Source organism: Actinomadura sp. ATCC 39365, from assembly GCF_054392275.1.
Genome location: NZ_CP184335.1, coordinates 6,842,593 through 6,898,067, shown reverse-complemented (window position 1 = coordinate 6,898,067; position 55,475 = coordinate 6,842,593). Strand labels below are relative to the sequence as shown.

Below are 55,475 nucleotides of genomic sequence, written 5' to 3'. Positions count from 1 at the left end.
AGGATGTCGAGGATTGTCCGGCAGAACGTCCAGGTCATGTGCGGTCCGTGAGACGGATATAAATGGTCGAGGTGTAATGATGAGTGATATTTCCAGAAATGGTGCCAGCGGCAGCGGTCGGCCTGGACGGATCGGCATCGGTCTCGAGCTGGACGACGTCCATATGAAGATCCTTGAGGTCCTGCGCGAGAACGGCAGGATCTCGGTCGCCGCGCTGGCCGAACGGGTGGGCATCTCCCGCGCGAACGCCTACACGCGCTTCGAGGCGCTGCGCGCCGACGGCGCGATCAAGCGCTTCACCGCGGAGATCGACCACGTGCGCGCCGGGCTCGGCATCACCGCGTTGATCTTCGTGACCGTGCGCCAGCAGATGTGGAAGCAGTTCAGGGCCGAACTGGCCCGGATGCCCGAGGTCGAGTACTGCGCGATCACCACCGGCCAGCACGACGCCATGATCCAGGTACGGGTCTCCGACGTGGCCGCCGTGCACACCATGGTGACCGACCGCCTGGCCAACATCCCGGCGGTCAAGGCCACCGAGACCGTGTTCATCCTGGACGAGGTGCTCAGGCGGCCGTACGTGCTGCCGTCCGACCGGGACGCCTCCCGTCCCGCGCGGCGGACACCCCAGGAGACGCAAGGGGACGTGCCGCTCGGCAAGATGCGCTTCGTCGGCGCCGCCGAAGGACGCGCCGCCCTGCGCAAGGACGGCTAGCCACCGGCCTCCGCAAGGACGGTTGGCCACCGGCCTGCGCAAGGACGGTTGGCCACCGGGCTGCGCAAGGACGGTTGGCCATCGGGCTGCGCGAGGACGGTTGGGCGCCGCCCCCTCGCCGGGGGCGGCCGGTGCGTCGCCTGCTCCCGGCCTGCTCCCGGCCGGCCCTCGGCCGGAGGGCCGCCCGTCAGGGGCCGGTCAGGGGGCCGGGACCTCGGCGCACACGCTGACGTGCAGCGTGTCGTCGCCGTCGAAGCGGAACTCCTCGACCAGGCGCAGCAGCCCGTCCTCGCCCTGCTCGACGCGGCTGCTGCTCTGGCCGCCCGCCTTGCCGCCCGCCTTGAGCGCATGGGCGTAGGAGATGGAGACGTCGGCGCCGTCGCGCGTCCCGACGAAGCGGCCGTGGGTCACGGTGTCGCCCGTGTAGCTGCCCCACACCACGCCGTCGGCCTCCCAGTACAGGAACTCCGTCGGGCTGTCGGGGTCCACCGCGCTCGCCGTCGAGCTCACCATCACGAATTTACGGCCGTTGAGATTCACGCCGTCCATAGTCACCATTTTTCTGGATCATCACCGACCGGCTGGACGTTTGGTCAGAACGCCCGGTCATGATCACCGATCCGTCCAGCGGCGGCGCCGCCCCGGACCCCCGCGCGAGCAGGTTCTCGGCCTCCGGCGCCGCCTGGCGGCGCCCGACACGCTCGCCCGCGACTTTACCTGCCGGTAGCTGACACCAGCGTTGCATAGTGTGATAGTCATGTAACACTGTGTATTCGAGAAGATTTGGGAGATCTTCATGCTGGCGTACACGCTCTCGATCGTGGCGGCCGTGGGCGTGGTGGCGCTCACCGCGCTGGTGTTCCGGCTCACGAAGAAGGGCAGCGAGGACGCCGAGCCCGACGGGGTCTCGGCCGGTCACGCCGGGTCGATGTTGTCGGCCCTGTTCCTGCTGGTGTTCGCGATCGCGATCATCGTGCCGTGGACCACCGCCGACGCCGCCCGCCAGAACGCCCAAGCCGAGAGCCAGGCCGCGATCGACGCCTACTGGGCCGCGGCCGACCTGCCCGGCACGGCTCAGCAGACGGTCCGCACCGCGCTGCGCGACTACGTCACCTTCGTGGTCAGAGACGAGTGGCCGCTGATGGCCGAGGGCCGGATGGACCCGGTCGGCGCCGCCCGGCTCGACGCCATGCGCAGCCGGGTGAGCGCCGTCGCCGCCAAGACCGACGACGACAAGGACGCCCGCGACACCGTGCTCGAACGCGTCGCCGCGATCGCCTCCGCCCGTTCGCAGCGCTCGATGGACGCCGCCGCCACCCCGCCCCAGGGGCTGCTGTTCCTGACCGTGCTCACCGGCCTGCTGGTCGTCGTCTTCCCCTACCTGGCGGGCGCGCGGCCACGCGGCCTGGCATTCCTGCCGCTGCTCGCGATGGCCGCGATGCTCGGCTTCGGCACCTATCTGACCTGGGACATCTCCCACGCCTTCGCCGGGCCGCTGGCGGTCGGGCCGCAGGCGTTCCAGGGCGCGCTGCAGGAGTTCTCCCGCATCGCCGGGGGAATGTGACCGTGGGCGCCAGGCGCGCGCCGCTGCTGCTGGCCGCCGCTCTGCTCGCCGCGAGCGCGGCCGGTCCGGCGGCGGCCGACCTGCAATCCCCGGCGTCCGGCATGCGCGCACGTCCGTCGCAGCTCCCGAGCCCGGGGATCACGATCCACGGAAGGCCGGGGAGCGACGGCCGTGGCGGGCCGGTGGTGTCCGTACCGGGTGCGCAGATCTGGGACGATCCGGGGCCGCGCGTGTCGGTGCCGGGCGCGCAGATCTGGGACGACCCGGAGCCGCGGGCGTCGGTGTCCATGCGGCCCGGCGGGCGGGCGCCGCGGACCGGCGTCCCCGTGCCGCGCGTGTCGATCGGCCCTGACTCGGTGTGCGTGTACGGGCCGAGCGGCAGCGTCGAGGTGGGCGACTGCCACGTCCGCCCGTCCCCGCCGCCTCCGCCTCCGCCGCCTCGCTCGTCGCCGCGGCCGACACCGCGCCCCACGCTGACGCCCGCTCCGCCGCACACGCGGAGGCCGGTGCACCGTCCCACGCCCCGGCCGGTGCGCGTGGCACCTCCGGTGCGGGTGCCCGTCCAGGAGGTCAGGCCGACGCTCAAGCCCACCCCGACGGTCGCGGTGCGCAAGCGGGTCAAGCAGGTTCAGGCGCCGCCGAGGCGCAAGAACCCGCTCGGCACCGTCCTGGTCATGGTGGTCCTGGTGACGGCGATCGCCTCCACGACCGCGGTCGCGTTCAGGGTCCGCTGACGCCTCCGGCGGGGTCGGGCTCGACGGCGGTGGCCGGTGCGCACCGGGATGCGAGGATGGCGGCGTGTCCGAGCGTGACGAGGAACCGCCCACCGGGGGCGGTTGTGGCGGGGAGTCGCTGACCGGTGGTGGCGGTGACCGGGAGCGGGTGACCGGTGGCGGCCCTGACCAGGGGCTGCTCATCGGGGGTGGTTGTGACGGGGAGTTGCTGACCGGTGGCGGCGTCAACCAGGTGGTGCGGGTCGGTGCCACCGTGCGCCGCCCGACCGGCCCGTGGACGCCGTCCGTGCACGCGCTGCTCGCTCACCTGGCCGCCCGCGGCTTCACGGGCGCGCCGGCCGGGCACGGGATCGACGCCCAGGGCCGGGAGGTGCTCGACTTCGTCCCCGGCGAGGTGCCCGATCATCCGTTGCCCGCGTACGCCCGTTCCGACCGGGCCCTGCGCGACGTCGCCCGGTTGCTGCGCCGCTACCACGACGCCACCGAGGGGTTCCCGCCCGACGCCGGGGCCGCCTGGTATTTCCCGCCGCGTGAACCCGCCGAGGTCATCTGCCATGGGGACGTCGCGCCGTACAACTGCGTGTTCCGCGACGGGCGGCCGGTGGCCCTGATCGACTTCGACACCGCCCACCCGGGGCCGCGCGTGTGGGACGTCGCCTACGCCGCCTACCGGTTCGTCCCGCTGAGCGATCCCCGCCACGACGGGGCTGGTCCGGTGGAGGAGCAGGCACGCAGGCTGCGGCTGTTCGCCGACGCCTACGGCCTGGCCGAAGGTGACCGTCCGGCGCTGCCCGCCACGGCCGCCGACCGGCTGGCGCACCTCGTACGGCACATACGCGAACGCGCGGCGGCCGGGGACCGGGCCTTCGCCGCGCACATCGCCCGCGGCGACGACGCGCTGTACGACGCCGACCGCGAGCACGTCCTGTGCCACCGCGCCCTGTTCGCGGCGGCCCTGACCGAGCCGCCACCCGCGTGACCCGGCCGGGCCTCGCCATGGGAACGGCGGGCCTCGCCGCCCGGACCGGCCGGGTGGGAAGAGCGGGCGGGCGCGCGGGGTTGCACTCGACCGTGGAGACGACCGAGGTTGTGGTGATCGGGGCCGGGCAGGCGGGGCTGTCCAGCGCGTACTTCCTGCGGCGGTTCGGGATCGGGACGATCGTGCTCGACGCGGCCGCGGGGCCCGGAGGCGCGTGGCGGCATCGGTCGCCGTCGCTGACCATGGACAAGGTGCACGGGATCTTCGACCTGCCCGGCGTGCCGGACGGGGTGGAGGCGGCCGGTGACCGGCCCGCGGCGGAGGTCGTCCCGGAGTACTACGGCGACTACGAGCGGCGGGTGGGGCTGGAGGTCCTGCGGCCGGTCAAGGTGACGGCCGTCCGGGAGGGGGAGGACGGACGGCTGGTCGTGGCGGCGGACGTGGGGGAGTGGGCAGCCAGGGCCGTGGTCAACGCGACCGGCACCTGGACCCGTCCGTACTGGCCGTACTACCCGGGGGCGGCCGGCTTCCTGGGCGAGCAGCTTCACTACGCGGGGTATCGGGGGCCGGCGGCGTTCGCCGGTCGGCGGGTGGTCGTGGTCGGGGGTGGTGCCTCGGCGATGCACGTCTTGTCGGAGGTGGCCGGTGTCGCCGCCGGCACCGTCTGGGTCACCCGGCGTCCGCCCGTCTTCCGGGGCGACGACTTCGGCGAGGACGCCCGGCGCGAGGCCGTCGCCCTGGTGGAGGCGCGGGTGCGGGCCGGGTTGCCGCCGCAGAGCGTGGTCAGCGTCACCGGGCTCGGCTACAGCGTCGTCGTGCGGGAGGCGATGGCCAAGGGGGCGCTGGAGCGGCTGCCGATGTTCCGCCGCCTCACCCCGTACGGCGTGGAATGGGCCGACGGGCGGCAGACCGCGGCGGACGTCGTCGTGTGGGCCACCGGCTTCCGGTCGGCGCTCGACCACCTCGCGCCGCTGCGCCTGCGTGAGCCGGGCGGCGGCATCAAGGTGGACGGGACGCGGGTCGTCCGGGAGCCGCGGCTGCAACTCGTCGGCTACGGGCCCTCGGCCAGCACGGTCGGCGCCAACCGCGCGGGCCGCACCGCCGCCGGCAACATCCGCGCCCTCCTGACCCCACGCCCGGCGGTCCGGGCCTCCTGACCCCACGCCCGGCGGTCCGGGCCTCCTGACCCCGTGTCCGGCCCTTCCCGCGGCCTGACCTCGCGCTTGGTGGTCCGGGCCGCCTAATGGGAGCTACCGTGGCTGCTGATCGGGCAGACTCGGTGCCTGGTAGCCGCTGGTGAGTGAGCACTCTCGCCGCCTGGATCTTGAATCCTAGGGTCAGATCGTGCCCTCACTGGTGGTCAGGGGTCTTTGATCGCTGATGGGATGTCGTGCCCTCCGATGGTTGGGTGAGCACTGGTCCATTAGGTCGCCGACCGGCTCCTGCGGGCTTCCGTGTCCTGTTGTCGATCGTGGAGGTCGTTGTGCTGTTCGTTGGGGATGACTGGGCTGAAGATCACCACGACGTCGAGGTCCAGGACGAGGCTGGGAAGGTGTTGAAGCGAGTTCGGCTGCCCGAGGGGATGGCCGGGGTCGCCCGGTTCCACGACCTGGTGGGCCGGTTCGTCGCCGAGGATGCCGATCCCCGCGAGGTGCTGGTGTGTATCGAGACCGATCGAGGGCCCTGGGTGCGGGCGCTGGTCGCGGCCGGGTACCAGGTGTTCGGGGTCGACCCCAAGCAAGCGGCTCGGCACCGGGAGATCCTCAGTTCCTCTGGCGCCAAGAGCGACAAGGGTGACGCCCATGCGCTCGCGGATATGATCCGCACCCGCCGTCACCAGCTCCGCGAGGTGGCCGGGGACTCCGAGATCGCCGAGGCGGTCAAGGTCGTCACGCGGGCGCATCAGACGCTGCTGTGGGAGCGCACGAGACACATGCTCCGGCTGCGGGTCGCGTTGCGGGACTACTTCCCAGCCGCTCTGGAGGCATACAAGCCCCTCGGCCTCACCAGCCAGGCCGTGCTGAAGCTGCTGGCCAAGGCCCCCGCCCCCGAAGCCGCGGCCAAGCTGACGATCAGCCAGATCAGTGCCTGCCTGAAGGGCCGCCGCGATATCCCTGGCAAAGCCGTCGCGATCCAGGACGTGCTGCGCGCGCAACACCTGGGCCAGGCGCCACTCGTCACGACCGCCTACGCCTCGACCGTGAAATCACTAGCCGCGATCATCGCCGTCCTCAACACCGAGATCAAGACCCTCCAGGGCGAGGTCGAGGCCCATTTTGGCCGGCACCCGGACGCTGAGGTCATCCTCAGCCAGCCCGGCATCGGCGTCGTCCTCGGCGCCCGGGTGCTCGCCGAATTCGGAGACGCCAAGAACCGGTACGCCTCCGCCAAAGCCCGCAAGAACTACGCCGGCACCAGCCCGATCACTCGCCAGTCCGGCAAGACACGGGTCGTCCAGGCCCGGTTTGTTCACAACGACCGGCTGGTGGACGCCCTCCATCTCCAGGCGTCCTGCGCCATCCTCCACGACCGTGCAGTCCGCGCCTACTACGACCAGCTCAAAGCCCGCGACATCAGCCATAACGCCGCCCTGCGCCAAGTCGGCAACCGCCTGGTCGGCATCTTCCACGGCTGCCTCAAAACCCACAGCCACTACGACCAAGCAACCGCCTGGTCACACCACGACTACGACCTCACCGCTTGACACTCAACGTCCAGGGATGTCTGACCCCGCGCCCGGCGGTCCGGGCCGCCTGACCTCGCGACCGGCCCTTTTCGCGGCCTGGCCCCGCGTCCGGCCCTTTGCGCGTCCTCACTTCGTATCCGGCGGTTCGGGCTGTGTGCCCTTGCGGCGTGTCACCCGACTGCGCGTCCGGTGGCCTGGTCCGGTGTGTGGTGGGCCGGGCGTTTTGCCGTGTCCGGGCCCGGTTCTGCGCGGGGGTCAGTTCTCGGCGACGCCGAAGGCGGTCCAGCCGAGGTCGGGGAAGCCTGCCGCCTTGGCGACGGCGGCCGAGGCGGTGTTGCTGACCGCGTGCATGTACGTCGGCACCGCCCCCTCGTCCAGCACCCGCCGCGCCGCCTGCGCCACCAGCCGTCTGGCCAGGCCGCGTCCCCGGGCCTCGGGTGCGGTCACCACCGACAGCTCCCGTCCGAAGCGGTCGTGCCGCTTGATGCCCACTCCGGCCAGGTGTTCGCCGGTCTCGGGATCCACGGCCACCAGCACCTCGCCGCCGAACACGCGCAGCCATCCGGGCACGGCGTCGTCCGTCGCGGGCACCCACTCACCGGCGTCGGGCAGGGACGCGGGCTCGGTGGTCCACCGGAAGACGGCGTCGAACCAGCCGCGATCCCCATATCCGATCAGCTCGGGGATCTCCCGGACCGTCCGCGCGGCGCGCACCCGCGCGACGTGCTCGGGCGGCACCGACAACATCGCCCCCTCCGGGGTGCCGACGCCGATGGCCGGGTGCACGCGGCCGTCCCAGGCGGGCAGCGTACGCAGCGGCGAGCCCGTGACGTCGAGGTTTCCCGTGGGCGGCCAGGCCCCGAGCCATTCGCGCAGATGATCGGTGAGAGCCACGGACCTACTATAGGAAGTAGGAAAAATACCGATTGCGACAGGGGGTCGGTTACTCCCGCGAAGGGGCTCGACACGGCGTGTTACCTTCGGCTAGCGTCCTGACATAAGGATCTTTATCCGGTCAGGAGGGCCCGACATGGCTGTTCCCGGTTACACGGAGATCCGGGAACTCGGTCACGGAGGAACCGGCCGCGTCATGCTCGCCGTACGCGACTCCGACGGCTTACCGGTCGCGATCAAGCACCTGTCCGAGGCCCTGCGCGCGGACGGCGAGTTCGCCGCCCGCTTCCGCGCCGAGGCCGGGGTCATCGGCGAGATCGACAGCCCCCACACCGCCCGCCTGCTGGACTACGTCGAGGCCGGGGACACGTCCGTCATCGTGATGGAGCTGGTCGACGGCGTCACGCTGCGCCGCCTGATCGCCGCCGAGGGCGGCACCGGCGTGGAGGCCGCGCTCACCCTGCTGAAGGGGGCCCTGCTCGGCCTCGCCGAGGCGCACCGGCGCGGGGTGGCGCACCGCGACTTCAAGCCCGAGAACGTCATCATCACCCCGGACGGCGACAGCAAGCTGGTCGACTTCGGCGTCGCGGCCCGGTTCGGCGAGACCGGCGCCCTGGCCGGCACCCCCGCCTACATGTCCCCCGAGCAGTGGGAGGACGCCCCGGCCGGCCCGGCCTGCGACGTGTACGCCGCCGCCCTGGTGTTCTACGAATGCCTCACCGGCCGCCGCCCGTTCACCGCCGCGAACCTGGCCGTCCTGGCCTTCCAGCACCAGCACATGCCGCCCCCGCTGGAGCACGTGGACGGACGCCTGCGCGGGCTCGTCGAGCACGGCCTGGCCAAGGACCCCGCCCACCGGCCTGCCTCGGCCGAGGCGTTCCTCGCCGAACTGGAGGAGGTGGCGCGCGGGACGTACGGCGCGGGATGGGAGCTGCGCGGGCGGTCCGGCCTGGCCGTGCTGGCGATGCCGTTCGCCGCGCTGCTGCCGTCGGCCGGGACCGGCGGGGGGATGGTCGAGGGCCTCGGCGGAGGGATCATCGGGGGGAGCGGTGCGGAGAACGGCGCCGCGACGGGCACCAGCGTGGTGCGCAGCTCGCTGGGGCCGCCGGCCAAGCTCGCGGTGACCGGCGGGCTGGTGCTGGCGACGGCGGCGGCGGTGGCGTCGACGTTCGTGATCTGGAGCGGCTCGCCCTCGCTCGACAGCGGCACCGCGATGCCGCCGGAGTCCATGGGGAGCTCGTTCACGACGCCGCCCGTCTCGCCGGATCCGGTGCTGCCCGTGCCGAGCGGGTCCTGGACGGTCTCGCCGCCCGCGACGGCCACCGCCGGGCCCAGCGGGCATCCGACCGTGCCCACCGTGCCCACCGTGCCGACCGCGGGGCCCGCGTCGTCCGCGCCTCCGGCGCCGCCCGCCACGAGGGCCTCGAACAGCCGGCCGCCGAGGCCGACCAGCGGGCCGTCGGAGTCGGGGCCGCCGAAGTCCGGGCCGCCGAAGTCAGAGCCGCCTTCGGAGCCGCCGCCCACGCGGTCGTCGCCGCCGTCCACCCGGCAGTCCGCCACCGGCGGCCCGGTTCCCAGGCCGCCCGCCACGAGCGCCCCCGCTCCTGAGCCCTCCGCCAAGCCGCCCGCCAAGAGCCACGAACCGCTCCTGTCCGTCTCGGTCGGGTTGTCGCTCGGCGGGTCGCTGCTCGGCCGCGGCGGGGGCGGGCTGCTGGACGCCGACCTCGACGTCGGGCTGGGCTCCAGCCTGCTCGGCATGCTCGTGGTGCCCGGGTCTGCCCTGCTCGGAGGGCGTATCGCGGTCAGACGCGCACGAAAATCACGCAGTCAGGAAAAGTCATGAGTTGCGGGGAATGAGGCTTGATCCCCTACTATCAGCGTCGGAAAGAGGGCGTCCCGGACTCTGATTAGCTCCTGACCGGAACCCGCCCTGCGGCTCAGGCTAAGGAGGACAGTGGCGGTCGCCTCCCCCGCCGTGGGCCACGTGGCGCGGGCCGTGGTCGCCGTACTCGCCGGGCTGCTGCTGATGGCGGGCAACGCCTCAGCCGGGCACACGGCCCCCAAGCCCTCGGTGAAGCAGCTCAAGAAGGAGCTGGCCGCGCTGAGCAAGGAGTCGGACCGGCTCATCGAGGAGTACTACAACAGCCGCCGCGCCCAGCAGCAGGCAGAGAAGACGGAGAAGAGCGCGCGCGAGCGGCTGGCCGCCGCCCAGGAGGTCTACGACCGGGAGTCCCTCCAGCTCAGGACGCTGGCCGTGGCCCAGTACATCGGCGGCGAACCCAACCAGATCGCCCTGTTCACCGGCAGCCAGAACCCGGACGCGCTGCTGAGCCGCCTGGCGCTCAGCCGTCACCTCATCGACGTCCAGGACGCCCGGCTGCGCGGCTACGCCAAGGTCAGGGACGAGCGCCGCAAGGCCGAGCAGGAGGCCGCCGCCCGCGCCGAGGAGCTCGGGACCGCGGTGTCCGACCTGGAGCGGCGCAAGGAGAAGGCCGAGAAGCTGATCGAGAAGATCAGGGACCGGATCGACAAGCTCTACACGGCCCCGGGCGTGCGCCGCCCGGACGGCACGTGGGTGCCGCAGCTCCCGGACGGCTCCGAGAACATCACGCCCCGCATGCGCCTGGTCAAGACGCTGATCAAGGAACGGTTCGTGGTGCCGTACGGGATCGGCTGCTTCCGGACGATCCAGGACGGCGGCGAGCACCCGCTCGGCCGGGCCTGCGACTTCATGCTCAGCCACGGCGGCGCGATGCCGTCGGCGGCCGAGGTCAAGCGCGGCTACGAGATCGCCGACTGGGCCATCAAGAACTCCCGGCGCCTCGGGATCATGTACATCATCTACCGCCAGCGCATCTGGCATGCCAGGACGGGCACCTGGCGGACGATGTCCAACCGCGGCGGCACGACGGCCAACCACTTCGACCATCCGCACATCTCGGTCTACTAGCTCGCTCCGGGGCGTACCCGCCCGCGCGGCTTCAGGCGGATGGAGGGCAGCGCCGGGGCGGGCAGCGGCTCGCCGTCGAAGCCCTCGACGGCGCCGAAGCCCTCGCCCTCCGCCCACTCCTTCCGGAAGGCGGCGATCTCCTCGTGGGAGCGCCCCACGAAGTTCCACCACATGACGATCTCCTCGCCGAACGGCTCGCCGCCGATCAGCAGCACCCGCCCGCGCCCCGACAGCCGCAACGTCTCGGGGCCCGGCGGCAGGTAGCGCAGCGCCCCCGGCACGGCCTGCTCGACCTCGCCGTCGAGCAGCAGCAGCCCGTGCTCGAAGGCGGGGTCGAGCGGCACCTCGCCCGCGCCGTCGACCGTCACCTCGGCGCCCACCAGAGGGGTGTAGGTGGTGGCGGGCGAGGGCACGCCGCCGAGCGTGCCCATGATCACGGTGGCGTCGAAGCCGGGGCCGGACAACACGGGCAGGGTGGCGTGGTGCTCGAAGGCGGGGGCCGTGCGCCGGTGGGCCTCCGGCAGGGCCACCCAGAGCTGCACGCCGTGCAGCGTCGTGCCGGGCGACTCCTCCGAGTGGGAGATGCCGCGCCCGGCCGTCATCAGGTTGAGCCGGCCGGGGCGCACCCGGCTCAGGCTGCCGACGCTGTCGCGGTGGAGCACCTCGCCCGCGACCAGCCAGGTCACCGTCTGCAGGCCGGTGTGCGGGTGGGGCGGCACGCGCATCAGCGCCGGCTCGGGGCCGTAGGCGTCGACGAAGCACCAGGCGCCGACCATCCGGCGGTGCACGCCGGGCAGCGTCCTGCTCACCCGCATCGCGCGCGGGCCGCCCAGCGGCACCTCGCGTCCGGTCAGCACCTCGCTCCGGTCGCCGGCGTCGGCGGCGCAGCGGAGTTCGCGGGGGGCACGTTCCATGTTGCTCACCCCATGACTGTAGGGGGCCGTACGACCCCCCACATCCGGCGTCTTTCGGACGTGACGGCTATCCCAGGGTCTCCCACCAGCCGTCGACGGACTGGACGGCGGTCACGTCCACGCCCTCGCCCGGCCGGGGCACCACGATCTCGACGTCGCGCGCCTTCGCCTCCCGCCACAGCCGGTCGACCGGCTCGGCCCACGGGTGCAGCGCCAGCGTGAACGTCGCCCAGTGGACCGGCAGCAGCAGCTTGCCGCCGAGGTCGAGGTGGGCGTTGACGGCCTCCTCCGGGTTCATGTGGATGTCGGGCCAGGCCGGGCTGTAGGCGCCGATCGGCATCAGCGTCAGGTCGAACGGCCCGTGCGCGGCCCCGATGCCCCGGTAGCCCTGGAAGTATCCCGAGTCGCCGGCGTAGAACACCCGCTTGCTCGCCCCGGCCACCACCCACGAGCCCCACAGGGTGTCGTTCCTGGTGAAGGCCCGCCCCGAGAAGTGCCGGGCGGCGGTGGCGACGAAGCGCAGGCCCGCCACCTCGGCCTCCTCGTCCCAGTCGAGCTCGATGATCCGGTACAGCGGCACGCCCCACCGCTCCAGGTGCGCGCCGATGCCCAGCGGGACCAGGAACGGCGCCTTCTGGGTGCGCGTGAGCGAGCGCACGGTGGCCATGTCGAGGTGGTCATAGTGGTCGTGCGAGATCGCGATCGCGTCGACCTGCGGCAGGTCGCCGATGTCCAGCGGCAGCGGGTGGTGCCGCTTGGGGCCGACGAGCTGGGAGGGGGAGACCCGGTTGCTCCACACCGGGTCGAACAGCACCCGCCTGCCCTCGATCTCCACCAGGGTGGAGGCGTGGCCGTACCAGACCGCGCGCAGGCCGTCGGCCGGCGGCGGGCCGGACGGCGGAAGGCGCAGCGGGATGGGCCCGGCCGGATGCCGCTGCTCCTTGTTCCTGGCCATCTCGGCCAGCAGGCCCACGGGGGCGTGGTCATCAGGGCGGTCGGCTCGGACATGGGGTTGACGAACGTGTCGCCCCTGAACTGCGGCGAACGCCGCATCCTGCCCACCCGGTCCGGCCCCGATGTCAAAGGTCGCACGCCCAGCTCGGCCGGTATCCCGCGCAACGCCCACCCGGCCGCGGCGGCGAGCGCGCCGCCCGCGAGGATCCGCCGTGCGGTCCGCATTCCTGCCATTGCCCACACTCCCCTGGAGATGATGTCCATCCCGCCCAACCGGGCGGGATTCCCCGGTGTTCCCGTTCTACGATATATCGCGATAGTTCATACCGTCTTGATCGCTCCGCCGTCGATGACGTAGTCGGCGCCGTTCACGCTCGCGGCGTGCGGCGAGGCCAGGTACGTCACCAGGGAGGCGACTTCTTCCGGTTCGACGAACCTACCGGTCGTCATTCCGGTGACCGACGGCAGCCCCGCGAGCAACTGCTCGTGGTCCATGCCGAGCGAGGCCGCCAGGGCGGCGCCGTACCCGTCGGGGGCCTCCCACAGCGAGGTGCGCGCGGCGCCGGGGGAGATGGTGGCGACGCGCACCCCTTGCGGGCCGAACTCCTCGGCCAGGGCCTTGCCGAACGCCGTCAGCGCGGCCTTGGCGGTGGTGTAGACGACCGGACCCATGTGCGGTACGCGGGCGCCGTTGGACGAGATGTTGATCACAGTGCCGCCGCGCCGCAACAGGCTGGGCATCGCGGCCCTGGTGGCCCGCACGGCGCTGAGGAAGTTCAGGTCGTACGACTGGCGCCAGGCGTCGTCGTCGAAGCCGAGGAAGCCGCTGAGCTGCCCCTCGCCGCCGTCGCCGCCGCCCACGTTGTTGACCAGGAGATCGATCTCGCCCAGCTCGGCCAGCGCGCGTTCGGTCAGCTCCACCGGGCCCGCCGCGGTGGACAGGTCGGCGGTCACGGTGATCGCGCCGGTGCGCTCCAGCTCGGGGGAGATCGTACGGGCCGCGGCCACGACCCGCATGCCCTCCGCCGTCAGCGCCTCGACGATCGCCAGCCCCAGCCCCCTGCTCGCGCCGGAGACGACGGCGGTCTTGCCGGTGAGTCGCATGTCCATGTGAATCGCCCTTCTTGCATCAGTGGTGATGCGATGACTCTAGAACTTGCAACACTGATGACGCAACTCCGCCTTGAATGGGTACTGTCATGTACCCTCTGGGGTGTGAGTGGGACGACGCGGGCCCTGCGGTCCGACGCGGAGCGGACCGTCCGGACGATCCTGGAGGCCGCCGAACGGGTGCTCAGCAGGAACCCGGCGGCCAGCATGGAGCAGATCGCCGAGGCGGCCGGGGTGGCGCGCACGACCGTCCACCGGCGCTTCGCCTCCAGGGAGGCGCTGGTGGAGGCGATGACCGAGTGGGCCACCCGGCAGTTCGCCGCCGCCGTGGACGCCGCCCGTCCCGAGCAGGCGCCGCCCCTGGTCGCGCTCTACCAGGTGACGGCCAACGTGCTGCGGGTGAAGATCGACTGGGGGTTCGCGATGAGCCGCGGGCCGTCGGCGGGGGCCGAGGTGGCCCAGGTGCACTCCGAGGTCGAGGCGAGGTGCGACCAGCTGTTCCGGCAGGCGCGGGTGGCCGGGGTGCTGCGGGAGGACGTGGAGCCGGAGTGGGCCAGGCGGGTGTACTACGCGCTGATCCACGAGGCGGCGCAGAGCCGCGACGGCGAGCCGGAGGCGCTGGCGGGCCGGCTGGTGGACACCTTGCTGCGCGGCGTGGGCCCGGGCCACGGCCTTCCCCCCACCCCGAGCCCTCCTGCCGCCCCGCCCACCTCCCCGAGCCCTTCGGAGTAGGAGGTTCGTTCGGTCAGGGGTTGCGGGCCAGGGCGTCGCGGCGCTCGTCCGGGCGGCGTTCCGGGTGGGGCCACGGGTTCGGACGGCAGCGGCCCAGCGACTTCGACTGCTGGACCATCACCGGAGCCGGCAGGCCGGGGCCCGGGCAGGCACGATGGCCGTGCCCCAGGCTGTGGCCGACCTCGTGGCTGATGAGGTAGTCGCGGTAGGCGGCCAGGTCGCCGTCGTACTGCGGGACGCCGTCGGCCCAGCGGAGCGCGTTGATGACCGAGCGCGTCCCGTTCCAGCACGACAACGTGCCGCCGGTGCGCAACGGCAGGCACTGGCGGACGGTCAGCCCCGGGCTGGACAGTGCCACCCGCACCCGTACCGGGCCGTGGTCGACGCGCTGGAAGCGGGCCCATCCGCGCGGGTCGTTGAGTGTCCGGTGCACGGCGGCCGCGAACACGGGCCCGTCGATCGGCAGGCCGCGTTCAACCTCCACCAGGTACCGCACCACCTCGCCCTCTCCCGGCCGGGCGGGTGCGCCGCCGGGCACCACGGCGTACGAGCCCGAGGCGGCGTACGGCACCTTGACGTGCTCGGCGGGAAGGGGGATCGGCGCGGGGACCGAGGGGAGCGGCGGAGGTGTGACGGCGGGAGCGGCCCGTTGAGTGGGGGGCTCGGGCCCTTCCGTTCGTTCCGGGGCGGAGGCGCATCCGGCGGCCAGCAGCAGGATGATCAGCAGCGCGAACAGCGGCAACGCGGCCTCCCCACGAGATCACGGTGGGGAGAAATCCACCATATCCGCGCAGTGTCGCCTGGATCATGCCGGGGTCTGGCCAAGGGGTCGCGCGGACAGGCGCGCGACTGCCGCGCCTCGGCTGTTCTTACGAGGCGATCGCCGACACCATCTGTACCTCGACGAGATCGCCGTGGACGGCTCTCTCACCAAGGCTCCCGGAGGTGGAGCGGCGGCCGGGCGTTACCTGGCACGTCGGACGCACCCACTCCTGCCAGCGGACGCCCGCTGCTGCGAGCGGCGCGAATCGCCGGCCATGACCGCGCCCTGCCCGTACGGTCTCCTACGACCCCGGGTGGAAGCCCGGAGAGCCCAGCTCCGCGAACCAGCTCGGTGGCTCGGGCGCGGTGAACGCGGTGGTCATCGCGTCCAGCCAGGCGGCGAACGTGGGGAAGTCCGAGGTGGAGTTGTCCGGGTCCTCCCAGCTCCCGTCCTCGACGTAGCGTGCGCGCCCTTCCTGGTCGTCGTAGTGGTGGTAATAGACCGGGTACTCGCCGTCCGCGTCCGGCTGGGTGACGTCGAAGCACCAAACCGCCTCGTTGTCCGCGTCCGCGAGGGCGAAGCCGACCAGGTGGTTGGTGGACAGCCACCGGCCGTCGCCGCGGTCCACATCCTCGGGCATGTGCACGAGATCGGCGTTCAGCTCGACGATGGCGTCGTCACCGACGACGACGAACTCGATGTACTCGTTGGACGAGACGTCCCGGCGCTTGCAGGCAAAGGTGTTGTGCTCGGCGAGGAAAGCCCGGTAGCTGGGCGGAGCCGTCCAGTCGACGGTTCCGAAATGGGGCTTCAGCCCAGTCTCGCGGTTGCGGACGGCTTCGGCGGAGGCGGGTTCCGACGCCGTGATGGTGACCGTTCCGGATTCGGCGGCGCGGTGAAGGATTGCCAGACTCTCGTGTATCGACATCGCGGTCCTTGATCGGGGGATCGTACGGCTATGCGGGCGTGGCTCATCAACTGTCAGGTGCCTGATTGTGGCCGATGACCACGATCGGCGGAGTGGGCACCTCCTGTCCGGGCCCGCGGACAGCCTCCGTCCGCACCGATCCGCGTGGCCTCTGACGCCGACCTACCGCCAACCCCCGCCATCCGGACGCGGCACGCCCCGCTCACGTCCTGGGTCGGCCTGCCGTCTGGGGGCGGCGTCGTCGGTGTCGGCGCCCGATGGACGCCTTTCCTCCATCGCGGGGACCTTCGCCGGGCGTCCACCAGCCGGCCTGGTCGGCGCGGGGGTCCGCGCCGACCCGCGGTTTCGGCGGGCCTGCTGGTGGTCAGACGGTGCGGGGGGCGTAGGGGGTAAGGTCGATGGGGGGTTGTTCGTCGAGGGCGAGCTTGGCGACGAGTTCGCCGGTGAACGGGCCCGCCGTCAGCCCGTACGCGCTCAGCCCCGTCGCCACGACCACCCGCGGCGTGAGCCGGCCGATGAGCGCGGGGCCGGGGGCGTTGACCGGGCGCAGGCCGACCCTGGTCTCCGACACCGTCGCCCCGAACAGGCCGGGCGCCACCCGCAACCCCGCCTCGATCACCTCTTCGAGCCCGCCCATCGTGACCCGTGGCGCGAACCCGACGTCCTCCACGGTCGCGCCGATCACCACCCGCGAGCCGGGGAACCCCAGCAGGTACGGCCCGCTCCTGGGCAGCACGATGGGCCAGAACGCGGTGTCCACGCCGTCGAGGGTGGCGTGCAGGATCTGCCCGCGCCGGGGGAACACCGGCAGCTCCACCCCGAGCGGACGGCACACCTCGCCCGTCCACGCCCCGGCCGCCACGATCACGACGTCCGCCTCCAGCGGGACGCCCTCGTCGGCGGGCACGCGTTCGGCCAGGAAAGGGGCGGCGGGTTCGGCCGGTGGGACGGGTGTGACCGGCTCCACGGGCGGGGCGGGCGCGGGGGCCGGGGCGGGGCCGCCGGGGGAGCCGTCCGGAGGGCCGCCGAAGGGTGCGTCGCCCGCTGCGCCGACCGGTCCCTCGTCGGACGCCTCGAACGGGCTCTCGGTCAGGCCGCCGGTGGCGGACGGCGTGTCGCCCGGCGCGTGGGGAGCGGCCTGGCGCCAGGAGGTGGTCCGGCCGCTCACCGCGCCGGCTCCCGGCCCCGGCTGGGCCCACTGCGGCCCGTTCCCCGCCGGGATGTCCTCGTCGGCGGCGTGCAGGCGCACCTGTCCGTCGGGGGTGAGGACGGCGCTGCCGCGCAGCACCTCGGCGCCCCGGGCGACGGCGGCGCGCAGCAGCGCGTCGCGTACGGCGCTGCCGTCCACCCGGGCGGCCCCCGGCACGAGGAGCGCGCTGAGGTCGTCGGACAGCGGCGGGAACAGGTCGGACGGCGTGAGCACGTCGGTGACCTCGCCCATCTCGGGCGCTTCGGCGTAGCGGCGGCGCAGCAGGGCCCGCACCGGTTCGAGGTCGACCGGGTCCTCCGCCACGAGCAGGGCCCCGACCTTGGCGTAACCGATGTCCTCGCCCAGGGCCTCGACCAGCCTGGGGTAGTGGCGGGCGCCCTCGCTGGTCAGCCGGTACCAGGAGTCGTCCTCCGGATGGTCCACCCACGGGCACACGATGCCCGCGCCCGCCTGGGTCGCCTGGCCCTGGGAGCCGCGGTCCACCACGGTCACGGCCACGCCGCGGCCGCTCAGGTAGTAGGCGGCGCTCGCCCCGACGATCCCGCTGCCGATCACCACAACACGCATGCCCACATGATCGCAGGCGCGAGCGATCTCGGACGATGACCGGATCGTGCGCTTACCATCCGGATACTCCCTCACGCCCATCCACGGGGCTACGGGGACCGCTCGCTGCTACAGGACCGTCTGCTCCTACAGGACCCCCCGACTACAGGACCGCCACCAACTACAGGACCGTCTGCTCCTACAGGACCGCCGCCACTGAGGGAGCGGGCCGGTGCGGGCAAGACCTGTGTGGGCAGGACCGGGGCGGGCAGGACCGCGGCGGGCACGGGCGCGGGTCGGGGCGGGCGCCGACCGCACCGGGTCAGCCCACGCCCCACCCGTGCTTCTGCATGAGGACGGAGGCCACTCGCGCGAACCGGTCGCCGTCGAGCACCGCGCCCTCGCGGCGGATGTCGTCCTCGTCCAGCACGAAGACCCGGTCGAGCCGCAGGTACGACACCCGCCCGTCGCGGCCCCACGCGCCGACCTCCAGCCAGTCGGAGCCGTCGTCGCCCTTGCTGGACAACATCATGCCGAGCAGCCTGCGCCCCGTACGGCCCACGACCAGCAGCGGCCGGTCCTTGCCCCGCGACGGATCCTCCTCGTACGGCACCCACGCCCACACGATCTCCCCCGGATCGGCCAGGCCGTCGAGGTCGGGGGAGTAGGCCAGAGAGACGGGACCGCTGAGCGAGTGGACCTCGCGTACGACGCCCCGGGCGGGCCGGGGGTCCTCACCTAGATCACGCATTGGGGGAGCTTACGGCGGCAGGCGACCCGAAATCCACCCGCCCGAGGGCAGCGGGGGAGGTCAGCAGGCGGCGTAGGACCGTCGGGGTGTGGCCGACGTGGCGGCGGATCGTACGGGTCAGGTGGGCCTGGTCGGCGAACCCGAGGTCGGCGGCGAGAGCGGCCAGGCCGGTCTCGCCGCTCTCCAGGCGGTCGAGCGCCCGGCTCACGCGCACCCGGTTGCGGTAGTGGGTCAGCGAGACGCCCAGCTCGCGGGTGAAGGCCCGGCTGAGCCGGTAGGGGGAGACGGCCAGGAACTCGGCCAGCGGCAACAGGCCGGCGGCCGCCGGATGATCGGCCGAGATCGCCTCGCGGGCGGCGGCGGCGATGGCCGCGGTGGAGCGGGCGGGGGACGGGGCGGGCCGATGCGCCGCGGCCGCCCCCTCTGTGGTGGCCGGGGTGGCGGGCCCGGCCAGCTGGTTGAGGGTGGCGCCGGTCAGCGACAGCAGGGATTCCACCAGGGCGAAGTCGGGGTCTCCCACGCGGGCTGCGGCCAGCAGGCGGCGGTGCGCGAGCTCGAAGCGGGCGTCGACGTAGACCGTCGAGCGGGCCAGGCGGGTGGCGTCGCCCGCCAGCGTGCGCCAGAGGGCGGGGGACAGGGAGAGGGAGGTGCAGACGTCGCCGCCCGCCGGGTGGGCGAAGCGTTCCTCCTCGCCGGGCGCCCCGAGGTAGGCCATCGTCGGGTCGACGGCGGCCTGGCGGCCGTCGGCCATGCGGCGGAACGCGCCCCGGTGGACCAGCACCATGCGGTGGGCCCGGCCCACCTCGGGCCGTGACCATCCGCGGTGGTCGTCGACGCAGGTCACCAGGTCGAGGGTGAAGCCCTTCCCACGGGCCAGCAGCTTGGAGGATCGCACCCGCCGAACGTTACGCCCCACCACCGACAATCTCGCCCTCGGCACGGCTCGGGGCCTTCGACGACCTCTGCGGCCTCCGGGGTACGCGTCGGCTGGGGTACACGGAGGAGGCATGGCGGTATGCGGCGGGCGTAGGGCGCGGGGGGGGCGTGCGGCGTGGGCCGGGTGCGGCGGAGGCGTGTGGTTGCGAGGGGGGGGGGGGGGCGGCCGGGTGTGCGGCGGCCGGTGGGCGGCGGTGGGGTGGGCGGCTGGGTGCAAGGATGTTCAAGACCCTGGGTGGGCGTCACCGGCAGGGTGGTGGCATGACAACAGGGATGTCCTCCATGGTCTTCGACTGCGCCGACCCCGTCGCCCTGGCCGGCTTCTACGCCAAGGCGACCGGCTGGCAGGTAGGCGACTCCGACCCCGACTACGCCACCGTCACCGGCGGCCCCGTGTCGCTGGCCTTCCAGCGGATCGACGGCTACCGAGGACCGGGTTGGCCCAACGACGGCAAGCACGTGCACCTCGACCTCACCGTCCCCGACGTCGAGGAGGCCAGGCGGACGCTGGTCGCCCTGGGCGCCACCCTGCCCGACCACCAGCCGGGCGGCGACGACTGGACGGTCGTGCTCGACCCCGAGGGCCACCCGTTCTGCGTGATGCCGGGCTAGAGCTCGGCGAAGAACGACCTGACGTCCTCGGCCAGCAGGTCGGGGGCCTGCAGGGCGGCGTAGTGGCCGCCGCGCGCCGGCTCCGACCAGCGCACCACGTTGTGGGAGCGCTCGGCGTAGCGGCGGACCGTGCTGTCGCCGGGGAAGACGGCCACGGCCGTCGGCGTCCTGCCGGGCTCGGCGGGCGGCGCCCAGTCGCCGCCGCTCTCGCGGTACAGGCGCGCGGAGGAGCCGGCGGTGCCGGTCAGCCAGGTGATGGTGACGTTGGTCAGGACGTCGTCGGGGGCGACCCCGCCGGCGTCCTGGCCCCAGCTCGCGAACGCGTCCAGGTGCCAGGCGAGCTGGCCGGCCGGGGAGTCGGCCAGGGCGTAGGCGAGGGTCTGCGGCCTGGTGCTCTGGACGGCGGCGTACCCGGAGAACTCGCGGTGCCAGCGCTCGATCCGCCGCGCGCGTTCGGTCTCGGCCTCGGTCAGGCCGGACAGGTCGTCGGAGACGAACGCCGTGAGCGCGTTCAGGTGCACGCCCGCCACCCGGTCGGGGGCCATCCGGGCCAGGGCGGGCGAGACGAGCGAGCCGAAGTCGCCGCCCTGCAGGCCGTACCGGTCGTAGCCGAGGCGGTCCATGAGCTCGATCCAGGCGGCGGCGACCCGGCGCACGCCCCAGCCGGTCTCGGCGGTGGGGCCGGAGAAGGCGAACCCGGGCACTGACGGGATGACGAGGTGGAAGTCGCGGCTGAGCGGCTCGGCCACGCGGGAGAAGTCGGCGAACGTGCTCGGCCAGCCGTGCGTCAGCAGCAGCGGCAGCGCGCCGGGGCGTGGCGAACGTACGTGGGCGAAGTGCACGCGCTGGCCGTCGATCTCGGTCGTGAGCTGCGGCAGCTCGTTGAGCCGCGCCTCGTGCGCCCGCCAGTCGTAGCCGTCCAGCCAGTACGCGGCCAGCTCGCGCACGGCCTCGGGCGGCACGCCGTACGACCAGCCGACCCCCTCCAGGGCGTCCGGCCAGCGCGTACGGCCCAGCCGCGCCCGCAGGTCGTCGAGCGCGGACTGCGGGATGTCGATGACGAATCGGTTCATGCCGCCCACGCTAGGCAGCATTGCGGCCAGGATCGGGCCACAATGGACCCGTGCTCGACACCTCGGCGCGGCTCCTGCGCCTGCTCTCGCTCCTGCAGACCCGGCGCGAGTGGCCCGGCGCGGAGCTGTCGCAACGGCTCGGCGTGGCCCCGCGCACGCTGCGCCGCGACATCGACCGGCTGCGCAGCCTCGGCTACCCGGTGGGCTCCACGCCGGGGGTGGCCGGCGGCTACCGGCTCGGCCCCGGCGCGGAGCTGCCGCCGCTGCTGCTCGACGACGAGGAGGCCGTGGCGGTCGCGGTCGGCCTGCGCACGGCCGCCGGCGGCACCGTGACCGGCATCGAGGAGACCTCGCTGCGCGCCCTGGCCAAGCTCGAACAGGTGCTGCCCGCCCGCCTGCGGCAGCGCGTGAACGCCCTGCAGACGCACACCGTGCGCGTCGGCGGGCGGGGCCCGACGGTCGCCCCCGAGCTGCTGACCCGCATCACCGCCGCCTGCCGCGACCGCGAGCAGCTCCGCTTCGACTACACCGACCACGAGGGCGCCGTCACGCTGCGCAAGGCCGAGCCGCACAGCCTGGTCAGCAAGGGCAGCCGCTGGTACCTGGTCGGCTGGGACGTCGACCGCCACGACTGGCGCACGTACCGGGCCGACCGGATCGAGGTGCGCACGCCCAACGGCCCGCGTTTCGCCCCGCGCGAGCCGCCGGAGGCCGACGTCGCCGCCTGGGTGCGGCACCGGCTCGGCCACCAGATGTGGCCGGTCCAGGCCCGCTTCCTGATCCGCGCCCCGGCCGGACGGCTGGCCGGCCGCATCGGCGGCGAGGTCGAGCCGGTGGACGAGACCACCTGCGTGCTCACCATGCGCGGCGACGACCTGCACCTGATGGCCGTGGCCGTGGCCTTCCTCGACCTCGACTTCGAGGTGCTCGAACCGGCCGAGCTGAAGGAGCGCCTGCACGCGCTGGGACGGCGGCTGCTCTCTTCCAGAATATGATTCGGTCATGGCGACGTCAGCGTTCTTCACGCGCAAGGAGGGCGAGTTCGTGCCCGCCCCGCACGCGCGCAGCCCCTGGTCCCCCGACATGCTCCACGGCCGTCTGCTCGGCGGCCTGGCGGCCGGCGCCCTGGAGGAGCGGCACGCCGAGCCCGGCCTGCACTTCGCCAGGCTGACCGTCGACCTGTTCCGCAACAGCCCCATGCTGCCGGTCACGGTGGAGACCACCCTGGTCAGGGACGGGCGGCGGATCCGGGTCGCCGACGCCGTGCTCTCCACCGAACAGGGCGTGATCGGCCGGGCCTCGGCCGTGCTGCTCCGGCAGGGCGAGCAGCCCGGCGGCCGGCTGCCGCACACGCCCGCCTGGGACGAGCCGCCGCCCGCCGGCGACCCGGCCGAGGGGCAGGGCTGGAAGCCGCCGTTCGACCTGTGGCGGCTGACCGAGTGGGGGCAGGGCGGGCGCGACCGGGTGTGGCTGCGGGAGACCCACCCGCTGGTGGACGACGAGCCGCTGACCCCGCTCACCCGCGCCGCCCTGGCCGCCGACTTCGCCAGCCCGCTGGCCAACGTCGGCTCGGCGGGCGTCAGCTTCATCAATGCCGACTACACGCTGACGCTCGCCCGGCTGCCCGAGGGCGAGCTGATCGGCGTCGAGGCCACCGGGCACCTCAGCGCCGGCGGCGTCGCGACCGGCCAGGTCACCCTGCACGACGCGGCCGGCCCGATCGGGTTCTGCGCGGTCACGGCGGTGGCCAACCCGGTCGCCCTGACCGGCCGCTGACCGTCCGCCCAGCCCTGGGGGCGGTCAGGCGGGGCGCTCGGCCCGGTCGCCCGACCAGTCGGTGTGGAAGACGCCCTCCCGGTCCACCCGGTGGTAGGTGTGCGCGCCGAAGTAGTCGCGCAGCCCCTGCACCAGCGCGGCCGGCAGGCGGTCGCGGCGCAGCCCGTCGTAGTAGGCCAGCGCGGAGGAGAAGCCCGGCGTCGGCACGCCGATCCGCACGGCCGTGGTCACCACGCGCCGCCACGCGTCCTGTGCGGCGTTCAGCACGGCGGCGAAGGTCGGGTCGGCCAGCAGCGTCGGCAGCTGCCGGTCGGCGTCGTAGGCGGCGCGGATGCGGTCGAGGAACTTGGCCCTGATGATGCAGCCGCCGCGCCAGATGGTGGCCATGGCGCCCGGGTCGACGTCCCAGCCGTACTCCTTGGAGGCGGCGGCGATCTGGTCGAAGCCCTGCGCGTAGGCGACGATCTTGGACGCGTACAGGGCCTGGCGCACGTCCTCGATCAGCTCGCGGCCGCCGACGCCGGACAGCTGCGGGCCCTCCAGCGACGCGGCGGCGGCCCGCTGCTCCGGGTGGCCCGACAACGCGCGGGCGAAGACCGCCTCGGCGATGCCGGTCACCGGCACGCCCAGGTCGAGCGCGCTCTGCACGGTCCAGCGGCCGGTGCCCTTCTGCTCGGCCTGGTCCACCACGACGTCCACGAACGGCCTGCCCGTGGCCGCGTCGACCTGCTCCAGCACCTCGGCGGTGATCTCGATCAGGTACGAGTCCAGGTCGCCCCGGTTCCACTCCCTGAACACCTCGGCCAGCTCGGCCGGCGTCGCCCCCAGGGCCTGGCGCAGCAGGTCGTAGGACTCGGCGATGAGCTGCATGTCCGAGTACTCGATGCCGTTGTGGACCATCTTCACGAAGTGCCCCGCGCCGTCGGGGCCGACGTGCACCGCGCACGGCACCCCGTCCACCTTGGCGGAGATGTCCTGCAGGATCGGGCCCAGCGCCTCCCACGACTCCTTCGAGCCGCCCGGCATGATGCTCGGGCCGAGCAGCGCGCCCTCCTCGCCGCCGGAGATGCCGGTGCCGACGAAATGGATGCCGCGCTCGCGCAGCGCCGCCTCACGCCGCCGGGTGTCCTGGAAATGCGCGTTGCCACCGTCGACGATCATGTCGCCCGGCTCCATCAGCTCGGCCAGCTGGTCGATCACCGCGTCGGTGCCGGGGCCGGCCTTCACCATGATGATCGCCCGCCGCGGCCGCTTCAGCGACGCCACGAAAGCGGCCAGCTCCTCGGCCGGCACGAACGTGCCCTCCCCGCCGAACTCCCTGACCAGCTGCTGGGTGCGGGCCGTCGTGCGGTTGTGCACGGCGACGGCGTATCCGTGCCTGGCCAGGTTCCTGGCCAGGTTGCGCCCCATGGTGGCCAGGCCGGTCACGCCGATGTCTGCCAAATCCATCTCAATGCTCCTCTGTGGGGGATACGCACGATCAAGCTGGGAGGTTCGGCGAGATATTCCCCCTTCGCTCAGGACGGGGAGCGCACGCCGAGCTCGTCCAGCCTGTCGAGCATGTCCGCCGGATCGGCGTACACGCGGAAGGCTCCGGCGCGTTCGAGCTCGTCCCTGCCATATCCACCGGACAGCAGCCCGATGCCGAGCGCGCCCGCCCGGCGGGCGGCCAGCAGGTCCCAGACGCTGTCGCCCACCACCATCGCATGCAGCGGGTCCACCTGGACGAGCGCCGCACCGGCCAGGAACAGATCCGGGTCCGGCTTGGCCCGCCGCACCAGGTCGCGGGTGACCATCGGGGTGTCCTCCGGCAGGCCGAGCATGCCCAGCGCGAGCCGGGCCGTACGGGCGTAGCCGCTGGTCGCGATGGCCCACGGCACGCCGCGCGCGGTCAGCTCGCCGAGCAGCTCGGCCGCCCCCGGCAGCGGCCGGACCGACTCCACCTGCTGCTCGTACGCCTCGGCGTGGGTGACCTGCAACTGGTCGATCTGCTCCTGGCTCAGCTTCAGCCCGGTCTCGCGCAGCAGCGCGCTGACGAACAGGCCGCCGCTCATGCCGATGCGCCGGTGGATGCGCCACACCGACAGGTCGATCCCCATCCCGGACAGCGCCTGCCGCCAGGCGATGACGTGCTGGTAGACGCTGTCGATCAGGGTGCCGTCCAGGTCGAACAGGAACGCGGGCGTGGGGGCCTGCGGGAAGTCGTTCATGACGTCCATGACACCATGGGAGGTATGCGGATCATCATCGCGGGTGGGCACGGCAAGATCGCGCTGCGGCTGGCCGAGCGGCTCAGGTCCGGCGCGGTCGGCCTGGTGCGCAACCCCGCGCACGTGGCCGACGTCGAGGCCACGGGGGCCGCGGCCGTGCTGTGCGACCTGGAGAAGGCCACCGCCGACGAGGTGGCGGAGATCCTGCGCGACGCCGACGCCGTGATCTTCGCGGCCGGCGCCGGTCCGGGCAGCGGCGCGGCCCGCAAGGACACCGTCGACCGGGCCGCGTCCGTCCTGATGGCCGACGCCGCCGAGCGGGCGGGCGTGCGGCGGTTCATCCAGATCTCCTCGATAGGCGCGGGCCGCCCGCCCGCGCTGGGCAGCGACCCGGTCTGGGCCGCCTACATCGAGGCCAAGACCGCCGCCGAGGACGACCTGCGCGCCCGCGACGGCCTGGCCTGGACGATCCTGCGCCCCGGCCGCCTGACCGACGAGCCCGGCACGGGCCTGGTCCGGCTGGCCCCCGAGGTGCCGCCCGGCTCGGTGCCGCGCGACGACGTGGCCGCCGTCGTCATGGCGCTGCTGGAGAACCCGGGCACCGCGCATCGCACGCTGGAGCTCGTCTCCGGCGAAATGCCCGTCATCGACCTGGTGGCCACTGAGTAATGCGTCCCCTTTGCCGATTGCTGGCTATGAGTTGCGGCTTCTTCGGCTAGATGTCCCCCTGATGCACTAGGGGGAGATCAATGTCCGACATGCCGTTCAGGTCGTTCTTCGGGGGAGATCCGTTCAGGGGGTTCGAGGAGCTCACCGGACGGGTGTTCGGCGGGATGGAAGGCTGGCCGCCGTCGCGTCCCAGCGTGCAGCGGGTCGACGTGGGCAAGCTGCTCAGCGCCTCGGCCAGGGAGGTGCTCAGCCGGGCCCTGGAGGTGGCCGGGCAGCGCGGCGCGCAGGACATGGACGTCCTGGACATCCTCGACGCGCTGACCGAGTCCGACGCCACCCGTCCCCTGATGCAGGCGGCGGGTGTCGACCTCGGCAGGCTGCGCGACCGCATCGACGCCCTGACCGGACCCGGCACCGGGACCGAGCCGCCCACCACGCTCACCCCGGCGGCCAAACGCGCCGTCCTGGACGCCCAGCGCATCTCCCGCGCCCTCCAGTCCTCCTACATCGGCCCCGAGCACCTGCTGCTCGCCGTGGCCGCCAACCCCGACTCCGGCGCCGCCCGCCTGCTCCAGGAGCAGGGCGTCTCGGCCAACGAGCTGCAGCAGGCCATCATGTCCGGCGCGTCCCGTCAGCAGCACGGCGACGGGCGGCAGCCCACCGACACCCCCGCGCTCGACGAGTACGGCCGCGACCTGACCGAGGAGGCCAGGCAGGGCAGGATCGACCCGGTCGTCGGCCGCGAGGACGAGATCGAGCAGGCCATCGAGGTGCTCTCGCGGCGCACCAAGAACAACCCGTGCCTGATCGGCGAGCCCGGCGTCGGCAAGACCGCCATCGTCGAGGGCATCGCCCAGCGCATCGTCAACGGCAGCGTGCCCGACACGCTCAAGGACCGCCGCGTCGTCGCGCTCGACCTGACCGGCATGGTCGCCGGGTCGAAGTACCGGGGCGAGTTCGAGGAGCGCATCAAGAAGGTCATCGACGAGGTGCGCGCGCACGCCGACGAGACCATCGTCTTCATCGACGAGGTGCACACCCTGGTCGGCGCCGGCTCGGCCGAGGGCGGCATGGACGCGGCCAACATCCTCAAGCCCGCCCTGGCCCGCGGCGAGCTGCACGTCATCGCCGCCACCACCATCGACGAGTACCGCAAGAACATCGAGAAGGACGCCGCGCTCGAACGCCGTTTCCAGCCCATCCTGGTCAGCGAGCCCACCGTCGAGCAGACGGTCGAGATCCTGGCCGGGCTGCGCGACGCGTACGAGGCCCACCATCAGGTGCGCATCACCGACGAGGCCCTGGACGCCGCCGCCAACCTCTCTGCCCGCTACATCCCCGACCGTTTCCTGCCCGACAAGGCCATCGACCTGATGGACCAGGCCTCGGCCCGGGTCCGGCTGCGCTCACGCGCCCCCGACAGCGACGTGCGCGAGCTGGAGGAACGCCTCGACGCGCTGCGCCGCGACAAGGACCAGGCGGTCACCTCCGACGACTTCGACCGGGCCAAGGAGCTCACCGTCCAGATCGACAAGCTCCGTCCCGAGCTGGATCGCGCCCGGCAGGGCCACGACACCGTCCCGCAGGTCATGGTGGAGGACATCGCCGAGGTCGTCTCCCGGCGTACCGGCATTCCCGTCACCCAGCTCACCGAGCAGGAGCGCGAGCGCCTGATGCGGCTGGAGGAGCACCTGCACGAGCGGGTCATCGGCCAGGACGAGGCCGTCGTCGCCATCGCCGAGGCGGTGCGCAGGGCCAGGGCGGGCCTGTCGGACCCCAACCGGCCCATCGGCAGCTTCCTGTTCCTCGGCCCGACCGGGGTCGGCAAGACCGAGCTGGCCAGGGCGCTGGCCGCCGCGCTGTTCGGCGGCGAGGACCACATGGTGCGCATCGACATGAGCGAGTTCCAGGAGCGGCACACCGTCTCCCGCCTGATCGGCGCGCCCCCGGGTACGTCGGCTACGAGGAGGCCGGCCAGCTCACCGAGGCCGTCCGCCGCCGCCCGCACGGCGTCGTCCTGCTCGACGAGATCGAGAAGGCCCACCCCGACGTCATGAACATCCTGCTGCAGATGCTCGACGACGGCCGGCTGACCGACGGCCAGGGCCGCACGGTCGACTTCACCAACACCATCGTCATCATGACCAGCAACATCGGCGCCCAGCTCATCCTGGACGCCGAGGGCGACACCCCGCAGCTCCAGGACGAGCTCATGGACCTGCTGCGCCACTCCCTGCGCCCCGAGCTGCTCAACCGCATCGACGAGGTGATCGTCTTCAAGCGGCTGGAACGCGAGCAGCTGCGCCAGATCGTGGACCTGCTGCTGGAGCGCACCCGGCAGCGGCTGCGCGGCCAGAACGTCACCCTGGAGGTCAGCGACGAGGCCAAGGACTGGCTGGCCCGGCGCGGCTACCAGCCCGAGTTCGGCGCCCGCCCGCTGCGCCGCACCGTGCAGCGGGAACTGGACAACCGCCTGTCCACGATGCTGCTGACCGGCGAGGTGGGCGAGGGCGGCAAGGTCACGGTGGACGTCGAGGACGACCGGCTCCGGCTCAGGGCCCACAACCCCGAGCCGGTCGGCTGACCGGTCAGCGCCGCGGCAGACGGGCGCGCTCGCGGCACTCCTCCAGGGTGAGGGCCGCCAGCGCCTCGCGGACGACGGGCACGCACACCGGGGCCATCGACAGGCTCGACACCCCGAGCCCCACCAGCAGCGGCGCGACCGCCGGGTCGCCGGCGGCCTCGCCGCACACCCCGACCGGCTTGCCCGCCCGCAGCCCGGCCTCTGCGCACATGCCGACCAGCCGCAGCAGGGCGGGCTGGGCCGGGTCGAGCAGGTCGGACAGGCCGGGATGCTGCCGGTCGGCGGCGAAGGTGTACTGGGCCAGGTCGTTGGTGCCGACGCTGAGGAAGTCCACCTCGGCCAGCAGCTCGTCGGCCTGGAGGGCGGCGGCGGGCACCTCGACCATCACGCCCGCGCGGGCGATGCCGCGGGCGCGCACGCGGCAGGCGAAGTCGGCCGCCTCGCGCGCGGTGGTCACCATGGGGGCCATCACCCGCACGTCGGCGCCCGTGGCGCGGGCGGCCTCGGCGATGGCGTCGAGCTGGGCGTCCAGGACGCCGGGCAGCACGCGGTCGACGCGCAGGCCGCGCACGCCCAGCGCCGGGTTGGGCTCGGCCGGCAGGCCGAGGAAGGGCAGCGGCTTGTCGGTGCCGGCGTCGAGCGTGCGCACGGTCACCGGCCCGCCCCCGGCGAACACCTCCGCGTACGCGGCGACCTGCTCCTCGTGGGAGGGCGGCCGCCTGCGGTCGAGGAACAGGAACTCGGTGCGGAACAGGCCCACGCCCTCCGCGCCCGGCCGCAGGTCCGCGGCCGAGCCGATGTTGTGCAGCAGCCTCACCGGGTGGCCGTCGGCGGTCCTGCCGGGGCCCGCGCCGGCCGCCAGCCGCTCCCGGTCGCGCCGGTCGGACTCCTGTACGCGGTCGGCCTCCGGGCCGGTGAGGCCGACCGTGACCTCGCCGGTGACGCCGTCCACGCCGATCATCGTCCCGTCGGGGACGTCCAGGACGCCCGCGCAGGCCACCACGGCGGGCAGGCCCCGGCCGCGGGCCAGGATCGCGGTGTGGCTGGTGGGCCCGCCGTGCTCGGTGACCAGCGCCAGCACCCGCGGGCCCAGGCCGGCGGTGTCGGCGGGCGACAGGTCCCCGGCCACCAGCACGAACGGATGGCCGGGGTCGGGCACGCCCGGCATGGGCAGGCCCAGGGCGGCGGCCACCGCGCGGGACCTGAGGTCGTCGAGGTCGGCGGCCCGTTCGGCGAGGTAGCCGCCCAGCGCGGCCAGGGCCTCCTGGTGCGCGGAGAAGGCGGCGTCCAGGGCGTGGGGGGCGTCCAGGCCGTCGTCGCGCACGTGCGCCTCGGCCTGTTCGCGCAGCTCCGGGTCGGCGGCCATCATGGCCAGCGCCTCCAGGATCTCGGCCGCTTCGGCCTCCGCGTGGGCGGCGCGGCGTTCCAGGTCGGCGGCGAGGGCGTCGAGGGCCTTCGCGGCGGCGGCCGTCTCGGCGCCGGGGTCGGTGACCCGGCGGGGGGCGGGCAGCACGGGCGGGGTCGCCATCCGCACCACGGGCCCGGCGGCCCGGCCCTGGCTGACTCCCACGCCCTTCAGCGTCGCCTCAGGCATCGCACGCCTCACCGGCCCCGGCCCCAGTCGCCGCAGCCGCGCCGGGCGCGGGGGCGGCGTCGAGGTCGCGGGAGAGCAGGGCGGCCAGCGCGTCGAGCGCCTCCTCGGCCCCCGCGCCCTCGGCCTCCAGCGTCACCACCGTGCCCTGCGCCGCGCCCAGCGACAACACCCCCAGCATGCTGCCGGCCGGCACCGACTTCTCGCCGAGCCGCACCCGCACCGGCACCCCGAGCCGGGCCGCCTCCCGCACGAACACCTTCGCCGGACGCGCGTGCAGGCCGCCGGCGCAGGCCACGGCCACCGTTCGACTCGCCATCGCCAACCTCCTTCAGGGTTCTATCGTCACCTTGATCGCCTTGCCCGTGCTGACGAGGTCGATCCCGTCGAGCACCCGGGGCAGCGGCAGCCGGTGGGTGATCAGGTCGGACACCACGACGGCGCCCTCGGCCACCAGGCGCAGGGCCTCGGCGTTGTGCGCGGGGCTGGAGCCGTTCGCGCCCACGATGGTCAGCTCCCGGTAGTGGACCAGGTTGGCGTCGAGGGCGATGACCGGGTCGTCCTTCGGCAGCCCGCCGAAGAAGCTCACGCGCCCCTGCCGGGCGGCCATCCGGACCGCCTGCTCCTGGGCCGCGCCGGAGGCCGCCGCGGTGATCACGACGTCGGCGCCGCGGCCGCCGGTCAGCTTGAGCACCTGTGCGACGGCGTCGGAGTCGATCACCGCGTCGGGACGCACCAGCTCGGCCGCCATCGCCAGCCGCTCGGCGTTGACGTCGACGAGGAAGATCCGGGACGCGCCGCGCGCCCGCGCCAGCCGTACGTGCAGGCAGCCGATCGGGCCCGCGCCCATCACCACCACGTCGTCGCCCGGGCCCACCCCGGCCAGCGACTGGCCGTTGAGCACGCAGGCCAGCGGCTCGGCCACCGACGCCTCGCCGTACCCGACGCCGTCGGGTACGGCGTTCACCCCGTTCACGGCCACCACCTTGGCCGGGACGACCACGTACTCGGCGAAGCCGCCGTCGTAGTGGTAGCCCATCGACTCCTGGCGCGGGCAGACGGTCAGGCGGCCCCGGCGGCACTCCACGCACGTCCCGCACGGGATGGCGGCGATCACCTGCACCCGCGCCCCGGTGCCCACGACCTCGCCGGCGATCTCGTGGCCCATGAGCGCGCGGCGGCCTGATGTGGTGGTGGCCGTACCGGAAGATCTTGGCGTCGGTGCCGCAGGTCGAGCAGTTGCGCACCCGGATCTTCAGCTCGCCCGGCCCGGCCTGCGGCTCCGGCGCGTCCTCGATCCTGATGTCGCCCGGGGCGTGGAACCTGGCTACCTTCACGTCAGCTCCTTCAGCACCTGGCCCGGCTCCGTCGCCTCGCGCAACGCCCTGGCCCGGTCGGGGTCGAGCAGGATCTCGGCCAGCGCCGCCAGCAGCGGCACGTGCCCGTCGCCGGCGGCGGCGATGCCCACGCACAGCGTGACGCGCTCGCCGTCCCAGTCGATCCCGCCGGGGAAGCGCACGACGCAGATCGCGTCGCGGGTGACGTCCCGCTTGGCGGCGGCCGTGCCGTGCGGGACGGCCACCCCCTCGCCGACGTAGGTGGAGATCGTGCGCTCGCGTTCGAGCATCGCCTCGACGTACGGCTCCGCGACCGCCCCCACCTCCACCAGCACCCGCCCGCACCGGCGGACGGCCTCCTCGCGCGAGGCCGCGCTCTCGTGCAGCCGGATCGCCCGCGCGTCGAGCAGGTCCTCACGCATCGACGGTGCCGCCGTTCCTGATGGTGTTCACCAGCCCGGTCACCGCCGGGTCGCCGAGGAAGACCTGGAAGGACACCAGCGCCTTGCCCGGCGCGGCGGCCCTGGCCCTGGCGGCCAGCCCGGAGTGGCACACGACGACGTCGGCGTCGGCGGGGATGGAGTTCACCGGGGTGTGCTCGACGGTGACGCCGCTCTCCTTGAGCTGCTTGCGGAGCTGGGAGGCGAGCATGACGCTGCTGCCCATGCCCGCGTCGCAGGCCACGACGATCTTGTGGATGTCCTTGCTGTCGATGCCGGCCACGGCTCACGCCTCCTTGCTGACGGGTTCGGTCCTGACGGGTTCGGTGCTCGCGGGCTCAGGGGTCGGCGGGTCCGCGACGGCGTCCCGCGGGCCGGGGACGTCCGGCTCGGGCTCCTTCTCGCCCCGGCCGAAGCCCAGCAGCACGGCGGCGACGGCGAACGACACGGCCGTGGCCACCGCGATCCCGGCGATCGAGCCGAGCCAGCCGCCGCGCGGCGTCACCGCGAGGTAGGCGAAGATGCTGCCGGGCGAGGGGGTGGCGACCAGGCCCGCGCCGGTGATCATGAAGGTGAACACGCCGGCCGCCCCGCCCGCGATGACGGCCAGGATGAGCCGCGGCTTCATCAGCACGTACGGGAAGTAGATCTCGTGGATGCCGCCGAAGAAGTGGATGATCATCGCGGCGGGCGTGCTCGGCCGCAGCGGACGCGGCCCGAACAGCAGGTACGCCACCAGCAGCCCGAGCCCAGGGCCGGGGTTCGACTCCAGCATGAACAGGATCGATCTGCCCTGCCGCACCGCCTCGGCCACCCCCAGCGGCCCCAGCACGCCGTGGTTGACCGCGTTGTTCAGGAACAGCACCTTGGCCGGCTCGATCAGCACCGAGGCCACCGGCAGCAGGTTGTTGGTGATCAGCCACTCGACCGCCTGGCCCGCCACGTCGGTGACGACCCGGACGACCGGCCCGATGCCCAGCACCCCGGCCACGGCCATCGCGGCGCCCACGATGCCGGCGGTGAAGTTGTCCACCAGCATCTCGAACCCGGCCCGGGTCCGCTGCTCAGTGAACTTGTCCACATATTTCAGGATCACGGCGGCGAGCGGGCCGACGATCATCGCGCCGAGGAACATCGGGATGTCCGAGCCCACGACCACGCCCATCGCCGCCACCGCGCCGACGACCGCGCCGCGCTGCCCGTGGACCATGCGGCCGCCGGTGTAGGCGATGAGGATCGGCAGCAGGGCCTTGATGACCGGGTCGACCAGCGCGGCCAGCTCCTTGTCCGGCAGCCAGCCGGTGGGGATGAACAGCGCGGTGATCAGGCCCCAGGCGATGAACGCGCCGATGTTCGGCATGATCATCCCGGCCAGGTGGCCGCCTAGGCGCTGGATGGTGGCCTTGACTCCGGTGCCGTGGACCGGAGGGGTGTAAGTGTCGGCCATGGACGTGCTCCTTCGGGGGGATGAGCAGTGGATCAGCCGTGCGGTGAGGGGGCGACCGGCTCCGGGACGGGCGGCGCGTGCGGGACGGTGAGCGGGCGGGCCGGGTCGGGGGCTCCCGTGCGCACCCCGGCGCGGTCGATGTCGGCGGGGCCGGGCATCCTGCTGCCGGGCAGCCGGACCGCCGCCGCGCCCCACGCCAGCGCCTCGGCCAGGGCGGGGACACCGTGCCCGCCCGCGGCCAGGAACCCGGCCAGCATGGCGTCACCGGCGCCGACGGAGCTGCGCGGGCCGGTGACCGCGGCCTCGCCGTACCAGACGCCGTCGTCCTCGACGAGGACGGCGCCGTCGGCCCCGAGGCTGGCCAGCACCGTACGGGCGCCCGCGGCGCGCAGCCCGGCCGCCGCCTCGACCACGTCGCCGACCCGGCACAAGGGGCGGCCGGTCACCGCGGCCAGCTCGTCGAGGTTGGGCTTGACCAGCGCCGGACCGGCCTCCAGCGCACGGGCGAGGGCCGGGCCGCTGGTGTCCACGGCGACGTGCAGGCCCGCGGCGGCGAAGCGGCGGCACAGCCGGGCGTAGACGTCGGCGGGCACCCCGGGCGGCAGGCTGCCCGAGGCCACCACCCAGTCCGCCTCCCGCGCCGCGGCCAGCAGGGTCTCGGCGACCGTGTCCAGCTCGGCCGCCGACAGCGCGGGCCCCGGCTCGTTGATCTTGGTGACGGTGCCGTCGGGCTCGGCGAGCGTGACGTTGGACCGGGTCGTGCCCGCCGCGGGGACGGTGACCATGTCCAGGCCCTCGGCGGCCAGCAGGCGGACGAGCTGCGCGCCCTCGTCCCCGGCGAAGGGCAGCACGGCGCGGGCGGCGACGCCGTTGGCCAGCAGCGCCCGCGAGACGTTGACGCCCTTGCCGCCCGGGTCGAGCCGGGCACGGGCGGCCCGGATCACCGCGCCCCTGGCCAGGGCGGCGATCTCGATCGTGCGGTCGAGGCTCGGGTTGAGCGTCAACGTGAGGATCACGCGCGGATCACCTCCGGCCCGGCCGCGGCGACGTCGGCGGCCAGCGCCGGGTCGATCCCGGCGTCGGTGATCACCACGTCGATCTCGCCCAGCTCGGCGAACGTGGCCAGGTAGGTGTTGCCGAACTTGGTGTGGTCAGCCAGCAGCACGCTGCGCTGCGCGGCCCGGACCATGGCCCGCTTGATCGCCGCCTCGGCCGGGTCGGGCGTGGTCAGGCCCCGGGCGGGCGAGCAGCCGTTGGTGCCCATGAACGCGACGTCGACGTTGAGGTGGGCCAGCGGGCGCAGCGCCCAGTCGTCGACCGTGGCCAGCGTCTTGCCGCGCAGCCGCCCGCCCAGCACGATCACCTGGAGGTTGGCCCGCGAGGCCAGGACGGTGGCCAGCGGCGGCGAGTTGACGATCACGGTGAGCTCGCGGTCGGCGGGCAGCGCCTGGACCAGGCGGCCGGTGGTGGTGCCGGCGTCGATGATGATCGAGCCGTCCTCGGGCAGCTCGGCCAGGGCCGCCTTGGCGATGCGCTCCTTCTCCGCGGTCATCACCTCGTCGCGGGCGGCCAGCGCGGGCTCGAACCCCAGGCGTTCCACGGGGATCGCGCCGCCGTGCACCCGGCGCAGCACGCCCGCCCGCTCCAGCGCGGTCAGGTCGCGGCGGATCGTCTCGGTGGTCACGTCGAGCTCGGCGGCCAGCCTCACCACGTCGACGCGGCCCGCGTCCCGTGCTCTGCGGAGGATCTCCTGCTGCCGCTCCTCGGCGTACATGATGTTGGTTCACCGCCGTTTCTATTTGGTTTCTCCTGTGTTTATACCCGCTTTCGTTGGACGGTCAAGGGGTGGACGACACAATCTGGTAGTTATAGGCGGGTGCGAATCAAGCCCCTGGCCGCCGGGGCGGCGGTCGTCCCCGTCGTCGCCCTGGCCGCGCCCGCCCACGCCGCCGTCGCCCGCCCGATCCAGGTGCCAGCGGGCACCGCGGCGGCCTGGGTGGTGTTCGACCGGAAGGCCGGCAAGATCGTCGCCGTCCGGAACGCCCACCGCAAGTTCCGCTCGGCGTCGGTCGTCAAGATCCTCATCGCGATCGACTACCTGGAGCGGCGCAAGAGCGTGCCGCCGGCCGACGCCCGGCTGCTGAAGATCATGCTGCGCTCCAGCGACGACGACGCCGCCTCGGCGTTCTGGGATCGTGACGGCAAGGGGCAGATCATCGTCCGGACCGCCCGCCGGCTCGGCCTGTCCGACACCACCCCGCCGCCCGCCTCAAAGCCGGGCTTCTGGGGCTACACCTCGCTCAGCGCGTACGACGTCGTCCGGACCTACCGCTACCTGCTCGACACCGCCGACGCCCGGGTGCGCGACCTCATCCTCGGCCACCTGCGCGCCTCCACGCCGTGCGGCACCGACGGCTTCGACCAGACCTTCGGCATCCCGCGCGCGGTGCCGAGGCCCTGGGCGGTCAAGCAGGGCTGGTCGGGGTTCGGCACGACGCCGCCCGGCAAGTGCGACCCCAAGGCGCTGGCCGCGCCCGTCTCGTGGATCGCGCAGCGCGCGACCGGCTCGGGCGTGCCCGACTACGGGCGGCCCGTGCTGCACACGACGGGCCTGGCCGGCACCGGCGACCGCCTGGTCATGGCGGTGCTCACCGCCCACCCGGCGGGCAGCGCGTGGAGCGGCTCGGTCAAGCGCGTCACCGACCTGACCTCGGCCCTCTATCGCTCGGTGTCGTGACCGCGGCGGAACGGCTTCAGGGGCCGGTCTGGAGCTGCTGTTCCAGGCGGACCTTCTTCGGGACGCACATGCGCCACGCCTCCAGCACCAGCTCGCGCATCTCCGCCGCGTCGAGGGCGTCCATGCGGGCGACCACCCAGTTGAAGCGCAGATCGGACTCGCCGGGCATGAGGAACTTGGCCGGCTCGGCCGCCACCAGGGCCTCGCGTTCCTCCTTCGGGAACCCGAAGCCCATCAGCGTCTCGTCCCGTGAGAACGCCACGTAGACGATCTTTCCCACGCGGAACTTGACCCGGTCCCGGATCAGGTGCTCGGACGAGCGCGGAAGGGTGCGCGCGAAGCGCCGGACGTCCTCGACTGTGATCACACAGCCACGTTAGCGGTTGCCCTCCGCGGCCGAGATGTCGGCGAGCGCGGAGTCCGGGTCGCGCTCGACCGCCAGGTCGCCCAGGCTCACGATGCCGACGGGACGGCCGTCCTCGACGACCGGAAGGCGGCGCACGGCGTGCGAGCGCATGATCTGCACGGCCTGGTCGATGCTCGTGTCCGGCCCGACCGCCTCGACCGACGGGCTGCACGCCTCCCTGACCGGCGTCTCCGGCCCCCGCTCGTCGGCCACCACGCGGATCGTGATGTCCCGGTCGGTGACGATGCCCTTCATGCGCCCGTTCTCGTTGACGATCACCGCGCCCGCGTCGTTGTCGCGCATGAGCGCCGCGGCTGCCGACACCGGCTGGTCGCACTCGACCGTCGCCGGGTGGGAAGTCATCACGTCTGCCACGGTCTCTGCCATGGGATCCTCCTGATTGCTCACGTCCAGGCCGCTTACTACCCGGGCAGGGGGAGAGCTCACAGGGCTTTGTCGGATCCCGGCGTCCGGCCATGCGTGTCCGGTACGTCCGTGGAGCAGCCCTTTACCGGGCCTCAGAGCGTCTTCGCCGCCAGGCGGATCTCCGCCAGCAGGATCGCCAGGTCGTCCTCGGTGGTGTCGGGATGCAGGAAGCAGGCCCGCAGCGCGTCCCGGCCGCCGAGGCGGGTGCCGGTGAGGAAGGCGTTGCCGCGCGCCTGGACCGCGCCCGGCAGGGCCCGGTTGAGCGCGTCGAGCCCGCCGGGTCCGCCGGATCCGTCGGTCGCGGGCGTGTGGCGGAAGGCCGTGATGGAGGTGGCGACCGGCGCGAGCAGCTCGAAGTCCGCGGCCTGCTCGACCATGGCGGCCAGCGTGCGCGCCAGGCCGCCGGTGTGCTCGACCAGGCGCGTGACGCCCTCCCTGCCCAGGTACGACAGCGTCGCCCAGGTCTTCAGCGCCCGGAACGGACGGGTCTGCTCGGGCCCGTACTCGGCGAACCAGCCCAGGTCGTCGGCGTTGTCGTCGACCAGGTACGACGGCACCAGGCTGAAGGCGGCCCGCGCGGCGGCCGGGTCGCGCAGCAGCGCGCAGCCGCAGCCGACCGGGACGCCGAGCCACTTGTGCGGGTCGAGGGCCAGCGAGTCGGCCCGGTCCAGGCCCGCGTAGGCGGGCGCCGAGCGCGCGTCGAGCACGCCGAGCGCGCCGTAGGCGCCGTCCACGTGGAACCAGAGCCCGTGCTCGGCGGCCACGTCGGCGATGGCGTCGAGCGGATCGACCGCGCCGGAGTTGACGGTGCCCGCGCTGCCCGCCACGCAGAACGGCCGCAGGCCCGCCGCCAGGTCGTCGGCGATCATCGTGCGCAGCGCGCCGACGTCCATGCGGAAGGAGGCGTCCACCGGCACCTTCCGGACGTTCCGGGCGCCGAGGCCGAGCAGCTGGGCCGCCTTGTGCAGGCAGCTGTGGCCCTCCTCGGTGACGTACAGGACCATGGGCGGGCGGCCGTGCAGGCCCTCCTCGCGGGCGTCCCAGCCGTCGGCGAGCGCGGCGTGCTGCCGGGCGGCGGCCAGGCAGACGATCGTGGCCATCGACGCGCCGCTGGTCAGCAGGCCGCCGCCGGGCGGGTGGGGGAAGCCGACCAGCTCGGCCAGCCAGCGCACCACCGTACGCTCCAGCAGCGGGCCCGCGTGGTCGCCGCCCGCGCAGCTCGGGTTGAGCGCGGCGGCCAGCGGCTCGACGAGCACGCCCGCGGGGGAGGGCGGCGAGTTCACCCAGCCGAAGAAGCGCGGGTGCCCGTTGCCCATCGGGTACGGCAGCACATGGGCGCCCACGTCGTCGAGCAGCGCGTCGAGGGGACGCCCGGCTTCGGGCAGCGGCAGCTCGGCCAGCCAGGCGCGCTCGGCGGCGGGCACCGGCCGCCAGACCGGCCCGGCCGGGACGCCCTCCAGATGGGCGGCCGCGATCTCGGCCGCCCTGACGCCGGCGCGGCGCAGCTCATCCATGCGGGGCTTCCCTCCAGGTCTCGTGATGCCTGCTCTCATGGCCGCCGCCCAGCTCCATGGCCAGGTAGAAGACGCAGTCGGCGGTCCCGTCGTTGGCGAAGGCGTGGCGGTGGTCGCCGGGGTAGGCGGCCGAGTCGCCGGCCGCCAGCTCGTACGGCCGATCGTCGATCGTCAGGCGCAGCGTGCCGCGCTCGACGGCCAGGTACTCGCGCGAGCCCCGGACGTGCGGGGCGAACTCGCCCGCGTCCACGCCGGGGCCGATCGTGGTCCGCATGAACTCGAACTCCACGTCGGCCAGCACCGGCGACAACACCCGCCGTTCCCAGCCCGACGGGTCGCGCAGCACCCGCTGCCGGTCGTGCCGCAGCACGCGCACGTCCTCGCGGGCCGGTTCGTCGAGGAGCCGGGAGATGGACGTGCCGAGGGCCGTGGCCAGGCGGTCGAGCACCAGCACGGTCGGCGACTTGGCGCCGCGCTCGACGTCGGAGACCATGCTCCTGCTGATGCCGCTCAGCTCGGCCAGGCGCTCGACGGACAACCCGCGCCCGCGCCGCTCGGCGCGGATGCGCCCGCCCAGCTCGGCCAGGGACAGCCCGCTGGACAGTACGCCTTCACCTTGCATTCCTCCACTATAGCGGAGAAATGTCCTCTTTAGCGGCCTTGGTCTGCTCGTACGCTGCCAACACCTGCTTGCGGCGTTTGGTCGGCAGGCGGTCGATGTACAGGTAGCCGTCGAGGTGGTCGGTCTCGTGCTGGAGGCAGCGCGCCAGCAGGCCGGTGCCCTCGACCGTGACCGGCCGCCCCTCGGCGTCGAAACCGTGGACGGTGGCGTGGTCGGGCCGGGGGAGCGGGGCGAACTGGCCGGGGACCGACAGGCAGCCCTCGTCGTCGGGGTCGAGGCGGCGCTCACCGAGGCCGGGCAGCTCGAGGGCCGGGTTGACGACGACGCCCTTGTGGGCGACGCCCTCGGCGTCGGGGCAGTCGTAGACGAACACGCGCAGCGGCACGCCGATCTGGTTGGCGGCCAGGCCCACGCCCTCGGCCGCGTACATGCTCGCGAACATGTCGTCGACCAGCGCCGCCAGCTCGCCGTCGAACCGGGTGACCGGCTCGCACGGATTGTGCAGCACCGGATCGCCCACGTGCACGATCGGCCGGACCTCTCCCACGACCACGCCTTCCTTTTGCCAGGACATTGCCGCGACCAGTCTACGAGCGACGCCGGACGACCCAGGCCGTCTCATATAGAAAGACGGTTCCTCTCGAAAGGTGAGACTCGCGTTAAGGTCGGAGCACACATCGTCGTGAAGGAGTCTTTCGATGGACGCCGTCTACACCCATGGGCACCACGAGTCCGTCCTGCGCTCGCACCGGTGGCGCACCGCGGAGAACTCGGCCGCGTACCTGCTGCCGCACCTGCGGCCCGCGATGAGGCTCCTCGACGTGGGCAGCGGGCCCGGCACGATCACCGCGGACCTGGCCGCGCTGGTGGGCCACGTGACGGCGTCGGAGGTGACCGCGGACGCCCTGGCGCTGGCCAGGGCCGAGATCGGCGCGCGCGGTCTGGGCAACGTGGACTTCGCCGTCGCCGACGCGCACGCCCTCGACTTCCCCGACGACACCTTCTGCGTGGTCCACGCCCACCAGGTGCTCCAGCACGTGGGCGACCCGGTGCGGGCGCTGCGCGAGATGCGCCGGGTGACCAAACCCGGCGGGTACGTCGCGGCCAGGGACAGCGACTACTCGGCCTTCGCCTGGTACCCGCGCCTGCCCGCGCTGGACGACTGGATGGCCCTGTACCAGCGGCTCGCCCGCCAGAACGGCGGCGAGCCGGACGCCGGGCGGCGCCTGCTGTCCTGGGCCCGCGCCGCCGGCTTCCAGGAGGTCACCGCCACCTCCTCCACCTGGTGCTTCGCCACCCCCGAGGACCGCGCGTGGTGGGGCGGCATGTGGGCCGACCGCGTCCGGCGGTCGGCCCTGGCCGAGCAGGCGCTCGCCACGGGCGCGGCCACCGAGTCCGATCTGGAGCGCATGGCCGAAGGCTGGCTGGAATGGGCCGCAGACGACGACGCCTGGCTCTCGGTGCTGCACGGCGAGATCCTCTGCCGCCCCTGACCCGCGGGGCGGGCGACGGGCCGCCCGTGATCCGCCGGGAGGGTGACGGGCCGCTCCTGACCCGCTGGGGGGTGCGGCTCAGAGGCCGAGGGTGCGGGTGCGCTGCCACTGGGGGTCGCGGTAGAGCACCTGGTCGGTGCCCAGCAGCTCGTCGGGGGCCGACAACATGGCGATCTCGCCCGCCGCCTGGAGCTGGAGCAGCAGGTCGCGCACCCGCGGCCCCACCGGCAGCCGCCCGGCGGGCAACCCGAACCCGGCCCGCACCGTGTCGGCGATGTCCGACAGGTGGAAGGGCCCGTCGAGCCCCGCCACGATGCCGCGCACCACGGTCATCGTGATCAGCTCCTCGGCCTCGGTGTGGGCGAGCTGCCAGGTGATCTGCTCCTTGCGGCCCCCGGTCGCCGCGCAGACCGTGCACCCTCGCGTGAGGTCGGGGGCCAGCTGCTCCACCGCCGAGCCGAGACAGGCCGAGCACCGGCCGTTCTCGGCGGCGTGCAGCTCGGCCGCCATCCGCCCGGCCAGCACCGCGCCGCAGTCGCAGCCGAAGCCGTCGCCCAGGATGCCGCTCTGCGGCGAGATCGTATGCTTCGTCATCGAGCCGACTCTACCGGCCCCGGCCGCCGCGCCCGCGTCCCCTCGGAGCCCTGTCCCCGCAGCCGTGTCCCCTCAGTCGCGTCCGTCAGGTGCGGATGTCGGCGAGGCCGCGCAGGCGGCGCAGGGCCTTGCGGGCCGCGGCCGTGACGCGCTCGTCCGGGTGGTGGTCGATGACGACCCGCAGCACCCGTCCCGTCCACGGGTGGTCGCCGAAGGCGAGGATCGCGATCGTGCCCGCCTGCTCCTCCGCGTCCATCCCCATGGCGATCGAGTCGATCACCTCGCCCGCCTCGCCGCCGCCGAACTCCAGCAGCGCCGCCGCCATGTCCACCAGCACCCAGGCGATCTCGTCGGGGGTGGGCGGCCGTTCCTCGCGGCCCGTCCTGGCCGCGACCACCGCGCCCAGCCTGGGCTCCTCCAGCAGCCCGCGCAGCGCCCGGCGGCCCTCCTCGCCGAGGCCCGACTCCAGCAGATCCACCCCGACCGCCCGGCTCAGCGGGCTCACACCGGCCAGCGCACCGGCGATCTCGGCGGCGGCCCGCTCCCGGTCGCGGCCGGCCAGCCAGCCCGCCAGCTCCTCGCTCCGCTCGGCCTCGGGGTAGGAGCGCAGGCCGTGCAGCAGCGTGGCGGCGTCGGCGCCGGCCAGCGTCCCCATGACGGGGATCTCCTGACCGGCGGTCTCGGCGATGATCAGCCGCGCCACCCACAGCCCGAGCCAGCTCAGCGTGTACGGCTCCGCCTGCCGCACCAGCCCCAGATCGGTCAGCGCCTGGGGCACCCGCCCGGCGACCGGCTCCCTGGACAGGAACATGCGGATGAGCTCCAGCAGCAGCCGCTCGTCGGCGGCCAGCCGCGTCCGGCACACCCGCGCCCACGCCTCCAGCACCCGCGCGTCGCCGGCGCGCTCGTGCCCCTGCTCGTTCCCCTGCTCGTCGCCATGCTGAGGCTGCGGGTCGTCGGGCGGGTCGAGCAGCGCCTTCAGCTCGCCCGCGAGCGGCGCGGCGCGGACCGCGGAGGCCAGGGTGGCGGCGTCGGGGAGCCGGATCGGCGGTTGCAGCGGCAGCGTGTCGTCGTCGTTGGACCTCACGGAGCCCATCCTGTCCTCATCGTCGGCCGGATCGGAATCGTCCCGCCGGATCGGGAAACGCCGGAAACTGGACGCGGTCCAGCGTACTCACGTCGTCCTCCGGCCACGAGGGGAAGATCATGTCCGGGAAAACGGCGGGCGGGCGGTGGCGGCTTGGACTAGAGTGCTGCGAAATGTCGGGAGAAGGGAGGCACTGAGATGTTTGGCAGTGTAAGTGTGATTTTCATTTCTCGGAGGAACTGTGCTTTTCCGTACCGCGGCCGAGGCTGACCTCGACCGCCTGCTCGGCTGCGTCGTCGACGAATCCATCAGCTGGGCCCATCCCGACCGGCTGCTCTCCTTCCTGGAGAGCCGCAACTACCGCTACGACCGGATCTGGCTCGCCGAGGAGAACGGCGAGATCCTGGCCCGCGCCGTCTGGTGGGGCTTCGCCGGCGAGGAGCGACCGCTCGCCCTCGACTGCGTCTACGTCCACCCCTCCGTCGAGGACCGTGTGGGGCTGGCCGCCGAGCTGCTGCGCCACGCGCACGCCGCGTTCGGCCGGACGCCGGAGTACCACGTCTTCGTCTCCAACGGCTGGCGGGAGGACCCGAAGGCGTCGGCGGCCATCGCCTGGCGCTGGGAGGCCGCCGGCCGCGCCGGGCTGACCGAGGAGCTGGAACGCCTGCGCTACGCCTGGACGCCCGGCTCGCCGGTGCCCGAGCCGTCCGACCGGCTGGTCTTCCGCGGCGATGACGACGACGAGGTGTTCGTGGACGCCTTCCGCCAGGTCGCCGAGGGCACCCTCGACTTCCACACCCGCCAGGCCCTGATGACCATGGATCCCGTGGAACAGGCCCGCGAGGACGTCCGCGACAACCGCTCGATGCGGGGCGATCGGTCCTGGTGGCGGCTGGCCTATGACAAGGCCGGCGACCTGGTCGGCGTCGCGCTGCCGTCCGCCAACGACGCCGGGCCCGTGGTCGGCTACCTAGGCGTGGTGCCCGCGCACCGGGGCCGCGGCTACGTCGACGAGCTGCTCGGCGAGATCACCCGCTTCCACGCCGAGCGCGGCGTGCCGGGGATCATGGCCGACACCGACGCGGGCAACGTCCCGATGGCGCGGGCGTTCGAACGCGCCGGGTACGAGAACGTCTCGGTCCGGCTGGTCCTGTCGGCCGACCCCGGCGCCGCCTGACCCCCTGTCCCGTCCCTGACCGGCCGCACCCCGTCAGGGACGGGACGCCAGGCGCGCCCGCACGGCCAGGTCGTGCAGGGCGTCTTCCGCGGTGGCCCGCTCGGGCAGCGCCGAGCCCTCGCGCGCCGCCTCCAGAGCGGCCGTCATCCGCGCCACGTCCTCGGCCACGCCCGCCACCGGCGGCGCCGCGCCGTGCTCGGCCTCCCGCTTGGCCGCCACCAGCTCCGGCAGGTACGCCGGCCCGTAGGACAGCAGCCGGGTCAGGTCGGCCTCCAGCTCCCCGGTGCGCATGAGGTGGGTGCCCGTCGCCAGCACGCGGAAGGTGTACAGCAGCGGCTTCAGCTCGCCCGTACGCCCGAACAACCGCCACTGCGTACGGGCGAACCCCAGGTAGTGGTGGGCGTGGTGCCGCGTCACGCACCCGGCCGCCAGCGCCGTCAGCTCCTCGTGCACCGGCGAGGAGGTCACCACCAGCGGCGACAGGAGCTGTTCGAGCACGTAACCGTTGCGGCCGAGCAGCAGGCGGCAGAACTTGACCAGGTCGTGCGTGACCAGGTCCACCTCGACGCCCTCGCGCGTCCACGTCCGGTCGAGCGTCTGCGGCCCGGTGCGCAGCCCGGCCACCTCCTCGACCGGCAGCACGTGCACGCCACGCAGGTCCACGTCGGAGTCCACGGACGGGAAGCCGTACAAGTGGGCGCCGCTCACCGTGGAGAACGCCACCGGGTACGGCTGCTCGCCGGCGATCTCCGGCAGCCAGGACGGCAGCCCGGACGGCAGCCCGTTCACAGGTGCTCCTTCCGCACGCCCACCAGGAAGTCCTCCACCCGTTCGCGGTCCGGACGCTCCGGCAGGACGCAGGGCGCGGCGGCCAGTTCCGCCGCCAGCTCGGCCCGCCAGGCGTCCACCTCGGCCCACGGGACCTCGCCGCGCCTGACCGCCAGCAGCCGTTCGCGGTGCGCCCCGACATCGACCAGCGGCTCGCCGTGCCGCATCAGGTGCAGGCCGCTGAGCAGCAGCCGCAGCATGTGCATGGCCTGCTTCCACTTGGGCGCCGCCGGGTCGAGACGCCGGAACTGGTCTACGGCGTACCCGGCGAAGGTCTGCCGCGCCCGCCGCGACACGAACGCCCCGCGCAGGTCGCGCAGCCGCCGCCCGGCCGGGGTCTCCACCTCCACGATCGGCGACCACAGGCATTCCAGCACCGTCGGGTTGGCCTCCAGCGCCAGCACGCAGAAGCGCTCCACCTCCCACGAGAACTGCTCGGGCAGCGGCCCGTCGCGGTGCGTGGGCGGTTTGGACAGCCGCCAGAAGTCCGCGGTGGGGGCCACGAACACGCCGCGCCGGTCAGTGTCGGACGCCGCGGTCTCCAGCCCGTACGCCCGCGAGCCCGTCACGACGGACAGGATGAGATCGTCATTCATCCGGACACCCTCCCACGGGGCTTGCGTTCGGGGGCCGGCGGCTGGTCTGATCGAAAAGTGGGCGGCTATGACGAGGCTTACCGGCGGAGCATCCAGCGCCCGGAGGAGTTCTGGGCGCAGGCGGCGCGCGACATCGACTGGGACGTCGCGCCCGCCGTCGTCAGCGACGGGAACAGGTGGTTCCCCGACGGGCGGCTCAACACCTGCCACAACGCGCTCGACCGGCACGTCGCGGCCGGCCGCGGCGGCCAGGCGGCGCTGATCTACGACAGCCCGGTCACCGGCACGATCCGCACGATCACCTACGCCGAGCTGCTCGACGAGGTGGCGCGGACGGCGGGCATGCTGAAGGCGCTCGGCGTGACGGCCGGCGACACCGTCGTGATCTACATGCCGATGGTGCCCGAGGCGGTCGTCGCGATGCTGGCCTGCGCGCGGCTCGGCGCGGTGCACTCGGTGGTGTTCGGCGGCTTCGCGGCCAGGGAGCTGGCCCTGCGCATCGACCACGCCGAGCCCAAGGTCGTGCTCTCGGCCTCCTGCGGCATCGAGCCGGCCCGCGTCGTGGCCTACAAGCCGCTGCTCGACGCCGCCCTCGACCAGGCCGCCCACCGGCCCGCCCACTGCGTGATCCTGCAGCGCCCGCAGGGCCCGGCCGAGCTGACGCCGGGCCGCGACCTCGACTGGCACGAGTCCGTGCGCGCCGCCGAGCCCGCCGGATGCGTGGCCGTGGCCGCCACCGACCCGCTCTACGTGCTCTACACCTCCGGTACCACCGGCCTGCCCAAGGGCGTGGTGCGCGACAACGGCGGCCACGCGGTCGCCCTGCGCTGGAGCATGACCAACGTCTACGGCGCCGCCCCCGGCGAGGTCTTCTGGGCGGCCTCCGACGTCGGCTGGGTCGTCGGCCACTCCTACATCGTCTACGCGCCGCTGCTGACCGGCTGCACGACCGTCCTGTACGAGGGCAAGCCCGTCGGCACCCCCGACCCCGGCGCGTTCTGGCGGGTGACCGCCCAGCACGGCGTGCGCACGCTGTTCACCGCGCCCACCGCGATCAGGGCCATCAGGAAGGAAGATCCGGCCGGCAATTTCGCGAGAAAGTGGGACCTGTCCGGGCTGCGGCACCTCTTCCTCGCCGGTGAGCGCCTCGACCCCGACACCTACCACTGGGCCGGCGACCTGCTCGGCGTCCCGGTCATCGACCACTGGTGGCAGACCGAGACCGGCTGGCCCGTCGCGGCCAACTGCGTCGGCATCGAGACCCTGCCGATCAAGCCGGGCTCGCCGACGAAACCCGTCCCCGGCTACGACGTGCGCGTCCTCGACGCCGAGGGCCGCGAGTGCCCGCCCGGCGTGGAGGGCGCGGTCACCGTCCGGCTGCCGCTGCCGCCCGGCTGCCTGCCCACCCTCTACCGCGACGAGGAACGCTTCACGGCCTCCTACCTGTCCCGCTACCCCGGCCACTACCTCACCGGCGACGGCGGCCACATCGACGCCGACGGCTACCTCTACGTCATGGGCCGCATCGACGACGTGATCAACGTGGCCGGCCACCGCCTGTCCACGGGCGCGATGGAGGAGGTGATCGCCGCCCATCCCGACGTCGCCGAGTGCGCGGTGATCGGGGTGGCCGACGCGCTGAAGGGGCAGCTCCCGGTCGGGTTCGTGGTGCTCAAGTCCGGCGCGGCCCGCGACCCGGCCGACGTCGAGCGCGAGCTGACCGCCCTGGTGCGCGAGCACGTCGGGCCGGTCGCCGCCTTCCGCCGGGCCGTGGTGGTCGCCCGGCTGCCCAAGACGCGCTCGGGCAAGATCCTGCGCGCCACGATGCGCGACATCGCCGACGGCAGGCCGTACGCCACGCCGTCCACCATCGAGGACCCCGGCGTGCTGCCGGAGATCGCCGACGCGGTGAACGGTCCATAGCGGAGCGGGCATCCGGGCAGCGCCGGGGGCGCCTCCCGGCGCATGATGGGACCTCCCGGTCCCGGAGAGAAGGCTGATGATCGAGACCCCGAGTTACGCCGACGCCCTGAGGGTGCTCGGCTGCAAGGAGGGCAGGCTCGTCAAGGTGGTCGGCTTCGCCGCGGCCGCCGCCCGCACGGGGTGGGCGCTGGCCGGGGGCGGGCTGCTCACCATGGGCCTGGCCGACCTGCGTTCCGACGTCGTGCGCTACGGCGAGGAGGTCATCCGCAGGCTGCCCGAGCTGAAGAGCGGCGTGGACCGTTACACCCGCACCCAGCGCCTGGCCGCCGCGCACGCCGTGATCGTCGTCTCGGCCTGGTTCGAGGCGCTGGGGGAGGCCAAGCTGCCCTTCACCCTGGAGCAGCTCGACCGGGCCGACAAGATCTCCCACGGCGTGCCCACCCCCGAGCGCTTCGCCCGCCTGGTGGCCGGTCTCCTCATGGAACGCCTGCCCACCCCCGAGCCGCACGTGCCCTTCGCCGAGACCCGCCAGGCCGTCGAACGCGCCCACCTGCGCATGTCGGAGGCGATGGCCGGGTTCGTCGGCGGCCTCAGCGTGTGGGACGAGCTGCCGGTCGACGACCAGCTCCTGTTACCCCGGATGCTGGCCGAGGGCCCGCCCGCGCACGCCCTGCGCATCTACGACGAGGACTTCCGCTCGCTGTCCCTGGACAGCCACGAGTTCGGCGTGCGCAGCCTGGTCACCGACCGCCAGACGCCGGGCACCGGCCTGTCGCGGGTGGCCTGGCTGCTGGCCGAGCTGGCCCCGCCGCGGGTCGGCGACCGTCCCATGATCCACCGGGCCAGGATGGCCGCGAACGCGCTCGACCGTCCCCTGCTGGCCGCCGGGAAGCTGCCCGAGGACGTCTCGCTCCCGCTGCTCGGCGAGGGCTATCTCAGCCCGCGCTGCCGGGTCGCCGAGCTGGCCCGCGAGTCCGATCCCTCCTCTGTGGGCTGGTGGCGCGACCAGCGCCTGCTGCCCGACGCCGAGGCGTTCCTCGTCGGCCACCTCACCTCGCTGCGCGCCACCCAGGCGCCCCTGCTGGTGCTCGGCGAGCCCGGCTCGGGCAAGTCCAAGCTGACCGAGGTGCTCGGCGCCCGGCTGGCCAGGTCGGAGTTCCTGCCCATCAGGGTGGAGCTGCCGCGCGTCTCGCCGCGCGCGCCGGTCACCGAGCAGATCGAGCAGGCCGTCGCCGCCGTGCTGGAGGAGGAGGTCGCCTACGCCGACCTGGTCGCCGCGGGCGACGGCGCGCTGCCGGTGATCCTGCTCGACGGCTTCGACGAGCTGCTGCAGGGCGGCGTCAACCGCTACGACTACCTCGGGCACCTCCAGGAGTTCCAGCGCCGCGAGGCCGCGCTGGGGCGGCCCGTCGTGGTGATCGTGACCAGCCGGACCGTGGTGGCCGACCGCATCAGGTTCCCCGACGGGCTGCTGGCGCTGCAGCTCCAGCCGTTCGAGGACGACCAGGTGCGCCAGTGGCTCGACATCTGGGACCAGGCCAACCGCGCCCTGCTGGCCCGGCGCGACCTGAAGCCGCTGCCCGCGGCGACCGCGCTGGCCCAGGGCGAGATGGCCCGGCAGCCGCTGCTCCTGCTGCTGCTCGCCCTCTACGACGCCGGTGGCAACGCCCTGCAGCGCGAGCACCGCCCGATCGGCCGCGCCCGCCTGTACGAGGTGCTGCTGCGCGACTTCACCGAACGCGAGACGGCCACCCCGCAGCGGGTGGCGATCGACAGCGAGCTCGTCCTGCTCGGCACGGTCGCCCTGTCCATGCTCGCCCGCGGCCGCCAGGTCATCACCGAGGAGGACCTCGCCCGCGACCTGCCCGCCCTGTGCGAGGGCGGTCAGGACGAGCCCGACGAGCCCGGCGAGCCGCGCCCGCCCGTCGACTGGGCCCGCCGGGCCACCGAGCGCTTCTTCTTCATCCGCCGGGACGGCCACTCCTTCCTCCACTCCACCTTCGGCGAGTTCCTGACGGCCTGGCTGACCGTGTACGCGCTGCGCGACCTCGACCGGCGCCGCCGCCTGGCCGGGGACGAGCCGCTGGCCCTGGCCCAGAGCGTGGACGACGACCTGCTGTACGCGGTCACGTCGTTCTCCTGCCTGGCCGAGCGGGGGCCGACGGTCGGGTTCATCCTGGAGCTGCTGGACGAGGTGCCGGCGGCCGTACGCGCCCGGTGCGTGGCCCACCTGGCCGGGCTGCTGCGCCGGTCCCTGTACGAGCGCCGCCGCCGCTGTTTCACCGGCTTCGAGCCGGTACGCCATCCCGTCACCCGCCGCCTGGCCGCCTACTCGGCCAACCTGGCGCTGCTCATCGTGGCCGCCTCGCCGGAGCCCGTGCCCGTCTCGCACATCCTGGGCGGGCCCGACCCGCTGGGCCGCTGGGCGTCCTTCAGCCACCTGTGGAAGGGCCAGCTCGGGCACGAGGGCTGGACGGGTCTGGTCAACGCCCTGTCGGCGCACCGCGTCGCGGGGCGTGGCCAGGAGGAGGTGATCCTCGGCGGCGCCGAGGGCACCGCCATGGGCGACGTGATCGTCGCCGCCGCCACCGGTCACGCGCCCCGCCACCGCAGGCTGCTCGACCTGCTGATGCTGGCCGTGGGGGAGGGGCGCGCGCTGCGTTTCCACGACCGGGTGGCCGTCCTGCGGGAGCTGGTGGAGACGGCGGCCGTGCGGTCCCCGGCGGTGCACCGGGCGCTGGGCGCGTTGTGGCGCGCGGACGGCGCCGACCACGCCGAGCTGCGTCCGCTGCTGGGCCTGGTGCTGGCCGACCCGACCGAGCGCGTCGCGACCTGGGAGCAACTGGTCAAGGCGGGCGTGCCGGAGGAGGAACTCTGGCAGATCCGCCAGGGCGCCGACTGATCCACCGGCGGCGCGATCACGGTCAGGGCACGGATTGATCCACCGGCAGCTCCACGGTGATCGTCAAGCCGCCCTCGTCGCGCGGCCTGGCGGTGACCGTGCCCTTGTGGGCCTCGGCGATGACCCGCACGATCGACAGGCCGAGCCCGCTGCCCCGCTCCGAGCGCAGCCGGTCGCCGTGCAGCCGCCGGAACGGCTGGAAGATCGTCTCGATCTCGTACGGCGGGACGTGCAGCCCGGTGTTGGCCACCACCAGCTCGACCTGCTCGGCCCGCCGCCGCGTCGTCACCCACACCTCGCCCTTGGGCTGATTGTGCCGGATCGCGTTCTCCACCAGGTTCTGCACCAGCCGCTCGACCAGCACCGCCTCGCCCGTCGTCGGCGCCGAGTCCAGCAGCCGGTGGATCGTCACCTCCCGCTCGGCCGCCTCCTCGCCGGCCTGGTCGAGCACGTGCTCGGCGACGTCGGTCAGGTCGAAGGGCCGCCGGTCCAGCACCGCCTGCTCGCCCTCGGCCAGGGCCAGCAGGCCGTCGATGAGGCGTTCGTGCCGGGCGTTGACCAGCAGCAGCGACTCGCCCAGCCGCTTGACGTCGTCGGTGGCGTCGGGGCGGCGCACCGCGACGTCCACCAGGGTGCGGTTGATCGTCAGCGGGGTGCGCAGCTCGTGCGAGGCGTTGGCGACGAAGCGGCGCTGCCCGTCGAACGAGCGGGCCAGCCGGCCGAGCATGGTGTCGTAGATCTCGGTGAGCTCCTTGACCTCGTCGCGCGGGCCCTCGTACCCGATGCGCTCGGTCAGGTCGTGGCTCTGGGCGACCCGGCGGGCGGTCTCGGTCACCGTCTTGACCGGCCGCAGCACCCAGCCCGCCGCCCGCCAGCCGACCCCGAACGCCCCGGCCGTGGCGGCCAGCACGATGAGCCCGCCCAGGGTGCGCACGCCGCTCAGCGTCTCGCGCTGGTAGGCCGCGCGCACCCGCATCGCGTTGCGGTAGGCGGCCTCGTAGGAGTCGCCGTAGGAGTACTGCCGGGGGAAGTCGGGCCTGATCAGGTCCGCCCGGTACTCCAGCTGCGACCGGACGACGAAGTACACCCCGGTCACCGCCAGGGCGCCGAGGAAGAAGAACACCCCGGCGCAGGCCAGGGCGAAGCGCATGCGTACGGTCATGGGATGCGGTACCCCGATCCGGGGAGGGTCTCGATCACCTGCGGTTCGCCGAGCTTCTTGCGCAGCTTCATCATCGTGGTCCGCACGGTGTTGGTGAACGGGTCGATGTGCTCGTCCCAGACCTTCTCCAGCAGGTCCTCGGCCGAGACCACCGCGCCCTGGGCGCGCAGCAGCTCGGCCAGCACGCCGAACTCCTTGCGGGCCAGCGGCACGTACACGCCGTCGCGGAACACCTGCCGGTGCGCCCAGTCCAGCCGCACGCCCGCCCGCTCCAGCATCGGCGGGTCGGCCCGGCGGGCGCGCCGCCCGAGCGCGTGCACCCGCGCCACCAGCTCCTCGAACGCGAACGGCTTGGTCAGGTAGTCGTCGGCCCCCAGCGACAACCCCGACACCCGCGCGCGCACGTCGCCGGACGCGGTCAGCATGAGCACCCTGACCAGCCGATCCTGCTCCGCCACCGTCCGGCACACCTCGTCGCCGTGCACCCCCGGCAGGTCCCTGTCCAGGATCAGCACGTCGTAGTCGTGCACGCCGAGCCGTTCCAGCGCCGCCTCCCCGTCATAGGCGACGTCGACGGCGAGAGCCTCGCCCCGTAACCCCTCGGCGATCGAGTCGGCGAGCATGCGCTCGTCCTCGGCGATCAAAACCCGCACGTGTAGCCCCCAAGAAGATCATAAATGCCGCAAGTCTGGACCAGACCGCATAACGCGGGCGTAACCACTTCCGGTGACGCTCAGGTTATCGGCGTCCCGCTGGACTGCCTCCCTCACGACCGGGACCGGCCCGGTCGGCTACGGGGGAGAAGGTCATGGCAGCCACCCTGGCCGGGACGCGTCCGCTCGCGCCCGCCGCGCGCCGCCCGCGCGGCCACGGGCTGTTCGCCTGCGTCCTGGCGCTGGCCGCCGCACTGCGCGTGCTGGTCATACTCGGCTACGACACGGCGCAGCTCTACTGGTACGACTCCTTCACGTACCTGGACACCGCCGTGCACATGCAACCCCAGGCGGCCTTCCACCCCGCCGGGTACTCCTGGTTCCTGTGGGCCCTGCGGCCCTTCCGCAGCGTGGAACTGATCGCCGGGGTGCAGCACGCCATGGGGCTGGGGATCGGCGTGATGATCTACGCGTTGCTGCGCCGCCGTTCGCTGCCCGGCTGGGGGGCCGCCCTGGCGACCGTGCCGGTGCTGTTCGACCCGTCCTTCCTCCGGCTGGAGCACGCCGTGCTGTCGGACCTGCAGGTCATCTTCCTGATCACCGCCGCGCTGGTGGTCCTGATGTGGCGCCGGGCCCCCTCCGGCGCGCCGCGGGGCCTCTGGCCCGGCGTGCCGTCGGCGCGGGCCGCGGCGGTGGCGGGGCTGCTGCTCGCGCTGGCCGGGCTGACCAGGACCGCCGCCGTGCCGCTGCTCGCCCTGGCGGCCGGCTGGCTGCTGCTGCGCCGCGCGCCCTGGCGGCGGGTGGCCGCGCTGGTGCTGGCCGGCGCCCTCCCGCTGGCGGCCTACGCCGGCTGGTACGCCCAGCACCACGGCCGTTTCGCCCTCAGCGGCTCCGACGGCGTCGCCCTGTGGGCCAGGACCATGACCTTCGCCGACTGCTCGATCATCAAGCCGCCGCCCGCCGAGGCCCCGCTCTGCCCGAACGGCACCGTCGCCGACGCCGCCTCGGAGTACGTCTGGGCCCCCGGCGCCTCGCTCAACCGGCTCCCCGGCGACCGGTTCGCCCACAACGACCTGGCCAGGTCCTTCGCCCTGCGCGCCATCGCCGCCCAGCCGCTGGACTACCTGCGCGAGGTGGCCCGCGACACCTCCCTCGCCTTCACCTGGTCGCCGGTGCCCCACCCCCGGCGGATGAACCCGTCCACCACCTTCCCCCGCGGCTCCTGGCCGCTGCCCGAGCAGCACGCCCTCGTCGCGAAGGTGCGCTCGGAGTACGACCCCGGCATCCGCGGCATGAGCTCCGTCGAGCCGTACGCCTCGATCCTGGCCGCCTACCCCTATCCCTGGTTCCTGCACGGCACGGTCTTCGGCGTGCTGCTCCTGGCCGGCGGCCTCGGCTCGGCCGGACGCCGGCGCGCCGCGCTGCTGCCCTGGGCGATCGCGGCGTTCCTGCTCCTGGCCCCGGTGGCGGCCCTCGACTTCGACCACCGCTACGTCCTGCCCGCCATCCCCTTCGCCTGCGTGTCCGCCGCTCTGGCCGTCGCGGGGGCCGTCTCGGGGACACCGCGGACCTGGGGGTTTCCGGGCCTGACCTTTCGGAGGCTGACATCCTTGCGAAAAAATACGTAATATCCACTGCATCGCGAGCGTTGGGGGCGCCAAGGTGCCGGGACAGAGCGTGGGTGTGGTCGTCGATCCGGGGGTTCCTCCGGAGGTCGCGGGGATGCTGCGGGCCAACGCCGCGCTGCTGTCCAGGATCCGGTCGGGCTGGGTGCCGCCGGCCGACGCGCGTCCGGGCCGGTTCCGGAACGTCTCCAGCGTCGCCCTGCTGGCCGCCACGCCCGGGGTGGTCGCGCTCATGGCCGTGCTGCTGGCCCTGTCCCACCCGGCCGCCGGGTTCACGTTGCTGGGCACGTTCGTCTTCATCGTCCTGGTCAAGATCGCGTCGATCAGCGAGCTGCCCGAGCACGACGTGTCGCGCGACCGCGAGGTGTACGAGCGGGCCCGCCCGTACCGGGACCGCTACCTGCTGCCCGAGGACTTCGACCGGGACGCCGCGGACGTGCTGACCAGGGCGCAGCGGGCCATCGGTTCGGTGCTGCGCTCGCACGTCAACGCCGAGGGGCTGCTCGACGGCGCCCGCAACGCGCTCATGCTGCCCGCCCAGGAGTGGGAGATCGCCCGCCTGCTGGCCAAGCTGTCGGCCTTACGCGCCGAGCACGCGGCCCTGGTGTCCAGGGGCATCGCCCCCGAGGTGGCCGCCGTGATCGAGCCGCTGGACAGGGCCCTGGCCACCAGCGAGGCCGCCATGATCGCCCGCGTCGAGGCCCTGGAACGTTACGCGGGGCACGTCGCCGAGGCCGAACGCGCCTACCACGCCCGCGGCCAGATCGAGGAGCTGCGCGCCCGCCTGCCGCGTTACGAGGAGCTGCTGGCCGAGACCGGCGCCGACGCGCTGGCCGTCCCGGAGATCGACCGGCTCGCCGAGGACGCCGACCACCTGGAGCAGGTGTTGCGGCGCAGCGTGCGGTCGGCGCACGAGGCGTTCCGTTACCTGGAGAGCTGACCTCGGAACCGCCCTCGCAGGAGGTGAATCCCCATCCGATCCGACATCATGGCCGACGTGATCGTCGACCCAGGCGTGCCGCCGGCCGACGCGCGGCTGCTCAGGGACAACCGGCGGCTGCTGCTCAGGACGCGCAGGGGCTGGGTCCCGGACGCCCCGGGCCTGCCCGCCGCGCCGTACTGGCGGCTCGGCGCCGTCTGCGGGGCGACCGTCTGCCTCGGCCTGCTGCTGGGCGCCGGCGGGCTCGGCCGCTCCCTGGGGCCGCTGTTGCTCGTGCTCCTCGCCATCCCGCTGATGATCGTGACGTTCGTCCGCACCGAGACGCCGGAGGGCGAGGAGGCCGAGCACGAGCGGCGGGTGCACGCCCAGGCCGTCCGGCACGAGGGCCGGTACGTGCTCCTCGACGACCTCGACGAGTCCTCGCGCAGGCTGCTGCGCCGGGCCCAGCGGGCGGTCGCCACGGTGTCGCAGTCGCGGGTCAACCTCGAAGGGCTGCTGGACGACGTGCGCAACGCGGTGATGCTGCCCGCCCAGGAGTGGGAGATCGCCCGCCTGCTGGCCAAGCTGTCCGGCCTGCGCGCCAGGCACCGGCAGACCCTGGCGGGGGAGAGCGCGCCCGAGGTCGCGGCCGTGGCCGAACCCCTCACCAGGGCGCTGGACAGCAGTGAGGAGGCCGTCGTGGCCCGCGTGGAGGCGCTGGAGCGGTACGCCGCCAACGTGGCCGAGGCCGAACGCGCCTACCGGGCCAGGCAGCAGATCGCCGAGCTGCGCGCGCGGCTGCACGAGTACGAGGAGCTCGTCGCCGAGACCGGCGCGGGCGACGCCGCGATGGACGAGCTGACCCGCCTGACCGAGGACGCCGACCGCCTGGACCAGGCGCTGAGGCGGAGCGTCAGCTCCGCCCACGAGGCCTTCCGCTACCTGGAGCCGGGCCCCCGAATCCCTGACCGCCCTGACCGCCCTGGACGTGCGGAGCGGGGGAGCCGGCGGCGTGCGGCGGGTGGGTTCCGCCGTGGGCGGCCTCCAGGAGCAGGTCGCACAGGGCGTCGGCGGCGTCGACGCGGCCCAGCTTGCCCGCCGCCTGCCCCATCGCCGCGCGCAGCCCGGGATCGGCCAGCATCGGCATCAGCTCGGCCAGCAGCTGCTCGGCCGTCGGCCGCGGCTCCAGCAACGCCCGCGCGGCTCCCGCCGAGACCAGGTAGCCGGCGTTCTTGCGCTGCTCGTCACCCCCGGTCGGGATCAGCGGGATCAGCAGCGACGGCTTGCCGATCGCGGTCAGCTCCGACACCGTGCCCGCGCCGCTGCGCGAGATCACCACGTCGGCCGCGGCGAACAGGTCGGGCAGCTCGGCCCCCACGTACGGCACCGGGTGGTAACGGTCGGCCAGGCCGGGCGGCACCTCGACCGCCCGCATCTGGTCGATCCAGGCCGGCCCGCACTGGTGGACGATCTGCGCGTGCGGCAACAACCGCGGCAGGATCTCGGCGATCAGCGTGTTGATCTGCTTGCTGCCCTGCGCCCCGCCGGTCACGTAGATCAGCGGCACCTCGAACGTCAGCCCGAACAGGTCGTAGGCCGCCGCCCGGTTGCCCTGCAGCAGCTCCGGCCGCACCGGGTTGCCGGTCACCACGGCCTTCGCCCGCGCCGAGGGCGGCAGGTACTCCAGCGACGACTCGTGCGACAGC

55 protein-coding genes and 2 pseudogenes (1 of these 57 running past the window's edge) are annotated in these 55,475 nt (G+C 73.6%); 22 read left to right on the top strand and 35 right to left on the bottom strand.

The genetic code is table 11. The features are described from left to right. Positions 1-34: 34 nt before the first annotated feature. On the bottom strand, positions 35-163 hold the full coding sequence (locus tag ACNF49_RS33785) for a hypothetical protein (protein WP_482940096.1): 129 nt from the start codon (positions 161-163) through the stop codon (positions 35-37). Between ACNF49_RS33785 and ACNF49_RS33780 the strand changes: the two genes are divergently transcribed. Further along, the gene (locus ACNF49_RS33780) at positions 164-715 is read left to right on the top strand and encodes an Lrp/AsnC family transcriptional regulator (RefSeq protein ID WP_357987270.1); all 552 of its coding nucleotides are present in this window, start codon (positions 164-166) and stop codon (positions 713-715) included. Positions 716-913: 198 nt separating this feature from the next. Here the strand turns inward: ACNF49_RS33780 and ACNF49_RS33775 are convergent, their stop codons facing one another. Further along, complete coding sequence (locus ACNF49_RS33775; RefSeq protein ID WP_358011122.1) at positions 914-1,264, bottom strand: avidin-fold protein; 351 nt, start codon at positions 1,262-1,264, stop codon at positions 914-916. A 247-nt stretch (positions 1,265-1,511) separates the two neighbouring features. On the opposite strand from ACNF49_RS33775, the gene ACNF49_RS33770 reads away from it, so the two are divergent. The 5 genes from ACNF49_RS33770 to ACNF49_RS33750 all read left to right on the top strand — a co-directional run bounded on the left by ACNF49_RS33770 (position 1,512) and on the right by ACNF49_RS33750 (position 6,696). Then, positions 1,512-2,279 carry a bestrophin-like domain gene (locus ACNF49_RS33770; protein ID WP_482940095.1) on the top strand — a complete coding sequence of 256 codons (768 nt, stop codon included), beginning with the start codon at positions 1,512-1,514 and terminating at the stop codon, positions 2,277-2,279. Between the two features lie 2 nt (positions 2,280-2,281). After that, positions 2,282-3,013: a hypothetical protein gene (locus tag ACNF49_RS33765; protein WP_482940094.1), complete on the top strand. Its 732-nt coding sequence runs from the start codon at positions 2,282-2,284 to the stop codon at positions 3,011-3,013. 64 nt (positions 3,014-3,077) lie between these two features. Next, entirely contained in the window at positions 3,078-3,992 is a 915-nt protein-coding gene (locus tag ACNF49_RS33760) for a phosphotransferase enzyme family protein (RefSeq protein WP_482940093.1), read from the top strand. Positions 3,993-4,084: 92 nt separating this feature from the next. Continuing rightward, on the top strand, positions 4,085-5,149 hold the full coding sequence (locus ACNF49_RS33755; RefSeq protein ID WP_482940092.1) for an NAD(P)-binding domain-containing protein: 1,065 nt from the start codon (positions 4,085-4,087) through the stop codon (positions 5,147-5,149). A gap of 326 nt (positions 5,150-5,475) precedes the next feature. Continuing rightward, a complete protein-coding gene (locus tag ACNF49_RS33750; protein WP_482945622.1) occupies positions 5,476-6,696 on the top strand; it encodes an IS110 family RNA-guided transposase in 1,221 nt (406 codons plus the stop codon). Between the two features lie 237 nt (positions 6,697-6,933). On the opposite strand, the gene ACNF49_RS33745 is transcribed toward ACNF49_RS33750, so the two are convergent. Further along, entirely contained in the window at positions 6,934-7,572 is a 639-nt protein-coding gene (locus ACNF49_RS33745) for a GNAT family N-acetyltransferase (protein WP_357987252.1), read from the bottom strand. 136 nt (positions 7,573-7,708) lie between these two features. Between ACNF49_RS33745 and ACNF49_RS33740 the strand changes: the two genes are divergently transcribed. Next, positions 7,709-9,415 carry a serine/threonine-protein kinase gene (locus ACNF49_RS33740; protein WP_482940091.1) on the top strand — a complete coding sequence of 569 codons (1,707 nt, stop codon included), beginning with the start codon at positions 7,709-7,711 and terminating at the stop codon, positions 9,413-9,415. Between the two features lie 111 nt (positions 9,416-9,526). Then, a complete protein-coding gene (locus tag ACNF49_RS33735) occupies positions 9,527-10,522 on the top strand; it encodes a coiled-coil domain-containing protein (RefSeq protein ID WP_482940090.1) in 996 nt (331 codons plus the stop codon). On the opposite strand, the gene ACNF49_RS33730 is transcribed toward ACNF49_RS33735, so the two are convergent. From ACNF49_RS33730 to ACNF49_RS33720, 3 genes are all read right to left on the bottom strand, one after another. After that, positions 10,519-11,445: a pirin family protein gene (locus tag ACNF49_RS33730; protein WP_482940089.1), complete on the bottom strand. Its 927-nt coding sequence runs from the start codon at positions 11,443-11,445 to the stop codon at positions 10,519-10,521. The genes ACNF49_RS33735 and ACNF49_RS33730 overlap by 4 nt on opposite strands. A 58-nt stretch (positions 11,446-11,503) precedes the next feature. Then, positions 11,504-12,409 carry an MBL fold metallo-hydrolase gene (locus ACNF49_RS33725; protein WP_482940088.1) on the bottom strand — a complete coding sequence of 302 codons (906 nt, stop codon included), beginning with the start codon at positions 12,407-12,409 and terminating at the stop codon, positions 11,504-11,506. A 302-nt stretch (positions 12,410-12,711) separates the two neighbouring features. Beyond that, on the bottom strand, positions 12,712-13,500 hold the full coding sequence (locus tag ACNF49_RS33720; protein WP_482940087.1) for an SDR family oxidoreductase: 789 nt from the start codon (positions 13,498-13,500) through the stop codon (positions 12,712-12,714). Positions 13,501-13,605: 105 nt separating this feature from the next. Here ACNF49_RS33720 and ACNF49_RS33715 point away from each other — a divergent pair, with 105 nt between their 5' ends. Continuing rightward, positions 13,606-14,232 (top strand): TetR/AcrR family transcriptional regulator, encoded by a 627-nt coding sequence (locus ACNF49_RS33715; protein ID WP_482940086.1) that lies wholly within the window; start codon positions 13,606-13,608, stop codon positions 14,230-14,232. 13 nt (positions 14,233-14,245) lie between these two features. On the opposite strand, the gene ACNF49_RS33710 is transcribed toward ACNF49_RS33715, so the two are convergent. After that, positions 14,246-14,974: a DUF3152 domain-containing protein gene (locus ACNF49_RS33710; protein WP_482940085.1), complete on the bottom strand. Its 729-nt coding sequence runs from the start codon at positions 14,972-14,974 to the stop codon at positions 14,246-14,248. A 136-nt stretch (positions 14,975-15,110) separates the two neighbouring features. On the opposite strand from ACNF49_RS33710, the pseudogene ACNF49_RS33705 reads away from it, so the two are divergent. Then, a pseudogene (locus ACNF49_RS33705) lies at positions 15,111-15,197 on the top strand (IS5/IS1182 family transposase); the annotation flags it as partial. Between the two features lie 99 nt (positions 15,198-15,296). On the opposite strand, the gene ACNF49_RS33700 reads toward ACNF49_RS33705, so the two are convergent. The 4 genes from ACNF49_RS33700 to ACNF49_RS33685 form a co-directional block, all read right to left on the bottom strand. Next, positions 15,297-15,923 carry an SMI1/KNR4 family protein gene (locus ACNF49_RS33700; protein ID WP_482945725.1) on the bottom strand — a complete coding sequence of 209 codons (627 nt, stop codon included), beginning with the start codon at positions 15,921-15,923 and terminating at the stop codon, positions 15,297-15,299. 364 nt (positions 15,924-16,287) lie between these two features. Further along, the gene (locus ACNF49_RS33695) at positions 16,288-17,700 is read right to left on the bottom strand and encodes an NAD(P)/FAD-dependent oxidoreductase (RefSeq protein ID WP_482940084.1); all 1,413 of its coding nucleotides are present in this window, start codon (positions 17,698-17,700) and stop codon (positions 16,288-16,290) included. A 301-nt stretch (positions 17,701-18,001) separates the two neighbouring features. Continuing rightward, complete coding sequence (locus tag ACNF49_RS33690) at positions 18,002-18,430, bottom strand: type II toxin-antitoxin system PemK/MazF family toxin (RefSeq protein WP_357987222.1); 429 nt, start codon at positions 18,428-18,430, stop codon at positions 18,002-18,004. After that, on the bottom strand, positions 18,423-19,325 hold the full coding sequence (locus ACNF49_RS33685) for a helix-turn-helix transcriptional regulator (RefSeq protein ID WP_482940083.1): 903 nt from the start codon (positions 19,323-19,325) through the stop codon (positions 18,423-18,425). Before ACNF49_RS33685 ends, ACNF49_RS33690 begins: the two co-directional genes overlap by 8 nt. 302 nt (positions 19,326-19,627) lie before the next feature. Here ACNF49_RS33685 and ACNF49_RS33680 point away from each other — a divergent pair, with 302 nt between their 5' ends. Next, positions 19,628-19,978 carry a VOC family protein gene (locus ACNF49_RS33680; protein ID WP_482940082.1) on the top strand — a complete coding sequence of 117 codons (351 nt, stop codon included), beginning with the start codon at positions 19,628-19,630 and terminating at the stop codon, positions 19,976-19,978. Here the strand turns inward: ACNF49_RS33680 and ACNF49_RS33675 are convergent. Next, the gene (locus tag ACNF49_RS33675) at positions 19,975-21,051 is read right to left on the bottom strand and encodes an epoxide hydrolase family protein (RefSeq protein WP_482940081.1); all 1,077 of its coding nucleotides are present in this window, start codon (positions 21,049-21,051) and stop codon (positions 19,975-19,977) included. The two genes, ACNF49_RS33680 and ACNF49_RS33675, sit on opposite strands and share 4 nt — an antisense overlap. A gap of 50 nt (positions 21,052-21,101) precedes the next feature. Between ACNF49_RS33675 and ACNF49_RS33670 the strand changes: the two genes are divergently transcribed. Both ACNF49_RS33670 and ACNF49_RS33665 read left to right on the top strand, forming a co-directional pair. Next, positions 21,102-22,046, top strand: coding sequence for a helix-turn-helix transcriptional regulator (locus ACNF49_RS33670; protein ID WP_482940080.1), 945 nt, complete (start codon positions 21,102-21,104; stop codon positions 22,044-22,046). 7 nt (positions 22,047-22,053) lie between these two features. After that, positions 22,054-22,827, top strand: a complete 774-nt coding sequence (locus tag ACNF49_RS33665) for an acyl-CoA thioesterase domain-containing protein (protein WP_482940079.1) — start codon at positions 22,054-22,056, stop codon at positions 22,825-22,827. Between the two features lie 24 nt (positions 22,828-22,851). Here the strand turns inward: ACNF49_RS33665 and gnd are convergent, their stop codons facing one another. After that, positions 22,852-24,276: an NADP-dependent phosphogluconate dehydrogenase gene (gene gnd / locus ACNF49_RS33660; RefSeq protein ID WP_482940078.1), complete on the bottom strand. Its 1,425-nt coding sequence runs from the start codon at positions 24,274-24,276 to the stop codon at positions 22,852-22,854. A gap of 68 nt (positions 24,277-24,344) precedes the next feature. Further along, positions 24,345-25,037 (bottom strand): HAD family hydrolase, encoded by a 693-nt coding sequence (locus ACNF49_RS33655; protein WP_357987279.1) that lies wholly within the window; start codon positions 25,035-25,037, stop codon positions 24,345-24,347. 24 nt (positions 25,038-25,061) lie between these two features. Between ACNF49_RS33655 and ACNF49_RS33650 the strand changes: the two genes are divergently transcribed. Both ACNF49_RS33650 and ACNF49_RS33645 read left to right on the top strand, forming a co-directional pair. Continuing rightward, positions 25,062-25,706, top strand: coding sequence for an SDR family oxidoreductase (locus ACNF49_RS33650; RefSeq protein ID WP_482940077.1), 645 nt, complete (start codon positions 25,062-25,064; stop codon positions 25,704-25,706). A gap of 80 nt (positions 25,707-25,786) precedes the next feature. Then, positions 25,787-28,290 (top strand): annotated as a pseudogene (locus ACNF49_RS33645) (ATP-dependent Clp protease ATP-binding subunit). Positions 28,291-28,294: 4 nt separating this feature from the next. Here the strand turns inward: ACNF49_RS33645 and ptsP are convergent. The 8 genes from ptsP to ACNF49_RS33605 all read right to left on the bottom strand — a co-directional run bounded on the left by ptsP (position 28,295) and on the right by ACNF49_RS33605 (position 34,879). Then, positions 28,295-29,884 (bottom strand): phosphoenolpyruvate--protein phosphotransferase, encoded by a 1,590-nt coding sequence (gene ptsP / locus ACNF49_RS33640; protein WP_482940076.1) that lies wholly within the window; start codon positions 29,882-29,884, stop codon positions 28,295-28,297. Then, on the bottom strand, positions 29,877-30,200 hold the full coding sequence (locus ACNF49_RS33635) for an HPr family phosphocarrier protein (RefSeq protein WP_482940075.1): 324 nt from the start codon (positions 30,198-30,200) through the stop codon (positions 29,877-29,879). Before ACNF49_RS33635 ends, ptsP begins: the two co-directional genes overlap by 8 nt. A 12-nt stretch (positions 30,201-30,212) precedes the next feature. Beyond that, a complete protein-coding gene (locus tag ACNF49_RS33630; protein WP_482940074.1) occupies positions 30,213-31,049 on the bottom strand; it encodes a zinc-binding dehydrogenase in 837 nt (278 codons plus the stop codon). A 165-nt stretch (positions 31,050-31,214) separates the two neighbouring features. Further along, positions 31,215-31,640, bottom strand: coding sequence for a PTS mannitol transporter subunit IIA (locus ACNF49_RS33625; protein WP_357987186.1), 426 nt, complete (start codon positions 31,638-31,640; stop codon positions 31,215-31,217). Next, positions 31,633-31,941 carry a PTS sugar transporter subunit IIBC family protein gene (locus ACNF49_RS33620; RefSeq protein WP_358011436.1) on the bottom strand — a complete coding sequence of 103 codons (309 nt, stop codon included), beginning with the start codon at positions 31,939-31,941 and terminating at the stop codon, positions 31,633-31,635. Before ACNF49_RS33620 ends, ACNF49_RS33625 begins: the two co-directional genes overlap by 8 nt. Positions 31,942-31,944: 3 nt before the next feature. Continuing rightward, entirely contained in the window at positions 31,945-33,105 is a 1,161-nt protein-coding gene (mtlA, locus tag ACNF49_RS33615) for a mannitol-specific PTS transporter subunit IIC (protein WP_482940073.1), read from the bottom strand. A 32-nt stretch (positions 33,106-33,137) separates the two neighbouring features. Beyond that, complete coding sequence (gene pfkB, locus ACNF49_RS33610; RefSeq protein WP_482940072.1) at positions 33,138-34,121, bottom strand: 1-phosphofructokinase; 984 nt, start codon at positions 34,119-34,121, stop codon at positions 33,138-33,140. Then, positions 34,118-34,879: a DeoR/GlpR family DNA-binding transcription regulator gene (locus ACNF49_RS33605; RefSeq protein WP_357987175.1), complete on the bottom strand. Its 762-nt coding sequence runs from the start codon at positions 34,877-34,879 to the stop codon at positions 34,118-34,120. The genes pfkB and ACNF49_RS33605 overlap by 4 nt, the downstream gene beginning before the upstream one ends. Positions 34,880-34,981: 102 nt before the next feature. Between ACNF49_RS33605 and ACNF49_RS33600 the strand changes: the two genes are divergently transcribed. After that, positions 34,982-35,842 (top strand): D-alanyl-D-alanine carboxypeptidase family protein, encoded by an 861-nt coding sequence (locus ACNF49_RS33600; RefSeq protein ID WP_482940071.1) that lies wholly within the window; start codon positions 34,982-34,984, stop codon positions 35,840-35,842. 16 nt (positions 35,843-35,858) lie between these two features. Here the strand turns inward: ACNF49_RS33600 and ACNF49_RS33595 are convergent, their stop codons facing one another. From ACNF49_RS33595 to def, 5 genes are all read right to left on the bottom strand, one after another. Next, positions 35,859-36,209 carry an MmcQ/YjbR family DNA-binding protein gene (locus tag ACNF49_RS33595; RefSeq protein WP_482940070.1) on the bottom strand — a complete coding sequence of 117 codons (351 nt, stop codon included), beginning with the start codon at positions 36,207-36,209 and terminating at the stop codon, positions 35,859-35,861. A gap of 9 nt (positions 36,210-36,218) precedes the next feature. Beyond that, a complete protein-coding gene (locus tag ACNF49_RS33590; protein WP_352325227.1) occupies positions 36,219-36,635 on the bottom strand; it encodes a CBS domain-containing protein in 417 nt (138 codons plus the stop codon). 131 nt (positions 36,636-36,766) lie between these two features. Next, positions 36,767-38,188 carry a pyridoxal phosphate-dependent decarboxylase family protein gene (locus tag ACNF49_RS33585; protein WP_482940069.1) on the bottom strand — a complete coding sequence of 474 codons (1,422 nt, stop codon included), beginning with the start codon at positions 38,186-38,188 and terminating at the stop codon, positions 36,767-36,769. Further along, positions 38,181-38,810 carry a helix-turn-helix domain-containing protein gene (locus tag ACNF49_RS33580; RefSeq protein ID WP_357987162.1) on the bottom strand — a complete coding sequence of 210 codons (630 nt, stop codon included), beginning with the start codon at positions 38,808-38,810 and terminating at the stop codon, positions 38,181-38,183. Before ACNF49_RS33580 ends, ACNF49_RS33585 begins: the two co-directional genes overlap by 8 nt. A gap of 7 nt (positions 38,811-38,817) precedes the next feature. After that, complete coding sequence (gene def, locus ACNF49_RS33575; RefSeq protein WP_482940068.1) at positions 38,818-39,384, bottom strand: peptide deformylase; 567 nt, start codon at positions 39,382-39,384, stop codon at positions 38,818-38,820. Between the two features lie 124 nt (positions 39,385-39,508). On the opposite strand from def, the gene ACNF49_RS33570 reads away from it, so the two are divergent. Continuing rightward, a complete protein-coding gene (locus tag ACNF49_RS33570; RefSeq protein ID WP_357987156.1) occupies positions 39,509-40,303 on the top strand; it encodes a class I SAM-dependent methyltransferase in 795 nt (264 codons plus the stop codon). Between the two features lie 78 nt (positions 40,304-40,381). Here the strand turns inward: ACNF49_RS33570 and ACNF49_RS33565 are convergent, their stop codons facing one another. Beyond that, complete coding sequence (locus ACNF49_RS33565; RefSeq protein ID WP_482940067.1) at positions 40,382-40,897, bottom strand: hypothetical protein; 516 nt, start codon at positions 40,895-40,897, stop codon at positions 40,382-40,384. 85 nt (positions 40,898-40,982) lie between these two features. Then, positions 40,983-41,984, bottom strand: coding sequence for a hypothetical protein (locus ACNF49_RS33560; RefSeq protein WP_482940066.1), 1,002 nt, complete (start codon positions 41,982-41,984; stop codon positions 40,983-40,985). Between the two features lie 241 nt (positions 41,985-42,225). Here ACNF49_RS33560 and ACNF49_RS33555 point away from each other — a divergent pair, with 241 nt between their 5' ends. Beyond that, entirely contained in the window at positions 42,226-43,161 is a 936-nt protein-coding gene (locus ACNF49_RS33555) for a GNAT family N-acetyltransferase (protein WP_357987147.1), read from the top strand. Between the two features lie 33 nt (positions 43,162-43,194). Here ACNF49_RS33555 and ACNF49_RS33550 read toward each other — a convergent pair whose 3' ends face one another. After that, positions 43,195-43,950 (bottom strand): nucleotidyltransferase domain-containing protein, encoded by a 756-nt coding sequence (locus tag ACNF49_RS33550; protein WP_482940065.1) that lies wholly within the window; start codon positions 43,948-43,950, stop codon positions 43,195-43,197. Beyond that, complete coding sequence (locus ACNF49_RS33545) at positions 43,947-44,585, bottom strand: nucleotidyltransferase domain-containing protein (RefSeq protein ID WP_482940064.1); 639 nt, start codon at positions 44,583-44,585, stop codon at positions 43,947-43,949. The genes ACNF49_RS33550 and ACNF49_RS33545 overlap by 4 nt, the downstream gene beginning before the upstream one ends. Before the next feature lie 57 nt (positions 44,586-44,642). On the opposite strand from ACNF49_RS33545, the gene ACNF49_RS33540 reads away from it, so the two are divergent. Together ACNF49_RS33540 and ACNF49_RS33535 are read left to right on the top strand one after the other, a co-directional pair. Then, complete coding sequence (locus ACNF49_RS33540; protein ID WP_482940063.1) at positions 44,643-46,508, top strand: propionyl-CoA synthetase; 1,866 nt, start codon at positions 44,643-44,645, stop codon at positions 46,506-46,508. 76 nt (positions 46,509-46,584) lie between these two features. Further along, a complete protein-coding gene (locus ACNF49_RS33535; protein ID WP_482940062.1) occupies positions 46,585-49,410 on the top strand; it encodes an NACHT domain-containing protein in 2,826 nt (941 codons plus the stop codon). A 22-nt stretch (positions 49,411-49,432) separates the two neighbouring features. Here the strand turns inward: ACNF49_RS33535 and ACNF49_RS33530 are convergent, their stop codons facing one another. Together ACNF49_RS33530 and ACNF49_RS33525 are read right to left on the bottom strand one after the other, a co-directional pair. After that, the gene (locus ACNF49_RS33530; RefSeq protein ID WP_482940061.1) at positions 49,433-50,572 is read right to left on the bottom strand and encodes a sensor histidine kinase; all 1,140 of its coding nucleotides are present in this window, start codon (positions 50,570-50,572) and stop codon (positions 49,433-49,435) included. Beyond that, entirely contained in the window at positions 50,569-51,225 is a 657-nt protein-coding gene (locus ACNF49_RS33525) for a response regulator transcription factor (protein WP_357987129.1), read from the bottom strand. Before ACNF49_RS33525 ends, ACNF49_RS33530 begins: the two co-directional genes overlap by 4 nt. 155 nt (positions 51,226-51,380) lie before the next feature. Here ACNF49_RS33525 and ACNF49_RS33520 point away from each other — a divergent pair, with 155 nt between their 5' ends. Beyond that, positions 51,381-52,853, top strand: coding sequence for a hypothetical protein (locus ACNF49_RS33520; RefSeq protein WP_482940060.1), 1,473 nt, complete (start codon positions 51,381-51,383; stop codon positions 52,851-52,853). Positions 52,854-52,902: 49 nt separating this feature from the next. Then, entirely contained in the window at positions 52,903-53,790 is an 888-nt protein-coding gene (locus tag ACNF49_RS33515; protein ID WP_357987123.1) for a hypothetical protein, read from the top strand. Here the strand turns inward: ACNF49_RS33515 and ACNF49_RS33510 are convergent. Together ACNF49_RS33510 and ACNF49_RS33505 are read right to left on the bottom strand one after the other, a co-directional pair. Then, the gene (locus tag ACNF49_RS33510) at positions 53,775-54,506 is read right to left on the bottom strand and encodes a hypothetical protein (protein WP_482940059.1); all 732 of its coding nucleotides are present in this window, start codon (positions 54,504-54,506) and stop codon (positions 53,775-53,777) included. The two genes, ACNF49_RS33515 and ACNF49_RS33510, sit on opposite strands and share 16 nt — an antisense overlap. Before the next feature lie 176 nt (positions 54,507-54,682). Continuing rightward, positions 54,683-55,475, bottom strand: the 3' portion of a protein-coding gene (locus ACNF49_RS33505; RefSeq protein WP_482940058.1) for a UDP-N-acetylglucosamine--N-acetylmuramyl-(pentapeptide) pyrophosphoryl-undecaprenol N-acetylglucosamine transferase. It continues 449 nt past the right edge of the window; 793 of the gene's 1,242 nt are visible here — the last part of the coding sequence; the start codon falls outside the window, past its right edge; its stop codon occupies positions 54,683-54,685.

Excerpts from the sequence above, each read along its gene's own strand:
- ACNF49_RS33675 (WP_482940081.1), bottom strand. The coding sequence starts at position 21,051 with ATGAACCGATTCGTCATCGACATCCCGCAGTCCGCGCTCGACGACCTG.
- ACNF49_RS33635 (WP_482940075.1), bottom strand. The coding sequence starts at position 30,200 with ATGGCGAGTCGAACGGTGGCCGTGGCCTGCGCCGGCGGCCTGCACGCG.
- ACNF49_RS33605 (WP_357987175.1), bottom strand. The coding sequence starts at position 34,879 with ATGTACGCCGAGGAGCGGCAGCAGGAGATCCTCCGCAGAGCACGGGAC.
- ACNF49_RS33580 (WP_357987162.1), bottom strand. The coding sequence starts at position 38,810 with ATGCAAGGTGAAGGCGTACTGTCCAGCGGGCTGTCCCTGGCCGAGCTG.
- ptsP (WP_482940076.1), bottom strand. The coding sequence starts at position 29,884 with ATGCCTGAGGCGACGCTGAAGGGCGTGGGAGTCAGCCAGGGCCGGGCC.
- ACNF49_RS33740 (WP_482940091.1), top strand. The coding sequence starts at position 7,709 with ATGGCTGTTCCCGGTTACACGGAGATCCGGGAACTCGGTCACGGAGGA.
- def (WP_482940068.1), bottom strand. The coding sequence starts at position 39,384 with ATGTCCTGGCAAAAGGAAGGCGTGGTCGTGGGAGAGGTCCGGCCGATC.
- ACNF49_RS33655 (WP_357987279.1), bottom strand. The coding sequence starts at position 25,037 with ATGAACGACTTCCCGCAGGCCCCCACGCCCGCGTTCCTGTTCGACCTG.
- ACNF49_RS33530 (WP_482940061.1), bottom strand. The coding sequence starts at position 50,572 with ATGACCGTACGCATGCGCTTCGCCCTGGCCTGCGCCGGGGTGTTCTTC.
- ACNF49_RS33770 (WP_482940095.1), top strand. The coding sequence starts at position 1,512 with ATGCTGGCGTACACGCTCTCGATCGTGGCGGCCGTGGGCGTGGTGGCG.
- ACNF49_RS33695 (WP_482940084.1), bottom strand. The coding sequence starts at position 17,700 with ATGCGTGTTGTGGTGATCGGCAGCGGGATCGTCGGGGCGAGCGCCGCC.
- ACNF49_RS33665 (WP_482940079.1), top strand. The coding sequence starts at position 22,054 with ATGGCGACGTCAGCGTTCTTCACGCGCAAGGAGGGCGAGTTCGTGCCC.
- ACNF49_RS33775 (WP_358011122.1), bottom strand. The coding sequence starts at position 1,264 with ATGGACGGCGTGAATCTCAACGGCCGTAAATTCGTGATGGTGAGCTCG.
- ACNF49_RS33720 (WP_482940087.1), bottom strand. The coding sequence starts at position 13,500 with ATGGACATGCGACTCACCGGCAAGACCGCCGTCGTCTCCGGCGCGAGC.
- ACNF49_RS33680 (WP_482940082.1), top strand. The coding sequence starts at position 19,628 with ATGACAACAGGGATGTCCTCCATGGTCTTCGACTGCGCCGACCCCGTC.
- ACNF49_RS33650 (WP_482940077.1), top strand. The coding sequence starts at position 25,062 with ATGCGGATCATCATCGCGGGTGGGCACGGCAAGATCGCGCTGCGGCTG.
- ACNF49_RS33700 (WP_482945725.1), bottom strand. The coding sequence starts at position 15,923 with ATGTCGATACACGAGAGTCTGGCAATCCTTCACCGCGCCGCCGAATCC.
- ACNF49_RS33585 (WP_482940069.1), bottom strand. The coding sequence starts at position 38,188 with ATGGATGAGCTGCGCCGCGCCGGCGTCAGGGCGGCCGAGATCGCGGCC.
- ACNF49_RS33570 (WP_357987156.1), top strand. The coding sequence starts at position 39,509 with ATGGACGCCGTCTACACCCATGGGCACCACGAGTCCGTCCTGCGCTCG.
- ACNF49_RS33625 (WP_357987186.1), bottom strand. The coding sequence starts at position 31,640 with ATGCGTGAGGACCTGCTCGACGCGCGGGCGATCCGGCTGCACGAGAGC.
- ACNF49_RS33545 (WP_482940064.1), bottom strand. The coding sequence starts at position 44,585 with ATGAATGACGATCTCATCCTGTCCGTCGTGACGGGCTCGCGGGCGTAC.
- gnd (WP_482940078.1), bottom strand. The coding sequence starts at position 24,276 with ATGGATTTGGCAGACATCGGCGTGACCGGCCTGGCCACCATGGGGCGC.
- ACNF49_RS33520 (WP_482940060.1), top strand. The coding sequence starts at position 51,381 with ATGGCAGCCACCCTGGCCGGGACGCGTCCGCTCGCGCCCGCCGCGCGC.
- ACNF49_RS33690 (WP_357987222.1), bottom strand. The coding sequence starts at position 18,430 with ATGCGTGATCTAGGTGAGGACCCCCGGCCCGCCCGGGGCGTCGTACGC.
- ACNF49_RS33535 (WP_482940062.1), top strand. The coding sequence starts at position 46,585 with ATGATCGAGACCCCGAGTTACGCCGACGCCCTGAGGGTGCTCGGCTGC.
- mtlA (WP_482940073.1), bottom strand. The coding sequence starts at position 33,105 with ATGGCCGACACTTACACCCCTCCGGTCCACGGCACCGGAGTCAAGGCC.
- ACNF49_RS33785 (WP_482940096.1), bottom strand. The coding sequence starts at position 163 with ATGGACGTCGTCCAGCTCGAGACCGATGCCGATCCGTCCAGGCCGACC.
- ACNF49_RS33565 (WP_482940067.1), bottom strand. The coding sequence starts at position 40,897 with ATGACGAAGCATACGATCTCGCCGCAGAGCGGCATCCTGGGCGACGGC.
- ACNF49_RS33630 (WP_482940074.1), bottom strand. The coding sequence starts at position 31,049 with ATGGGCCACGAGATCGCCGGCGAGGTCGTGGGCACCGGGGCGCGGGTG.
- ACNF49_RS33590 (WP_352325227.1), bottom strand. The coding sequence starts at position 36,635 with ATGGCAGAGACCGTGGCAGACGTGATGACTTCCCACCCGGCGACGGTC.
- ACNF49_RS33780 (WP_357987270.1), top strand. The coding sequence starts at position 164 with ATGAAGATCCTTGAGGTCCTGCGCGAGAACGGCAGGATCTCGGTCGCC.